Origin of the sequence: Actinomadura kijaniata NBRC 14229, from assembly GCF_001552175.1 — a bacterium.
Taxonomy (GTDB): domain Bacteria; phylum Actinomycetota; class Actinomycetes; order Streptosporangiales; family Streptosporangiaceae; genus Spirillospora; species Spirillospora kijaniata.
Genome location: NZ_BCQR01000040.1, coordinates 1 through 53,322 on the forward strand (window position 1 = coordinate 1; position 53,322 = coordinate 53,322).

57 protein-coding genes, 1 pseudogene and 1 riboswitch are annotated in these 53,322 nt (G+C 73.5%); of the genes and pseudogenes, 31 read left to right on the top strand and 27 right to left on the bottom strand.

Annotated features, from left to right (window positions below; translation table 11 throughout):
• The 6 genes from AKI01S_RS14175 to AKI01S_RS14195 all read right to left on the bottom strand — a co-directional run.
• Nucleotides 1-218, bottom strand: a 218-nt coding sequence (locus AKI01S_RS14175) for a hypothetical protein (protein ID WP_218009675.1), incomplete at its 3' end; no start/stop codon positions are given.
• A complete protein-coding gene (locus tag AKI01S_RS14180; RefSeq protein ID WP_067816402.1) occupies nucleotides 215-748 on the bottom strand; it encodes an RNA polymerase sigma factor in 534 nt (177 codons plus the stop codon). The genes AKI01S_RS14175 and AKI01S_RS14180, both read right to left, overlap by 4 nt.
• 187 nt (nucleotides 749-935) lie before the next feature.
• Complete coding sequence (locus AKI01S_RS14185) at nucleotides 936-1,538, bottom strand: superoxide dismutase (protein ID WP_067816404.1); 603 nt, start codon at nucleotides 1,536-1,538, stop codon at nucleotides 936-938.
• Nucleotides 1,539-1,659: 121 nt separating this feature from the next.
• The gene (locus AKI01S_RS51690; RefSeq protein ID WP_169813961.1) at nucleotides 1,660-1,827 is read right to left on the bottom strand and encodes a hypothetical protein; all 168 of its coding nucleotides are present in this window, start codon (nucleotides 1,825-1,827) and stop codon (nucleotides 1,660-1,662) included.
• 105 nt (nucleotides 1,828-1,932) lie between these two features.
• Entirely contained in the window at nucleotides 1,933-2,928 is a 996-nt protein-coding gene (locus AKI01S_RS14190) for a ribonucleotide-diphosphate reductase subunit beta (protein ID WP_067816407.1), read from the bottom strand.
• A complete protein-coding gene (locus AKI01S_RS14195) occupies nucleotides 2,928-5,309 on the bottom strand; it encodes a ribonucleoside-diphosphate reductase subunit alpha (RefSeq protein ID WP_245681623.1) in 2,382 nt (793 codons plus the stop codon). Before AKI01S_RS14195 ends, AKI01S_RS14190 begins: the two co-directional genes overlap by 1 nt.
• 145 nt (nucleotides 5,310-5,454) lie before the next feature.
• Nucleotides 5,455-5,670, bottom strand: a riboswitch (cobalamin riboswitch).
• A gap of 107 nt (nucleotides 5,671-5,777) precedes the next feature.
• Between AKI01S_RS14195 and AKI01S_RS14200 the strand changes: the two genes are divergently transcribed.
• The 6 genes from AKI01S_RS14200 to AKI01S_RS14225 all read left to right on the top strand — a co-directional run bounded on the left by AKI01S_RS14200 (nucleotide 5,778) and on the right by AKI01S_RS14225 (nucleotide 10,312).
• Nucleotides 5,778-6,329 carry a hypothetical protein gene (locus AKI01S_RS14200; RefSeq protein WP_067816410.1) on the top strand — a complete coding sequence of 184 codons (552 nt, stop codon included), beginning with the start codon at nucleotides 5,778-5,780 and terminating at the stop codon, nucleotides 6,327-6,329.
• A 99-nt stretch (nucleotides 6,330-6,428) separates the two neighbouring features.
• Nucleotides 6,429-7,112 (top strand): YcnI family copper-binding membrane protein, encoded by a 684-nt coding sequence (locus tag AKI01S_RS14205; protein ID WP_157419836.1) that lies wholly within the window; start codon nucleotides 6,429-6,431, stop codon nucleotides 7,110-7,112.
• Nucleotides 7,109-7,660, top strand: a complete 552-nt coding sequence (locus tag AKI01S_RS14210; protein ID WP_067816417.1) for a copper resistance CopC family protein — start codon at nucleotides 7,109-7,111, stop codon at nucleotides 7,658-7,660. Before AKI01S_RS14205 ends, AKI01S_RS14210 begins: the two co-directional genes overlap by 4 nt.
• A gap of 134 nt (nucleotides 7,661-7,794) precedes the next feature.
• Nucleotides 7,795-8,562 carry a group II truncated hemoglobin gene (locus AKI01S_RS14215; RefSeq protein WP_067816420.1) on the top strand — a complete coding sequence of 256 codons (768 nt, stop codon included), beginning with the start codon at nucleotides 7,795-7,797 and terminating at the stop codon, nucleotides 8,560-8,562.
• A gap of 131 nt (nucleotides 8,563-8,693) precedes the next feature.
• A complete protein-coding gene (locus AKI01S_RS14220; RefSeq protein ID WP_369688719.1) occupies nucleotides 8,694-9,275 on the top strand; it encodes an RNA polymerase sigma factor in 582 nt (193 codons plus the stop codon).
• Complete coding sequence (locus AKI01S_RS14225) at nucleotides 9,272-10,312, top strand: CU044_5270 family protein (protein ID WP_083999546.1); 1,041 nt, start codon at nucleotides 9,272-9,274, stop codon at nucleotides 10,310-10,312. The genes AKI01S_RS14220 and AKI01S_RS14225 overlap by 4 nt, the downstream gene beginning before the upstream one ends.
• Before the next feature lie 175 nt (nucleotides 10,313-10,487).
• Here AKI01S_RS14225 and AKI01S_RS14230 read toward each other — a convergent pair whose 3' ends face one another.
• The gene (locus AKI01S_RS14230) at nucleotides 10,488-11,567 is read right to left on the bottom strand and encodes a winged helix DNA-binding domain-containing protein (protein WP_067816423.1); all 1,080 of its coding nucleotides are present in this window, start codon (nucleotides 11,565-11,567) and stop codon (nucleotides 10,488-10,490) included.
• 134 nt (nucleotides 11,568-11,701) lie between these two features.
• Here AKI01S_RS14230 and AKI01S_RS14235 point away from each other — a divergent pair, with 134 nt between their 5' ends.
• Nucleotides 11,702-12,652 (top strand): alpha/beta hydrolase, encoded by a 951-nt coding sequence (locus AKI01S_RS14235; RefSeq protein ID WP_067816426.1) that lies wholly within the window; start codon nucleotides 11,702-11,704, stop codon nucleotides 12,650-12,652.
• Between the two features lie 2 nt (nucleotides 12,653-12,654).
• On the opposite strand, the gene AKI01S_RS14240 is transcribed toward AKI01S_RS14235, so the two are convergent.
• The 3 genes from AKI01S_RS14240 to AKI01S_RS14250 all read right to left on the bottom strand — a co-directional run bounded on the left by AKI01S_RS14240 (nucleotide 12,655) and on the right by AKI01S_RS14250 (nucleotide 14,514).
• Nucleotides 12,655-13,056 carry a hypothetical protein gene (locus AKI01S_RS14240; protein WP_067816429.1) on the bottom strand — a complete coding sequence of 134 codons (402 nt, stop codon included), beginning with the start codon at nucleotides 13,054-13,056 and terminating at the stop codon, nucleotides 12,655-12,657.
• 68 nt (nucleotides 13,057-13,124) lie between these two features.
• Nucleotides 13,125-13,718 (bottom strand): TetR/AcrR family transcriptional regulator, encoded by a 594-nt coding sequence (locus tag AKI01S_RS14245; protein ID WP_067816431.1) that lies wholly within the window; start codon nucleotides 13,716-13,718, stop codon nucleotides 13,125-13,127.
• Nucleotides 13,708-14,514 (bottom strand): SDR family NAD(P)-dependent oxidoreductase, encoded by an 807-nt coding sequence (locus AKI01S_RS14250; RefSeq protein WP_245681624.1) that lies wholly within the window; start codon nucleotides 14,512-14,514, stop codon nucleotides 13,708-13,710. The genes AKI01S_RS14245 and AKI01S_RS14250 overlap by 11 nt, the downstream gene beginning before the upstream one ends.
• 137 nt (nucleotides 14,515-14,651) lie before the next feature.
• Between AKI01S_RS14250 and AKI01S_RS14255 the strand changes: the two genes are divergently transcribed.
• From AKI01S_RS14255 to AKI01S_RS14265, 3 genes are all read left to right on the top strand, one after another.
• Nucleotides 14,652-16,334, top strand: a complete 1,683-nt coding sequence (locus tag AKI01S_RS14255) for an AMP-binding protein (RefSeq protein ID WP_067816434.1) — start codon at nucleotides 14,652-14,654, stop codon at nucleotides 16,332-16,334.
• Nucleotides 16,335-16,405: 71 nt separating this feature from the next.
• Nucleotides 16,406-18,052: an AMP-binding protein gene (locus AKI01S_RS14260; RefSeq protein WP_067816436.1), complete on the top strand. Its 1,647-nt coding sequence runs from the start codon at nucleotides 16,406-16,408 to the stop codon at nucleotides 18,050-18,052.
• A 40-nt stretch (nucleotides 18,053-18,092) separates the two neighbouring features.
• Nucleotides 18,093-18,914, top strand: coding sequence for a helix-turn-helix transcriptional regulator (locus AKI01S_RS14265; RefSeq protein ID WP_067816439.1), 822 nt, complete (start codon nucleotides 18,093-18,095; stop codon nucleotides 18,912-18,914).
• Nucleotides 18,915-18,917: 3 nt separating this feature from the next.
• On the opposite strand, the gene AKI01S_RS14270 is transcribed toward AKI01S_RS14265, so the two are convergent.
• Nucleotides 18,918-19,385: a nuclear transport factor 2 family protein gene (locus AKI01S_RS14270; RefSeq protein ID WP_067816441.1), complete on the bottom strand. Its 468-nt coding sequence runs from the start codon at nucleotides 19,383-19,385 to the stop codon at nucleotides 18,918-18,920.
• Nucleotides 19,386-19,653: 268 nt separating this feature from the next.
• Between AKI01S_RS14270 and AKI01S_RS14275 the strand changes: the two genes are divergently transcribed.
• Nucleotides 19,654-20,286 (top strand): TetR/AcrR family transcriptional regulator, encoded by a 633-nt coding sequence (locus AKI01S_RS14275; protein ID WP_218009676.1) that lies wholly within the window; start codon nucleotides 19,654-19,656, stop codon nucleotides 20,284-20,286.
• Between the two features lie 37 nt (nucleotides 20,287-20,323).
• On the opposite strand, the gene AKI01S_RS14280 is transcribed toward AKI01S_RS14275, so the two are convergent.
• Nucleotides 20,324-20,704, bottom strand: coding sequence for a winged helix-turn-helix transcriptional regulator (locus AKI01S_RS14280; RefSeq protein ID WP_067816446.1), 381 nt, complete (start codon nucleotides 20,702-20,704; stop codon nucleotides 20,324-20,326).
• A gap of 112 nt (nucleotides 20,705-20,816) precedes the next feature.
• Here AKI01S_RS14280 and AKI01S_RS14285 point away from each other — a divergent pair, with 112 nt between their 5' ends.
• The 4 genes from AKI01S_RS14285 to AKI01S_RS14300 all read left to right on the top strand — a co-directional run bounded on the left by AKI01S_RS14285 (nucleotide 20,817) and on the right by AKI01S_RS14300 (nucleotide 23,453).
• A complete protein-coding gene (locus AKI01S_RS14285) occupies nucleotides 20,817-21,218 on the top strand; it encodes a RidA family protein (RefSeq protein ID WP_067816449.1) in 402 nt (133 codons plus the stop codon).
• A 142-nt stretch (nucleotides 21,219-21,360) separates the two neighbouring features.
• Nucleotides 21,361-21,936 (top strand): dihydrofolate reductase family protein, encoded by a 576-nt coding sequence (locus tag AKI01S_RS14290; RefSeq protein WP_067816452.1) that lies wholly within the window; start codon nucleotides 21,361-21,363, stop codon nucleotides 21,934-21,936.
• Between the two features lie 102 nt (nucleotides 21,937-22,038).
• Nucleotides 22,039-22,800: an acyl-ACP--UDP-N-acetylglucosamine O-acyltransferase gene (gene lpxA, locus AKI01S_RS14295; protein ID WP_067816456.1), complete on the top strand. Its 762-nt coding sequence runs from the start codon at nucleotides 22,039-22,041 to the stop codon at nucleotides 22,798-22,800.
• Between the two features lie 170 nt (nucleotides 22,801-22,970).
• Complete coding sequence (locus AKI01S_RS14300) at nucleotides 22,971-23,453, top strand: hypothetical protein (protein ID WP_157419837.1); 483 nt, start codon at nucleotides 22,971-22,973, stop codon at nucleotides 23,451-23,453.
• Nucleotides 23,454-23,503: 50 nt separating this feature from the next.
• Here the strand turns inward: AKI01S_RS14300 and AKI01S_RS14305 are convergent, their stop codons facing one another.
• Genes AKI01S_RS14305 through AKI01S_RS14315 form a run of 3 tightly spaced genes read right to left on the bottom strand, consistent with a single transcriptional unit; the run spans nucleotide 23,504 to nucleotide 27,764 of the window.
• On the bottom strand, nucleotides 23,504-24,907 hold the full coding sequence (locus AKI01S_RS14305) for a GntP family permease (RefSeq protein ID WP_067816461.1): 1,404 nt from the start codon (nucleotides 24,905-24,907) through the stop codon (nucleotides 23,504-23,506).
• Between the two features lie 23 nt (nucleotides 24,908-24,930).
• Entirely contained in the window at nucleotides 24,931-26,520 is a 1,590-nt protein-coding gene (locus AKI01S_RS14310; RefSeq protein WP_067816464.1) for an N-acyl-D-amino-acid deacylase family protein, read from the bottom strand.
• A complete protein-coding gene (locus AKI01S_RS14315) occupies nucleotides 26,520-27,764 on the bottom strand; it encodes an alanine racemase (RefSeq protein WP_245681625.1) in 1,245 nt (414 codons plus the stop codon). The genes AKI01S_RS14310 and AKI01S_RS14315 overlap by 1 nt, the downstream gene beginning before the upstream one ends.
• Nucleotides 27,765-27,887: 123 nt before the next feature.
• Here AKI01S_RS14315 and AKI01S_RS14320 point away from each other — a divergent pair, with 123 nt between their 5' ends.
• The 3 genes from AKI01S_RS14320 to AKI01S_RS14330 are packed head-to-tail and all read left to right on the top strand — an operon-like array spanning nucleotide 27,888 to nucleotide 30,006.
• On the top strand, nucleotides 27,888-28,850 hold the full coding sequence (locus tag AKI01S_RS14320) for a sugar kinase (protein WP_083999566.1): 963 nt from the start codon (nucleotides 27,888-27,890) through the stop codon (nucleotides 28,848-28,850).
• On the top strand, nucleotides 28,847-29,605 hold the full coding sequence (locus tag AKI01S_RS14325; RefSeq protein ID WP_067816471.1) for an IclR family transcriptional regulator: 759 nt from the start codon (nucleotides 28,847-28,849) through the stop codon (nucleotides 29,603-29,605). Before AKI01S_RS14320 ends, AKI01S_RS14325 begins: the two co-directional genes overlap by 4 nt.
• Nucleotides 29,602-30,006, top strand: coding sequence for a RidA family protein (locus AKI01S_RS14330; protein ID WP_067816474.1), 405 nt, complete (start codon nucleotides 29,602-29,604; stop codon nucleotides 30,004-30,006). Before AKI01S_RS14325 ends, AKI01S_RS14330 begins: the two co-directional genes overlap by 4 nt.
• A 42-nt stretch (nucleotides 30,007-30,048) precedes the next feature.
• On the opposite strand, the gene AKI01S_RS14335 is transcribed toward AKI01S_RS14330, so the two are convergent.
• On the bottom strand, nucleotides 30,049-30,282 hold the full coding sequence (locus AKI01S_RS14335; RefSeq protein WP_067816477.1) for an EF-hand domain-containing protein: 234 nt from the start codon (nucleotides 30,280-30,282) through the stop codon (nucleotides 30,049-30,051).
• A gap of 52 nt (nucleotides 30,283-30,334) precedes the next feature.
• Entirely contained in the window at nucleotides 30,335-31,087 is a 753-nt protein-coding gene (locus tag AKI01S_RS14340; protein WP_067816481.1) for an ABC transporter permease, read from the bottom strand.
• Nucleotides 31,088-31,171: 84 nt separating this feature from the next.
• Here AKI01S_RS14340 and AKI01S_RS14345 point away from each other — a divergent pair, with 84 nt between their 5' ends.
• On the top strand, nucleotides 31,172-32,011 hold the full coding sequence (locus AKI01S_RS14345) for a polysaccharide deacetylase family protein (protein ID WP_245681626.1): 840 nt from the start codon (nucleotides 31,172-31,174) through the stop codon (nucleotides 32,009-32,011).
• On the opposite strand, the gene mca is transcribed toward AKI01S_RS14345, so the two are convergent.
• Both mca and AKI01S_RS14355 read right to left on the bottom strand, forming a co-directional pair.
• A complete protein-coding gene (mca, locus tag AKI01S_RS14350; protein WP_067816487.1) occupies nucleotides 32,008-32,859 on the bottom strand; it encodes a mycothiol conjugate amidase Mca in 852 nt (283 codons plus the stop codon). The two genes, AKI01S_RS14345 and mca, sit on opposite strands and share 4 nt — an antisense overlap.
• Nucleotides 32,856-34,217, bottom strand: a complete 1,362-nt coding sequence (locus AKI01S_RS14355) for a DHA2 family efflux MFS transporter permease subunit (RefSeq protein ID WP_218009677.1) — start codon at nucleotides 34,215-34,217, stop codon at nucleotides 32,856-32,858. Before AKI01S_RS14355 ends, mca begins: the two co-directional genes overlap by 4 nt.
• Nucleotides 34,218-34,407: 190 nt before the next feature.
• Between AKI01S_RS14355 and AKI01S_RS14360 the strand changes: the two genes are divergently transcribed.
• On the top strand, nucleotides 34,408-34,917 hold the full coding sequence (locus AKI01S_RS14360) for a DM13 domain-containing protein (protein ID WP_067816490.1): 510 nt from the start codon (nucleotides 34,408-34,410) through the stop codon (nucleotides 34,915-34,917).
• A 176-nt stretch (nucleotides 34,918-35,093) separates the two neighbouring features.
• On the opposite strand, the gene AKI01S_RS14365 is transcribed toward AKI01S_RS14360, so the two are convergent.
• Nucleotides 35,094-35,723, bottom strand: a complete 630-nt coding sequence (locus tag AKI01S_RS14365; protein ID WP_067816493.1) for a hypothetical protein — start codon at nucleotides 35,721-35,723, stop codon at nucleotides 35,094-35,096.
• Between the two features lie 67 nt (nucleotides 35,724-35,790).
• Between AKI01S_RS14365 and AKI01S_RS14370 the strand changes: the two genes are divergently transcribed.
• From AKI01S_RS14370 to AKI01S_RS14390, 5 genes are all read left to right on the top strand, one after another.
• Nucleotides 35,791-36,390, top strand: a complete 600-nt coding sequence (locus tag AKI01S_RS14370; RefSeq protein WP_067816496.1) for a TetR/AcrR family transcriptional regulator — start codon at nucleotides 35,791-35,793, stop codon at nucleotides 36,388-36,390.
• A 240-nt stretch (nucleotides 36,391-36,630) separates the two neighbouring features.
• Entirely contained in the window at nucleotides 36,631-37,035 is a 405-nt protein-coding gene (locus tag AKI01S_RS14375; RefSeq protein WP_067816498.1) for an SSI family serine proteinase inhibitor, read from the top strand.
• Nucleotides 37,036-37,261: 226 nt separating this feature from the next.
• Nucleotides 37,262-37,567 (top strand): hypothetical protein, encoded by a 306-nt coding sequence (locus AKI01S_RS14380; protein WP_067816501.1) that lies wholly within the window; start codon nucleotides 37,262-37,264, stop codon nucleotides 37,565-37,567.
• Between the two features lie 119 nt (nucleotides 37,568-37,686).
• Complete coding sequence (locus AKI01S_RS14385) at nucleotides 37,687-38,982, top strand: sensor histidine kinase (RefSeq protein ID WP_067816504.1); 1,296 nt, start codon at nucleotides 37,687-37,689, stop codon at nucleotides 38,980-38,982.
• Nucleotides 38,955-39,602: a LuxR C-terminal-related transcriptional regulator gene (locus AKI01S_RS14390; RefSeq protein ID WP_067816507.1), complete on the top strand. Its 648-nt coding sequence runs from the start codon at nucleotides 38,955-38,957 to the stop codon at nucleotides 39,600-39,602. Before AKI01S_RS14385 ends, AKI01S_RS14390 begins: the two co-directional genes overlap by 28 nt.
• Here AKI01S_RS14390 and merB read toward each other — a convergent pair.
• Nucleotides 39,589-40,254: an organomercurial lyase gene (merB, locus tag AKI01S_RS14395; RefSeq protein WP_067816510.1), complete on the bottom strand. Its 666-nt coding sequence runs from the start codon at nucleotides 40,252-40,254 to the stop codon at nucleotides 39,589-39,591. The two genes, AKI01S_RS14390 and merB, sit on opposite strands and share 14 nt — an antisense overlap.
• A gap of 86 nt (nucleotides 40,255-40,340) precedes the next feature.
• On the opposite strand from merB, the gene AKI01S_RS14400 reads away from it, so the two are divergent.
• Entirely contained in the window at nucleotides 40,341-41,069 is a 729-nt protein-coding gene (locus AKI01S_RS14400) for a hypothetical protein (RefSeq protein ID WP_067816513.1), read from the top strand.
• Here the strand turns inward: AKI01S_RS14400 and AKI01S_RS14405 are convergent.
• Complete coding sequence (locus AKI01S_RS14405) at nucleotides 41,050-41,817, bottom strand: enoyl-CoA hydratase/isomerase family protein (RefSeq protein ID WP_067816517.1); 768 nt, start codon at nucleotides 41,815-41,817, stop codon at nucleotides 41,050-41,052. The genes AKI01S_RS14400 and AKI01S_RS14405 overlap by 20 nt on opposite strands.
• A gap of 448 nt (nucleotides 41,818-42,265) precedes the next feature.
• Between AKI01S_RS14405 and rho the strand changes: the two are divergent.
• Nucleotides 42,266-43,441: pseudogene (gene rho, locus AKI01S_RS14410) on the top strand (transcription termination factor Rho); the annotation flags it as partial.
• Nucleotides 43,442-43,481: 40 nt separating this feature from the next.
• On the opposite strand, the gene AKI01S_RS14415 reads toward rho, so the two are convergent.
• Genes AKI01S_RS14415 through AKI01S_RS14425 form a run of 3 tightly spaced genes read right to left on the bottom strand, consistent with a single transcriptional unit; the run spans nucleotide 43,482 to nucleotide 46,874 of the window.
• Complete coding sequence (locus AKI01S_RS14415) at nucleotides 43,482-44,945, bottom strand: serine/threonine-protein kinase (protein ID WP_067816519.1); 1,464 nt, start codon at nucleotides 44,943-44,945, stop codon at nucleotides 43,482-43,484.
• Between the two features lie 49 nt (nucleotides 44,946-44,994).
• Nucleotides 44,995-46,035: a lysylphosphatidylglycerol synthase transmembrane domain-containing protein gene (locus AKI01S_RS14420; protein WP_067816522.1), complete on the bottom strand. Its 1,041-nt coding sequence runs from the start codon at nucleotides 46,033-46,035 to the stop codon at nucleotides 44,995-44,997.
• A complete protein-coding gene (locus AKI01S_RS14425) occupies nucleotides 46,032-46,874 on the bottom strand; it encodes a PIG-L deacetylase family protein (RefSeq protein WP_083999554.1) in 843 nt (280 codons plus the stop codon). Before AKI01S_RS14425 ends, AKI01S_RS14420 begins: the two co-directional genes overlap by 4 nt.
• Before the next feature lie 113 nt (nucleotides 46,875-46,987).
• Between AKI01S_RS14425 and AKI01S_RS14430 the strand changes: the two genes are divergently transcribed.
• Entirely contained in the window at nucleotides 46,988-48,106 is a 1,119-nt protein-coding gene (locus tag AKI01S_RS14430; RefSeq protein WP_067816524.1) for a glycosyltransferase family 4 protein, read from the top strand.
• 22 nt (nucleotides 48,107-48,128) lie between these two features.
• On the opposite strand, the gene AKI01S_RS14435 is transcribed toward AKI01S_RS14430, so the two are convergent.
• Nucleotides 48,129-49,703, bottom strand: coding sequence for an acyl-CoA synthetase (locus AKI01S_RS14435; protein WP_067816526.1), 1,575 nt, complete (start codon nucleotides 49,701-49,703; stop codon nucleotides 48,129-48,131).
• A gap of 155 nt (nucleotides 49,704-49,858) precedes the next feature.
• Nucleotides 49,859-50,638 (bottom strand): hypothetical protein, encoded by a 780-nt coding sequence (locus AKI01S_RS14440; protein WP_067816529.1) that lies wholly within the window; start codon nucleotides 50,636-50,638, stop codon nucleotides 49,859-49,861.
• A gap of 340 nt (nucleotides 50,639-50,978) precedes the next feature.
• On the opposite strand from AKI01S_RS14440, the gene sigE reads away from it, so the two are divergent.
• The 3 genes from sigE to AKI01S_RS14455 all read left to right on the top strand — a co-directional run bounded on the left by sigE (nucleotide 50,979) and on the right by AKI01S_RS14455 (nucleotide 53,202).
• Nucleotides 50,979-51,518 (top strand): RNA polymerase sigma factor SigE, encoded by a 540-nt coding sequence (sigE, locus tag AKI01S_RS14445; RefSeq protein WP_067816531.1) that lies wholly within the window; start codon nucleotides 50,979-50,981, stop codon nucleotides 51,516-51,518.
• 90 nt (nucleotides 51,519-51,608) lie between these two features.
• On the top strand, nucleotides 51,609-52,424 hold the full coding sequence (locus AKI01S_RS14450; protein WP_067816533.1) for an alpha/beta fold hydrolase: 816 nt from the start codon (nucleotides 51,609-51,611) through the stop codon (nucleotides 52,422-52,424).
• Between the two features lie 10 nt (nucleotides 52,425-52,434).
• Nucleotides 52,435-53,202 (top strand): hypothetical protein, encoded by a 768-nt coding sequence (locus AKI01S_RS14455; RefSeq protein ID WP_067816535.1) that lies wholly within the window; start codon nucleotides 52,435-52,437, stop codon nucleotides 53,200-53,202.
• The last annotated feature ends 120 nt before the right edge of the window (nucleotides 53,203-53,322 follow it).

Below are 53,322 nucleotides of genomic sequence, written 5' to 3' on the forward strand. Positions count from 1 at the left end.
GCGCCGCCGTCGGGCCGGAGGGTGACGGCCGTGACGCCCGCGGCCGCCACCGCGGCCCCGGCGGCCAGCGCGATCGGCAGCTTCGGGAGGCGCCGCCGCGACCGCTCCCGCGAGGCGGCGGTGAGCGCGGGGATGCGCGACTCGTCCGCCGGGGTGTTCTCCACGGCGTCGAGCACGGCGGGCTTGAGCGAGGCGACGGTGCGGTCGACGGTGTTCATCCGCGCTGTCCTTCCAGGGCCGGGTGCGGAAAAGAGGCGTGGTCGGAGGTCGAGAGCAGGCGGGCGAGCCGCTTGCGCGCCCGGTGCAGGCGGACGAAGTACGTCGCCGTGGAACAGCCGAGCACCCGCGCGGCCTGCCCGGCCGAGAAGCCGTACCAGGCGCTCAGGACCAGCGCCTCGGCGTCGCGTTCGGGAAGCGCCGCGAACGCGGCCAGTCCCGCCTCCCGCTCGGCGACCACCTCGCCGGTGTCGGCGCCGTGCTCGGACCTCATCCGCCGGGCCCGCTCGGCGATCGTCGCGTGCCGCCGTCCGGCGTCGCGCTGTTTCAGCCGGTGCCGCCGCGCCACGCCGAACAACCAGGGCAACGGGTCGTCGTCCGGCACCTGGTCGAGCTTGCGCCAGGCGGTCAGGAACGTCTCGTTGGCCACGTCCTCGGCGACCGCCCGCGCGTCATGGGCGAGCGCGTAGCTAAGGACCTTGGGATAGTGCTTCCGGTAGATGGCCGTGAAGCGCTCGACGTCGGCGTCCACGTCACCACCTCCTCTCGGGTGTCACCCGGTACCCCCGAGATCACCTCGCTTTCTTACAGGCGGTCCTCCTTCCGGTCGACGCGGGGAACCGGGGAAGAAAAAGTGCGGCGCCCGCCAGGCCGCAAGGAAAGGTTCTGAGCACGATCCCGGCCTGGTGGGCGCCGCACGTCCTTCGGCGCCGGCTCGCTTACGCGTTGCGCGCCTTGTCGAAGCGGGCCTTCACGTCGTCCCAGTTGACGAGGTCCCAGAGCTTCTGGACGTAGTCGGGGCGCACGTTGCGGTACTGGAGGTAGTACGCGTGCTCCCAGGCGTCGAACACCAGCAGCGGGGTGGTGTTCATGCCGACGTTGCCGTGGTGGTCGTACACCTGCTCGACCACCAGGCGCCTGCCGAGCGGCTCCCACGCCAGGACGCCCCAGCCGGAGCCCTGCACGGTGGCGGTGGCGGTCGAAAGCTGCTTCCGGAACGCCTCGAACGAGCCGAAGTGCTCGTCGATGGCGGCCTCCAGTTCCCCGTCGGGGCGGTCGCCGCCGTCCGGGGACAGGTTCTCCCAGAAGATCGAGTGGAGCACATGGCCGGAGAGGTTGAACGCGAAGGTCTTCTCCAGGCCGACCAGACCGCCGAACTGCTCCTTCTCGCGCGCTTCGGCGAGCTTCTCCAACGTGTCGTTGGCGCCCTTGACGTAGGCCGCGTGGTGCTTGGCGTGGTGCAGCTCCAGGATCTCGCCGGTGATGGCGGGTTCGAGGGCCGCGTAGTCGTAAGGGAGGTCGGGCAGCGTGTAGTTCGACATGATCTCTACTATTGCAAGTCATTCGCAGGTAAGTCCAGTTCGCAGGTGCGTGTGGGCATGAGAAGGCCCGCCCCGCTCCGGGGAGCGGGACGGGCCGGTGGGTTCGCGGGTGGCGGTTCTCTCAGTAGCGGCGTCCGTGGCCGCCGCCGCCCTTGCCGCGGAAGCGGGCCAGGAGACTGCGGGCCTTGGCCTGGTTGCGCGGGTCGCGGGCGATCTGCCCGGCCCGGTTGCGCGCGCGTTGGCCCTGCGGGCTGCGCAGGAAGCGTCTGATTCGGTCGGCGAGAGGCATTCCGTTCCTCCTCAGCGAGGTGCTCGCCCGTTCAACGAACGGCACCCCGGCGAAGGTTGCTGGACGTTGCTCCTACCCGGAGGGACGCTTCTCTCACCTGGCGGATCAGAAAGCCTCGTCGAACGCCACCGCCCCTTCGACGCCGATCTGGTAGGCCGACACGCGGCGTTCGAAGAAGTTCGACAGCTCCTGGACGTCCTGGAGCTCCATGAACGCGAACGGGTTCTCGGTGCCGTAGCGGACCGGCAGGCCGAGGCGGGCGAGGCGCTGGTCGGCGACGTACTCCAGGTAGCGGCGCATGTCGTCGGCGCTCATGCCGGGCAGGCCGTCGCCGCACAGGTCGCGGGCGAACGCCAGCTCCGCCTCGACGGCCTCGTCGATCATCTCGGTGACCTGGCGCGTCATCGCGGCGTCGAAGAGCTCGGGCTCCTCGGCGCGGACGGTGTCCACGACGGAGAACGCGAACTCCATGTGCATGCTCTCGTCGCGGAACACCCAGTTGGTGCCCGAGGCCAGGCCGTTGAGCAGGCCGCGCGAGCGCAGCCAGTACACGTAGGCGAAGGCCCCGTAGAAGAACAGGCCCTCGATGCACGCGGCGAAGCAGATCAGGTTGAGCAGGAACGCACGCCGGTCGGCGGCGGTGCGCAGCTCGTCCAGGCGGTTGATCGAGTCGATCCACTTGAAGCAGAACTCGGCCTTGGCGCGGATCGAGGGGATGTGCTCGATCGCGGCGAACGCCCGGACGCGCTCGTCGTGGTCGGGCAGGTAGGTGTCCAGCAGGGTCAGGTAGAACTGGACGTGGACGGCCTCCTCGAACAGCTGCCGGGACAGGTAGAGGCGGGCCTCGGGCGCGTTGACGTGCTTGTAGAGGTTGAGCACCAGGTTGTTGGCGACGATCGAGTCGCCGGTGGCGAAGAACGCGACCAGCCGGTTGACCAGGTGCAGCTCCTCGGGGGTGAGGCGCGCCAGGTCGGCCAGGTCGGAGGCCAGGTCGACCTCCTCGACCGTCCAGGTGTTGCGGATCGCCGCGCGGTAGCGCTCGTAGAAGTCGGGGTAGCGCATGGGCCGCAGGGTCAGGTCCATGCCCGGGTCGAGCAGCATCACTGGCAGGCCTCGCAGGTCTCGGGGTTCTCAAGGGAGCAGGCGACCGCCTCGGCATCCGGGGCGGTGCGCGCGCCGGTGGTGTGGGCGCCGGTGGCCTGGGTGATGGTGGTCTGGGCGATGCGGGTCGCCGGGCGGGAGCGCAGGTAGTAGGTGGTCTTCAGGCCGCTGCGCCAGGCGTAGGCGTACATCGAGGAGAGCTTGCCGATGGTCGGCGTCTCCATGAACAGGTTGAGCGACTGGCTCTGGTCGATGAACGGGGTCCGCGCCGCCGCCAGGTCGATCAGCGCCTTCTGCGGCAGCTCCCAGGCGGTGCGGTACAGCTCGCGCAGGTCGGCGGGCAGGTCGGCCAGGCCCTGGAGGGAGCCGTTGGCGCGCTTGATGGCGTCGCGGGTGGCGGCGTCCCACAGGCCGAGGCGCTTGAGGTCGGCGACCAGGTAGTTGTTGATCTGGAGGAACTCGCCGGACAGGGTCTCGCGCTTGAACAGGTTGGACACCTGCGGCTCGACGCACTCGTAGCAGCCCGCGATCGACGCGATGGTGGCGGTCGGCGCGATGGCGATCAGCAGGGAGTTGCGCAGGCCGTGCTCGGCGACCTTGGCGCGCAGGGCGTCCCACGCGTCGGGACGGGTGATCGCCGCGTCCGGGAAGTGGTCGACGTGGAGCTCACCGCGCGCGGTGCGGGTGGCGGCGTAGTTGGGCAGCGCGCCGAGTTCGGCGGCCAGGTCGGCGGAGGCGTCGTAGGCGGCGAGGGCGATCTCCTCGGCGATGCGCGTGGACAGCGCCCTGGCCTCGGCCGAGTCGAACGGCAGCCGCAGCTTGAAGAACACGTCGGCCAGGCCCATCACGCCGAGACCGACCGGCCGCCATTTGCGGTTGGCGCCCTCGGCCTCGGCGGTCGGGTAGAAGCCGCGGTCGATGGTGCGGTCCAGGAAGCGGACGGCGGTGCGGACGGTGGAGCGGAGGCGTTCCCAGTCCAGGTCGTCGCCGGAGACGTGCGCGCCGAGGTTGACCGAGCCGAGGTTGCACACGGCGGTCTCGCCGTCGCTGGTGACCTCCAGGATCTCGGTGCACAGGTTGGACAGGTGGACGACGTTGCCGGGCTCGGCGGTCTGGTTGCAGGCGCGGTTGGCGGCGTCCTTGAACGTCATCCACCCGTTGCCGGTCTCGGCGAGGGTGCGCATCATCCTGCCGAACAGGCGGCGGGCGGGGACCTGGCGGACGTACCGGCCCTCGGCCTCGGCGCGGCGGTAGGCGGCGTCGAACTCCTCGCCCCACAGGTCGACGAGCTCGGGCGTCTCCTTGGGGTCGAACAGCGACCACCGCGCGTCGGCCTCGACGCGGCGCATGAACTCGTCGGGGATCCAGTTGGCGAGGTTGAGGTTGTGGGTGCGGCGGGCCTCCTCGCCGGTGTTGTCGCGCAGTTCGAGGAACTCCTCGACGTCGGCGTGCCACGGCTCCAGGTAGACGCAGGCCGCGCCCTTGCGGCGTCCGCCCTGGTTGACGGCGGCGACCGAGGAGTCGAGGGTGCGCAGCCACGGGACGATGCCGTTGGAGTGGCCGTTGGTGCCCCGGATGAGGGAGCCCCGGGACCGGATCCGGCTCCAGGAGACGCCGATGCCGCCCGCGTACTTGCTGAGCCGCGCGACCTGCGCGTACCGCTCGTAGATCGACTCCAGTTCGTCCCTCGGGGAGTCGAGCAGGAAGCACGACGACAGCTGGGGGCGGCGGGCCGCCGAGTTGAACAGGGTGGGCGAGCTCGGCAGGTAGGACAGGGTGCTGAGCAGCGCGTACAGCTCGCGGACGTCCTCGACGGTGTCGGACAGGCCGACCGCGACGCGCATCAGGAAGTACTGGGGGCGCTCCACGACGCGCCGGGTCCTCGGGTGGCGCAGCAGGTAGCGGTCGTAGACGGTGCGCAGGCCGAAGTACTCGAACCGGTCGTCGGCGGCCTCGTCCACCAGGGCGTTCAGCGCGTCGGCGTGGGCGGCGACGAACGCGGCGGGCGCGTCCGACAGCAGGCCCTCGCGGTGCGCGACGGCGACCGAGCCGGCGAACGAGCGGACGCCCTCCGCCGCCGCCTCGTCGGCGATCTTCGCGCCGAGCAGCCGGGCGGCGACCCGGGAGTAGGCGGGCTCGACGCCGACCAGCGCGGCCGCCTCGCCGATGGCCAGGTCGCGCAGGCCGGCGGCGTCCACTCCCCCGTTCGCGCGCACCGCCGCCAGCACCCGGGCCGGGTCGGCGTCCGGCAGCCCGGCGCAGGCGCGTTCCACCTGCTCGGCCAGGCGCTCGACCGGCGTGGCCTGGGCGGGTGCGACGCTGACGGCCTCGGCGGTCCCGGTGAGGACACCGGCCGGTGGCGCGATCAGTTCCTGGGTCACGTGCTCTTTCCCCTCGCGAGCTCGTCCCGCGAGGGCATGCGAACGACGCGCGGACCGCCGGTCTCCGGCATGCCGCGCACCGCCCCCGGTCCTCCCGCGAGACCTGGACGTACGAGAGCCCTCCGGGCTCCCTTCGCCGTGGACCGCGTCCACGGCGGAGCTGGCAGGTCTTCGGACTCGCGGGCGCACTGCGCGCTCCTACTGGCCGTCGCTTCCCGCCCCCGTGCCCGGGGTCAGTGCATGTGACGGCGGTCGTTCCCGCTCACCGCTGCGGGGCAGTCCCGGACTCGCACCGGGTTCCCTCTTGCGACGCCCGTGCCGTCTGGGACGGCTGGGGCGAACCAGCACGGGCATGACCCTACATCTTGATGACGGGTGACGCACAACCCCAACATGTAGGGCGTGTCACAGCCCCAGGGCGGGGGTCGGGTGGTGCCTTTCGTCCGGAGGTGGGACCATGGGGCCGCCATGTCCCCGCAGCCGTTCTTCCGTGCCTCCCGGGCGGTGCTGTTCGCCACCGTCGTGGTCGCGTTGGCGACCCTCGGGCACGGGCTGGCGTCGTCGCACGCGGTGCCCGCGTGGGCGGTGCTGGCGGGGTTCGCGGGAACGCTCGGGGTCACCTGGGCGCTGGCCGGGCACGAGCGGTCCCTCCCGACGATCTTCGGGGGGCTGCTGGGCGGGCAGTTCGCGCTGCACACGCTGTACGCGGACGCCGCCCTGGGGTCCGGGCATCACGGCGGCTCCCTGATGCCCGGGCGGGACTCCGGCTGGACGATGACGTTCGCGCACGTCGCGGCCGCCGCGCTGGCGGCGTGGTGGCTGCGGCGCGGCGAACGGGCCCTGTGGTCGCTGGCGCGCCGGCTGACGTTCCGGCCGGCGCCGCCGCTCGTCGTCGAACCCCCGGCGCCTCCCGCCCGTATCCCCGTGATGCCGGTGACGGACGTGCCCGTGCCCGTGGGGCGGGCGCTGCGGCACCAGGTCGTCCGGCGGGGGCCGCCGCTCCGTTCGAGGGCGCTCTGAGGGAGCGCCGTACGTCACCGGGCGCGCCGCCGGCGCGTTCGGGTTCTTCACGTGCTTCTCGAACGGAGTTTCACCATGTCATCACGGTTCTCTTCGGGCATGTCCAGGTTCGCCGCGGTGGCGGCGCTGGCGTCGGTGTCGGTGGTCGGGCTGGCGGGCGTCGCGTCCGCGCACGTCACCGTCAACCCCGGCACCGCCGAGCAGGGCGGCTTCACCAAGGTCGCGTTCCGGGTGCCGAACGAGCGCGACGACGCCGGGACCACCAAGGTCCAGGTCGACCTGCCGGTGGACCACCCGATCGCGTTCGTGTCGGTGCGGCCGGTGCCGGGCTGGTCGGTGAAGGTGGAGAAGAGCAGGCTCAAGACGCCGATCAACGTGCACGGCGCGAACCTCACCGAGGCGGTCTCCCGGATCACCTGGTCCGGCGGGAAGATCGACAAGGGGCAGTTCCAGGAGTTCGACGTGTCGATGGGGCCGCTGCCGACCGACGTGGACCAGCTGGCGTTCAAGGCCGAGCAGACCTATGAGGGCGGCGAGGTCGTCAGGTGGGACCAGCCGGCCGAGCCGGGCAAGGAGGAGCCCGAGCACCCCGCGCCGGTGCTGAAGCTCGCGGCGAAGGGGTCCACGGAGCCCGCCCGGGGACTGGCCGCCGCCGCCAGGCCGGTGGCCGCCTCCTCCGCCGACGACGGCACCGCCCGGATGCTGGGCGGGATCGGCATCGCGATCGGCGTGCTCGGCCTGATCGTCGGGGCGTTCGGCCTGGTGCGGGGGCGTCGGGCATGAGGCACCGCAGGCTGGCGGCGCTGACCGCCGGGGCCGCGCTGGCGCTGGCCCTGCCCGCCGCGCCCGCCTCGGCTCACACCGCGCTGCGCTCCTCGAACCCGGCCGCCAGGTCCACCGTCGAGGCGCCGAAGGAGATCGTGCTGACCTACACGCAGGCGATCTCGCTGCCGAAGGTCATCCTCACCGGCGAGGCCGGGGTCCAGTACGGCGCGGGCGCGGCCGAGGCCACCGACAACAAGGTGACGCTGCCGGTGAAGCCCGGCCTGCCGAACGGCCGGTACACCGTGGGGTGGCGGGTCGTGTCGCTGGACGGGCACCCGGTGTCGGGCAGCTTCACGTTCACCGTGAAGGGGGCCGCGGCCGCGTCGCCGACGGCCTCGGGTTCGTCCGCTCCCGCCCCGTCCCCGGCGAGCACGTCGACGGCGGTCGCCGGGAAGAAGGAGTCGTCGTCCGGGTCGGGCGGCTGGCTGTGGATCGGGCTGGGCGCCGTGCTGGTGGCGGCCGTGGCGGGCGGTGTCGCCTGGGCGCGGCGGTCGCCGCGCGGCTGATCCGCGGAACGGGTCCGACGGACGCCCGGCGGGGGTTCCCGCCGGGCGTCCCGCCTTTTTCGCAGAGATGATCTCTCTTGCGTTGATTACATGATTACATGAGGCTCCCGGCCATCGACCGAGAGCGTGAGCGCATGATCGTCGAATACATCCGGTACCGGATCGCGGAGGCCGACGCCGCCGCCTTCGAGGAGGCGTACGGGCGGGCCGCCCGCGCGCTGACCGCCGCGCCGCAGTGCGTGGACTACGAGCTGACCCGCTGCGTGGACGAGCCCGGACGGTACGTCCTGCGGATCACCTGGACGTCGGCGGCCGACCATCTGGAGGGCTTCCGGAAGGGCGAGCACTTCCCGGCGTTCTTCGCCGAGATCAGGCCGTACGTGGAGAGCATCGAGGAGATGCGGCACTACGAGCCGACCGCCGTGCGCGGGACGGGCGGGTCCGTCCCGACGATGTACGCGTGGGCCGGGGGGAGCGCGGCGTTCGAGCGGCTGACCGAGACGTTCTACGGCAAGGTCCTGAAGGACGACCTGATCGGACCGCTGTTCGCGGGCATGGACCCCGGGCACCCCCGGTACGTGGCGATGTGGCTGTCGGAGGTGTTCGGCGGCCCGGAGCGGTACAGCGCCGAGCGCGGCGGCTACGCCCACATGGTCCGCCGGCACCTGGGCAAGGCGATCACCGAGCCGCAGCGCCGCCGCTGGGTGAACCTGCTGATGGACGCCGCCGACGAGGTCGGCCTGCCCGACGACCCGGAGTTCCGCGCGGCGTTCGCGAGCTACGTCGAGTGGGGCACGCGCCTGGCCCGCGGCAACTCCCGGCCCGACGCGACCCCGGCATTGGAGGCCCCGATGCCGCACTGGGGCTGGGGCGTGGCCCCGCCCTACATCCCGAACTCCTGACCTCCGGCCCCACGGGACGCGGAACCCCCGGGAATGTGGGAACCCGGGGGTCGGTGCGGGTGAGTACCGGGTGAGGGTGCGTGGGCGCCCCGGAACGGAGCTTGCACCGAAATGAACGGGAACGGCGCGTGGTGAGCGCCGCCGCAGTGGGCGGGATGAGGGTCGTCGCGGGGGACGCCGCGGTCATCCGGGAGTCGTGGGAGGTGCCGGAGCGGTTCTCCGTGCTGTTCGACCGGTACTCCAGGGAGATCCACCGGTACGCGGCGCGGCGGCTGGGAGCGGACGCGGTGGCGCTCGCCGACGATGTGACGGCCGAGACCTTCCTGGTGGCCTTCCGCAAGCGCGGACGCTACGACCTGCGGCGGGAGGACGCCCGGCCGTGGCTGTACGGGATCGCCGCCAACCTCATCGCCAAGCACCGGCGGACCGAGACGCGGCGGTTGAGGGCGTTGGCGCGGGTGACCGGACCGGACGGGGAGGCGTTCGAGGAACGCAGCGTCGCGCGGATCGACGCACGGGAACTCCAGCCGAGGCTGGCGGCGGCGCTGGCCGGGTTGAAGGCCCGGGAACGGGAACTGTTCCTGCTGGTCGCCTGGGCCGAGCTGTCGTACGAGGACGCGGCGGTCGCGCTGGGGATCCCGGTGGGCACCGTCCGGTCGCGCCTGTCCCGCACCCGAGCCAAGATCCGCCGAGCCCTGGGGGAGTCCCGATGAACGAGATCGAACTGTTCCGTGAGGCCCGGCCCGAGGCCGCCCCCTACTCGGCGGAGGCCATGGCCGAGGCGCGGCGGAGGCTGGAACGGCGGGCGACGCCGCGTTCGGTGCGGCGGCGGCGCGCCGGGTTCGCCGCCGGAGGGGCGCTGCTGGCGGCCGGTGCCGCGTCGGTGGCGCTGGTGGTCGCCGTGCCCGGCGGACCGGAGCGGGGACGGCTCGCCGCCGCGCACGAGGGCGCCGACCCGGTGGTCACGCTGGCGGGGGCCGCGCCGATGTCGGCGACGCAGGTCCTGGGGCGTGCCGCCCGTGCGGGGGACGAACTGGCGCCGCGTCCCGGGCAGTACGTCAAGGTCGTCTCGCAGACCATGTTCAGCGCCGAGAGCAACGACGGCGACACGGGGAGGCAGGGACGCTACCTGTACCGGACCGACCGGGTGATCTGGCGGCCCGTGCGGGCCGGGAGCCCGGACGTACTGAAGATCACTCATCTGCCGCCCAAGGCGTACCCGGGGTGGCCGGTGCCGCGCGCGGCGTTCGCCGACAAGGGCACCGACTGGGTCCACCTCCAGTACTGCAGGAACGCCGACCTCGGCACCGACTACACGGCGCTGTCCCGGCTGCCGGCCGATGTCAGGGGGATGCGCGCCCATCTGTACGCCGCTCCGGGCGACGGGTCCCCGGACACGCGGGCCTGGGAGCGGGCCGGTGACCTGCTGCGCGAGACGTACCTGCCGCGCGCGCAGCGGGCCGCGCTGTTCCGGGCGATCGCCACGATCCCGGGCGTCGACGCGGTGGGCGGGGCGCAGGACGCCGCGCGGCGCACCGGGCTGGGCGTGGGCCGGGTCGACCGGGGGATCCGCAAGGACCTGATCTTCGACCGGAGGACCTACGCGCTGCTGGGCGAGCGCGAGGTCGTCGTGGACGCGGCGCAGGCGAAGGCCCCGGTCGGCAGCCTCATCGGGTCGACCGCGCAACTGTCGGTGACCGTGACCGACACCGTTCCGCGGGTCGAGCGGCCCCGGGACGACCGCTGCTAGGCCGTGTTTCCAAGCCCTGGCCCACGGCGCTCGCCCGGGGGCTCGCGCCTCACCAGGCCTTGGCGAGCGCGACATCGCTTCGCGATCTGACCCGCGGGTCCTCGCCTCCGGCCTCGGACCCGCAGGTCAGGTAACGCGCTCGCGTGCGTGGCCCAGGCCCCCTTCGAAACAGGCTCTAGTCTCCGAGACGGACGTCGCGGTCGGTGGCCCCGGCGAAGTCGAGGAGGCGGTGCGCCTCGGCGGTCAGGGCCTCCTCGTCCTCGCCGGTGAACGAGGTGTGGGGCCGGAGCGTCAGGGTCTCGTCCGTGAGGTTCCACTCCCCCGCCGTCACGCCGTCGAGCAGGATCGTGCCGGGGACGAGGTTGGGGCGTCTCCTCGCCGCGGCGAGGTGCTCCCCGGTGACGAAGCGGGAGCGGTCGGCGTGTGACAGCAGCAGGTTGTCGAAGTCGTACAGCAGGCGGGCGGGGGCGGGCGTGTCCTCGTCGGGGCGGGGCGCGTCGGGGAGGTCGAACAGCTCGCGGCCGTCCTCGCTCCGGAACGTCACCAGCCGGGGGCGGAGGCGCTCCACCACCTCCTTGAGGCGGGTCAGGCCGGACCACGCCTGCACGTCCATCACCGACGCCGGGCCGAACGCCGCCAGGTAGCGCAGCACCATGCGGTCCAGGGTGGCGCCGGCGTCGAGGGGCGCGCCGAGCCAGTGCTCGGCGGTGGTGTGGGCGATCGGGCCGCTGGCCCCCCACACGCCCCGCGGCGGGACCTGGACCAGGGCCATCCGGTTGCGGGCGGCGTAGGCGAGGGAGGCGGGCGCGCGGTCGGGCCAGCGTTCGCCCAGCAGCGCGCCCAGCTCCTTGGCGGTGCGGGGCCTCTCCTCCAGGATCGGGCGGGCGGCGGTGACCAGCTCGTCCATGTCGAGGCCCTGGACCGGCTTGCCGTGCAGGCTGTTGTGGAACAGGTCGCGGTCCAGGACCGGCTGGACCAGCGGGCGCAGCCACCGGCAGTCGTCGGCGCTGACCAGGTGGATCGTGGAGCGCATCAGCGCGATGCGCACCAGGCGGCGGTCCACCAGCAGCGCCGCGACCTCCTCGGGCCGGATCCCGTCGAGCCGGGCGGCGAGCCCGTGGTACCAGGTGTGCGGGGTCTGCGCCTGGAGGCCGACCAGGTGCTCGACGGTCTCGACGACCGGCTTCCGCACGCGTTCCAGGAGGAGCTGGCGGGCGAGCGTCGCACGGTTGAGGGCACGGCGGGACAGGATCACGGGCGTTCCTTCTCCAGGGCGGTGCGGAAGGCCAGCGTAGGGCTCGGCCCCGGGCGTGCGGGCCCGGCGGGCGGCGTCCACCCGGCGCACAGCACAATGACCCGGGATCCTCCGCCTCTCCGGAAAGGGCCGCCGTGGACACGCGCCATCTCCTCGACCCGCAGATCGCCTCGCTGATCGACCTCGTCCCGACGATCGAGCTGAGCGCCGGGAACCTCCCGGCGGTCCGGGAGGCCCGGCGGCGGTTCCAGGAGGAGCAGCCCGTGCCCCCGCCGCCGGACGGGCTGGTCGTCGGGGAGCGCCGGGTCCCCGGCCGGGCGGGCGATCCGGACGTCCGGGTCCTGGTCACCCGGCCCGCCGGGGCCGGGGAGCCGCTGCCCGCGCTGCTGTGGATCCACGGCGGCGGGTACGTGCTGGGCAGCGCGGACTGGGACCAGGCCGCCGTCGTGCCCCTCGCCGCCGAGATCGGCTGCGTCGTGGTGTCGGTGGACTACCGGCTCGCCCCGGAGACCCCGCACCCCGGCCCGGTGAACGACTGCCACGCGGCACTGTCCTGGCTGCACGGCAACGCCGCCGACCTGGGCGTCGACCCGGCGCGGATCGCCGTGGCGGGGGTGAGCGCGGGCGGCGGGCTGGCCGCGACGCTGGCGCAGAAGGTCCGGGACGAGGGGCGGATCCCGCTGGTGTTGCAGGCGCTGTTCGTGCCGATGCTCGACGACCGCACCGTCACCGAGAGCGACCCGCACCCCCACACCGGGGAGTTCCGGTGGACGCGGGCGTCCAACGCGTTCGGCTGGTCCAGCCTGCTGGGCCACGAGCCCGGCCGCGACGGCGTGGCCCCGTACGCGGTCGCCGCCCGGTGCGAGGACCTGGGCGGGCTGCCCCCGGCGTTCGTGAGCGTCGGCGCGCTGGACCTGTTCCTGGAGGAGGACATCGAGTACGCGCGGCGGCTGACGCGGGCCGGGGTCCCGGTCGAGCTCCACGTCCACCCGGGCGTCCCGCACGGCATCTTCGAGGGCGCGGAGGTCAGCGCCCGGATGCGGCGGGAGATGCTGGCGGCGGTCCGGCGGGCGTTCGCCGTGTGACGTCACACGGGGGCGGAGGCCGTCCGGTCCTCCAGGAACCGGACGGCCTCGCGCCAGGCCTCGTCCCCGGCGAACCGGTCGGCGTGCCAGGTCGTCGCCCGTACCCGCCCGCGGTCCCGGAACCGCCGCACGATCGCCACGTGCGGCGCCCAGGAGACGAAGCGGCGCAGCGCCGCCTCGTCCTCCCACACCGACACCGAGCCGCTGGCCCGCCCGAGCGGGCGGGCCCACAGCCACGTCCCGACCGCGCCGTCCAGCCGCGGCCAGGCGCGGCTCAGCTCCAGGCCCGCGCGGTAGATCGCCGGGACGTCCCGGAACGCGTCGCCGGTGAACTCGGTGACGCTGACCAGCACGGGTCCCTCGGTGTCCGCGGCGGGGCCGGGGATCCATCGCGTTCGCATCATGCCGCCACCCTAGGGACGGACAGCGGCCCACCCGAAGAGCCGATCAAGGCCGATCCAACTGGGCCGCTTCACCGCCGCAGGGCGTTCCAGACGCGGTCGGGCAGGAGTTCGGCGGCCGTCTCCAGGTCCACGGCCGGGTCCCCGGCCAGCCAGCGGCGGGACGTCTCGGCGACCGGGCCGACGACCAGCATCTCCGTGAGGGGGTCAGGGAGCGCCACCAGCTCGCCGGACTCCACGAACGGGCGCAGCCACGCGGCGATCCGCTCCATGCGGGGCCGCTTCTCCGCCGCGATCCGCTCGGCGTGGGCGGGCAGGTAGCCCGCGTGGGAGGAGGCGTGGATGAAGTACGCCTCGGAACGGCGGTCGCGGGTGAACGCCAGGTAGGCGCGCACGAACGCGCCGACCCCCTCCCGCGCCGTCGCCTCGGGCTCCAGCGCCTCGACGAGGGAGTCCAGCAGGTTCGCCATGCAGCGGGCGTAGAGCGCGGCGGCCAGGCCGTCGACGCTGCCGAAGTGGTGGTAGAGGCTGCCGCTGCTCACGCCCGTCCGGCTGATCAGGGCGGTCATCGTGAGGGCTCCGGGTCCCTCGGCCGCCGCGAGGTCCAGTGCCGCGTTCAGGACCTTCTGGACGGTCGCCGCGCCCCGCTGCTGCTTAGGTGGCACTCCCGTACTTTAGGGCCTGGTCCCACAGGCGCCGGGCGAGCGCGGCGTCGGTGGCGGGCGGGTCGAGGGACGTCTGCTCGTCCAGGTGGAAGTAGCGGCCGGTGCCCCTGTCCTCGACCGCCAGGCGGACGATCGGCCGCGCCCCGGTGGCCGGGGGTCTCCACAGGAGCTTGACCGCCCGAAGGAGCGCGCCGGGCACGCCGGCGCGGTCGCCGAGGCCGGTGCGGACGACGCCGGGGTGGACGGCGTCGATCGTCACGCCGGTGCCGCGCCAGCGGTCGGCCCACAGCGGCAGCATCATGACGTTGCACAGCTTGGTGTCGGCGTAGGTCCGCATCGGGTGGAAGTCCTCGCCGGTCGGCGTGCGGTCCGGGTCGGCGCGGCCCTTCACGTACAGGCCGGCGCTGACCTGGACGACGCGGGTCCCCGAGGCGCGCAGCAGCGGTTCCAGTTCGAGGTTGAGGACGAACGGCGCGAGGTGGTTGGTCGCGAACGCCTGCTCCAGGCCGTCGCCGTTCAGGACGCGGCGGCCCGGCCAGACGCCCGCGTTGTGGACCAGCACGTCGAGGCGGGGGCACGCCTCGCGCAGCGCCCCGGCCGTCGCGCGGACGGCGCGCAGGTCGGACAGGTCGCCGACGACCAGGCGGCCGCCGCCCAGCTCCGCCACGGCCCGCTCCCCCGCGGCGCGGTCGCGCGCGACCAGCACCACGTCGTGGCCGGTCGCGAGCAGCCCGGCGGCGACGGCTCGGCCGATCCCCCGGTTGGCCCCGGTGACGACGGCGGTCATGTCTCCCATGGGGCCGAAGCGTAACCCGGAACAGAGAAAGTCTCTAGAGAATCTCTCTAGAAAAGGAAGTACCCCCGTTCGGGGGTGGCGTGGGTCACACGGGGGGATGAGCATCCTCTTGAACGGTGCGTGACGAGGAGGTTCCCATGTCCGCGGTCGGGTTTCGGGCGGCGCGCGATTTTCTGCTGGAGCACCGCGAGGACTACGCGGGGGCGCGGGAGAAGTTCCGGTGGCCGGAGCTGGACGCGTTCAACTGGGCGATCGACTGGTTCGACCGGATCGCCGAGGGCAACGACCGGCCCGCCCTGTGGATCGTCGAGGAGGACGGGTCCGAGGCGCGGTACTCGTTCGCCGACCTGGCGCGGCGGTCGAACCAGGTCGCCGGCTGGCTGCGCGGCGCGGGCGTGCGCCGCGGCGACCGGCTCGTCCTCATGCTCGGCAACCAGGTCGAGCTGTGGGAGACGATCCTCGCCGCGATGAAGCTCGGCGCGGTGCTGATCCCGTGCACGCCGCTGCTGGGCACCTCCGACCTGCGGGACCGGATCGAGCGGGGGAACGCCGCGCACGTCGTCACCGGGTCCGGGGACACCGGCAAGTTCGACGGGATCGACGGCGCGTTCACGCGGATCGCGGTCGGTGAGCCCGTGGACGGATGGCTGCGGTACGACGAGGCGTACGCGGGCGACGCGGCGTTCGAGCCCGACGGCGTCACGCGGGCGTCGGACACGCTGCTGCTGTACTTCACCTCGGGCACCACGGCGCGGCCCAAGCTGGTGGAGCACACCCACGCGTCCTACCCGGCCGGGCACCTGTCCACGATGTACTGGATCGGGCTGCGCCCCGGCGACGTCCACCTCAACATCTCCTCGCCCGGCTGGGCCAAGCACGCCTGGAGCAACGTCTTCGCGCCCTGGAACGCCGAGGCGTGCGTCTTCATCTTCAACTACACCCGCTTCGACGCCGCGCGGCTGCTGCGGGAGATGGACCGGTGCGGCGTGACCAGCTTCTGCGCGCCGCCGACCGTGTGGCGGATGCTGATCCAGGCCGACCTCGGGGCGCTCACGTCGCCGCCGCGCGAGGTCGTCGCCGCCGGGGAGCCCCTCAACCCCGAGGTCATCGAGCGCGTGCGGGATGCCTGGGACGTCGTGATCCGCGACGGGTTCGGCCAGACCGAGACGACCGTGCAGATCGCCAACACCCCGGGCCAGCCGGTCCGGCCGGGCTCGATGGGCCGCCCGGTGCCCGGCTACGAGGTCGTGCTCGTCGACCCGGTGACCGGCGAGCCCGGCGACGAGGGCGAGATCTGCCTCGACCTGCGCGACCGCCCCCTCGGCCTGATGGTCGGCTACCACGGCGACGAAGGGCGCACCGCGGAGGCGACGGCCGGGGGCCGCTACCACACCGGCGACATCGGCTCCCGCGACGCCGACGGGTACATCACCTACGTGGGCCGCGCCGACGACGTGTTCAAGGCGTCCGACTACAAGATCTCGCCGTTCGAGCTGGAGAGCGTGCTGATCGAGCACGAGGCGGTCGCGGAGGCGGCGGTCGTGCCGTCGCCGGACCCGGTGCGGCTGGCGGTGCCGAAGGCGTACGTGACGCTCGCGCCGGGCTGGAAGCCCGACGCCGAGACCGCCCGCTCGATCTTCGCGCACAGCCGGGCGCAGCTCTCGCCGTACAAGCGGGTACGGCTGCTGGAGTTCGCCGAACTGCCCAAGACGATCTCCGGGAAGATCCGCCGCGTCGAGCTGCGCGCCAGCGAGCTGGACAAGCACCCGAACGCCGACGCCCGTCCGATGGGCGAGTTCCGGGAGGAAGACCTGCGATGACTGAGCGAAGCGAAGGAAGAGCGGAGCACTTGCCGGGGGGTGTGGGGGGTCGTCCCTCCACGAGCAACGCGATGACCGAGCTCTCCTACGCCTCGGGGACGTCCGCCAAGCCGCTGCTCGGCGACACCATCGGGGCGAACTTCGACCGCACCGCGGCGGCGTTCGCCGACCGGGAGGCCCTCGTCGAACGCGCGACCGGCCGCCGCTGGACCTACGACCAGCTCGGCGCCGAGGTGGACACGGTCGCGCTCGGCCTGCTGGACCTCGGCGTCGGCAAGGGCGACCGGGTCGGGATCTGGGCCCCCAACTGCGCGGAGTGGGTGTTCGTCCAGTACGCCACCGCGAAGATCGGCGCGATCCTCGTCAACATCAACCCCGCCTACCGGGTCCACGAGCTGGAGTTCGTGCTGAACCAGGCGGGGATCCGCACCCTCGTCGCCGCGCCCGCGTTCAAGACCTCCGACTACGCCGCGATGATCGAGCAGGTGCGGCCCCGGTGCGCGGCGCTGGAGGACGTCGTGCTGCTCGGCCGCGAGTCCTGGGACGCGCTGCTGGCGGCGGGCCGCGCCGGGGACCCCGGCCGCCTGGCCGGGATCGGCGCGACGCTCACCGCCGACGACCCGATCAACATCCAGTACACCAGCGGCACGACCGGGTTCCCCAAGGGCGCGACGCTGTCGCACCACAACATCCTCAACAACGGCTTCTTCGTCGGCGAGGGCTGCGGCTACGACCAGGAGGACCGGATCTGCGTCCCGGTGCCCTTCTACCACTGCTTCGGCATGGTCATGGGGAACCTGGCCGCCACCAGCCACGGCGCGTGCGTGGTGATCCCGGCCCCGGCGTTCGACCCGCGCGCCACCCTGGAGGCCGTCGCCGCCGAACGCTGCACGTCGCTGTACGGCGTCCCGACGATGTTCATCGCCGAGCTGAACGACCCGTCGTTCGCCGAGCACGACCTGTCGTCGCTGCGCACCGGGATCATGGCCGGATCGCCGTGCCCGGTGGAGGTGATGAAGCAGGTCATCGAGCGGATGGGGATGGCCGAGGTGACGATCTGCTACGGCATGACCGAGACCTCGCCGGTGTCCACCCAGACCCGCGCCGACGACTCGCTGGACCGCCGCGTGTCCACCGTCGGGACCGTCCACCCGCACCTCGAAGTCAAGATCGTCGATCCGGAGACCGGGGTGACGGTGCCGCGCGGGACGCCCGGCGAGTTCTGCACGCGCGGCTACTCGGTGATGCTCGGCTACTGGGAGCAGCCCGACAAGACCGCCGAGGTCATCGACGCGGCGCGGTGGATGCACACCGGCGACCTGGCCGTCATGGACGCCGACGGCTACGTCAACATCACCGGCCGGATCAAGGACATGGTCATCCGGGGTGGCGAGAACATCTACCCGCGCGAGATCGAGGAGTTCCTCTACACCCATCCCGACATCGTGGACGCGCAGGTCATCGGCGTTCCGGACGCCAAGTACGGCGAGGAGCTGATGGCGTGGGTGCGGCTGCGCGAGGGCGCCGAGCCCCTCACGGCCGAGGGGCTGCGGGAGTTCTGCGCCGGGAGGCTCGCGCACTACAAGATCCCGCGTTACGTCCATGTGGTGGACGAGTTCCCGATGACGGTCACCGGAAAGATCCGCAAGGTGCAGATGCGCGCCGAGGCGGTGGACATCCTCGGGCTGCACGATGCGGCGAAGCAACGGCACGCGTGACGTCTTCCCCGGTGGAGGGCGTTCGGGGCATCCTGGCGACATGAGCGACGACGCCGGAGCGGTACGGGCGGCGGTGCTGGCGCTGCACCGCCGTACCGGCCTGCCCGTGGTGTTCGGCGGGGTCGTGTGCGGGGCGGACCGGATCCGGATCTCCGAGCTGGTCGGCAACACCACCGACTCCCTGCACGGCCTGGCGGTGCGGCAGGGCAGCGGCCTCGGCGGCAAGGCGATGGCGCTGGGCCGCCCGGTGTGGGTCAGCGACTACCCGAGGGCGTCCACGATCAGCCACGACTACGACGGCCCGGTCGGCCGCGAGGGCCTGCTGTCGGTCGTCGCGGTCCCGGTCGTGGTCCGGCGGAACGTGCGCGGCGTGCTGTACGGGGCGCTGCGCGAGCCGTTGTCGCTGGCCGACCGGGTGGTGGCCGCCGCCGTGGACGCCGCCCGCGACCTGGAGCAGGACCTCGCCGTCCGCGACGAGGCCGACCGCGCCCTCACCCGGCCCCCGTCGGTCGCCCCCGGCGCGGCCGACTGGGAGGAGGTCCGCGCCGTGCACGCCGAGCTGCGCGGCCTGGCCGAGAAGACCAGCGACCCCGAGGTCCGGGAGCGCCTGCTGGCGGCCTCCAGCCGCCTGGCCGCCGCCGGTCTCGGCGAGCGCCGCCCGGCCGGCCCCCTCCTGTCGCCGCGCGAGCTGGACGTCCTCGCGCAGGTGGCGGTGGGCTGCACCAACGCGGAGGCCGCGCGGCGCCTGGGCCTGCTGCCGGAGACGGTGAAGAGCTACCTGCGCTCGGCGATGCGGAAGCTCGACAGCCACACGCGCCTGGAGGCGGTCACGGCGGCACGCCGCGCGGGCCTGCTGCCCTGAGGGTCAGCGCGCCGGAGACGACGGCTCGGCGGGCCGGGCGGCGGATCGGCCCGGATCCCCACCGAAGATCATGCGATGCCCGCGGGCCGTGTCCATGTACTCGCGGACCCGGTGCACCAGGCCGTCGCGGACCTCGAAGACGAAGCAGTAGTCGTTGACGTAGCGGTTGCCGTTGGCCAGCGTCGCCGTCATGGTCTCCTCCACGGTCACGCGGTCGCCGTCGGCGTGGAACCCGTGGAAGACGACCTCGACGTCACGCACGAAGAAGCGGGGGAAGTCCTCGGCGAGGAAGCGCACGATCGCCTCCCGGCCGACCAGGTGGCTGGGGCACCCCAGCGCGACGGCGGTCGCGTTCCCCTCGGGCGCCCGCCACTCGGCGTCCTCGGTGAGGACCGCGGCGATCCGGCCGGAGTCGTGGCTGGCGAACGCCTTCCAGGCGTTCCGGACGATGGTGCGGGAGTCGTTCGGCATGTGGTGATCGTAGGAAGCGGGCGCAGCGGCGTCCGGCGGGTTCGCGACATCATCGCCCGGCCCCGCCCGGCCCCGCGGGGCCGACCGGCTCCGGTGGGGTCGGTCCCGCTCGTTCCCGCCGCACGGCCCCCGCCGTCGCGCCGCCGACCGAACGGACCCGCCGGGCACCACCGGAGACCGGCCAGGACCGCCACCACGAACAACCATGTTCGTGGTGTACAGAAGTGTTTATTTTAGCCTCTCGGGAGCGGTTGGTACGTTGCCTTCTGTGGATTCCCTCGGCTATGACGTGCTGCCACGGGGGCGGCACCATCTGACGCGCGAGCAGGTGGTCGCGTCGCAGCGGGAGCGGCTGTTGCAGGGCGTGATCGACGCGGTGGCCGAGAAGGGGTACGCGCGGGTCTCCGTCGCCGACGTGATCAAGCGGGCCCGGGTGTCGCGGGAGACGTTCTACGAGCACTTCACCGACAAGCAGGCGTGCTTCCTGGCCGCCTACGACATGGCGGCCGGGCTGATGATGGCGGTCGTCGCGGAGGCCGCGGGGACCGACGGCGCGGCGATGGAGCGGTTCGACCGGGCCGTCGCCGGTTACCTGCGGGCGCTGGCGGCGGATCCGGCGCGGGCGCGGACGTTCCTGCTGGAGATCTACGCGGCGGGGCCGGACGCGGCGGTGCGGCGGTTCGAGGTGCAGCGGGCGTTCGTGGAGCTGGTGGACGGGCTGCTGCGGGACGACGGGCGGTGGGCGGCGCTGCCGGACCCCGCGTTCGCCACGCGCATGCTGGTGGGCGGGGTCGCGAGCCTGGTCAGCGCGAAGATCGCGGCAGGCGAGCACACCTCGCTGCCGGCCCTCCGCGCCCCGATCATGGCCCACGCCGACCTGCTGCTGAACGCCGCCCGCTGAGACGTCCCGGGCGGCCCGGCCCGCCCGGACGGCACGGTCAGCCGTCGAAGCGACGGCGGGCGGCCTCGATGTGCCCGAGGTACCGGTGCGTCCAGCCGCACATCCCGTCGACCGTGGCCCGCAGGGCCTGGCCCGGCTCGGTGAGGGTGTACTCCACGCGCGGCGGCACGGTGGGGTGCACCTCCCGTTCGACCAGGCCGTAGCGCTCCAGCATGCGCAGGTTCTGGGTGAGCATCTTGTGGCTGACGCCCTCGACCTCGTTCCGCAGCTCGCTGAAGCGCAGGGTGCGCTCGCCGAGCGCCTCGATGATCAGGAACGCCCACTTGTTGGCGACGTCCGAGAAGATCTCCCGCGCCAGGGAGTCCGCGCGCCTCAGGTCCGCGTTCTCGGGCAGGCCCTTGAGCTGCTTGGTCACCATCAGGTTCCTCGGTTCCGGAAAAGTTCGTTCTTCCAGGTCACCGGACACTCTCCTACAGTTCCCGAGTAACCACAAGAGAGCACACGGCTCTCGCGACCAGAAGGCAGGAACCGTGACCACCATCGACGTCTTCGACCACGGCATCCCGGCCGAGGGGCACTTCGGCTACTCACAGGCGATCAGGTCCGGCGACCTGATCCACGTCTCCGGGCAGCTCTCCTTCGACGAGACGGGCGAGTTCGTCCACGCCGGCGACTTCGCCGCCCAGCTCGGGCGGACCCACGCCAACATCGACAAGGTCCTGGCCCACTACGGCGCCACCCGCGAGCAGGTCGTCTCGCAGACCCTGTACGCGGTGGGCCTCCAGCGGAACGCCGACACGGTGGTGGAGGCCAACCGGGCGTACTTCGGCGACCACCGCCCGGTCGCCACGGCCCTCGGCGTCACCGAACTGACCTTCCCCGGCCAGCTCGTCGAGATCAGCCTCGTCGTCGACACCAGGCTCCCCGCCTGAGCCACCGGCGGGGCGCGGCCCGGCCCCCCGAGCCGAGTACGGGAGGGCCGGGCGGGAGGCGGTAAGGAATCGGTAACCGGCCGCGGGCAAGGTGGAACCACGCAGGCAGCCGGTGGGGCGGCCGATTCCGAGGGGAAGAACGATGGCGCGGGAACTGGTCTACACGGGGTTCATGTCGCTCGACGGTGTGGTGGACTCGCCGGGAGGCAAGTCCGAGGGCCACCGCAGCGGCGGATGGGTGGCGCAGACCCCCTTCGTGCCGGAGGCGTTCTCGCTCAAGGCCGAGGAGCTGACCGAGACGACGGCCCTGATGTTCGGTCGCCGCAGCTACGACGCCTTCGCGGCGTTCTGGCCGGGATCCGAGGACCACGCGGCCTACAAGGACCTCCCGAAGTACGTGGTGTCCTCGACGCTCACCGACGACGAGCTGGTCGACGGCTGGGGGCCGATCACGGTCCTGCGTTCGGTCGAGGACGTCGCGGCGCTCAAGCGGGAGGAGGGCGGGGCGATCTTCATCCACGGGAGCGCGGAGCTGGCCCGGCGCCTGGCCGAGGCGGACCTGATCGACCGGTACAACCTGCTCGTCTTCCCCGTGCTGCTGGGAGCCGGAAAGAGCCTCTTCAGCCGCGAGGACATGGACAAGCGGAACCTGAAGCTCCGGGACTCCGCCACCTACTCCAACGGCGTCGCGAAGCTCGTCTACGACGTGGAGCGGTGACGGCGGCCCGATCGCTTATCGCGCTCTTACGTCCGCCGTGCCTGACTGGGAGCCTGGCGTGGCGAACGCCCGGCAGCGGGCCGGAACGACCCTGGAGCGCACGTGTCGGACATCCACCCCAGCGCGGTGGTCTCCGCCGACGCCGAACTCGATCCGTCGGTCTCGGTCGGCCCGTTCGCGGTCATCGAGGGGCCCGCCGTTCTGGGACCGCGGGTCCACGTCCACGCCCACGCCGTGGTGCGGGGACCGGTCCTGCTGGAGACCGGCGTGCGCATCTGGCCCATGGCCGTGGTGGGCGGGGATCCGCAGGACCTGGCGTACGGCGGTGAGCCGACCGGCCTGGAGATCGGGGCGCGCACGGTCGTCCGGGAGGGGGCGACCGTCCACCGCGCGACGGGCGACCGGCCGACGCGGATCGGCTCCGACTGCCTGATCATGGGAAACGCCCATGTGGCCCACGACTGCCGGCTCGGCGACCGGATCGTGGTCTCCCAGGGCGCCGGGCTGGCCGGACACGTCGAGATCGCCGACGGCGCGGTGATCGGCGGCATGGCCGGCGTCCACCAGCACGTGCGGATCGGGGCGTACGCGTTCGTCGGCGGCGCCGCGGCGGTGGCCCGGGACGTGCTGCCGTTCAGCATGGTCGACGGCCATCCCGCCCGGCACCGGCGCGTCAACACCCCGGGGCTGCGGCGCGCCGGGATCCCCGAGCACCGGGACCGCGCCGTACGGGCCGCCCTGCGGGCCGCGCGCGACGGCACGTTGACCGGCGACGAGAGCGAGGCCGCGAAGATCATGTTCGACTTCCTCCAGGGCCCGTCCAGACGCGGCCTCACGGACTTCGCCCACCCGCGCCGCGGGTAGACACCCTGCGCGCTTCGGCGACCATCGCCCGGTCACCGCTCCCTCGGCGCCACCCGGCAGAGAACGCTGACGGCAGCCGGGCGCGGCGGTCGACGATAGTGCCCAGGGACCTGGCGCCGGTCCACCCCAGGGTGCATGATCACCACGCCCGCGAATTGATCTTCAACACCGTGACGGCGGGCCCACCCGGGATCGAGGACATGATCATGCGCAAGCTCACCGTCGTGACCGTCGCGGCGGCCGTCGCCGCCGGGGCGATCACGCCCGCGGCCAACGCCGCCACGCCTCCCGCGCACACCGCGGAGATCGGGGTCGCCGCGGCCAAGCACAAGTGGAACCTGAACTCGATCGCGCCCAGGCAGGCGCAGGTCAACGGCTACTGGAAGGTGGCCGGCACGCGCACCGTCGAGCTCTACGCGATCGGGAAGGCGCCGGCCCTGACCAGGGTATCGGTGAGGTACTTCTTCGGCTCCCCGAAGGGCAAGGCCGGCACGCGCACCGTCCGGGTCGCGCCGTACTCGCGCACCGACAAGCCCAAGCCGATCACGGTCAAGGGCGCTCAGGCCACCGGGGACATCTGGGTGCAGAAGATCGTCCGCAAGCAGAGAATGACCACCTACAGCGTCAAGGCCCGCATCAAGCGCGGCTACTGAGGGCCGGAGCCCACGCCGGGGTAAGGAGGCGGCGTGGGCTCCGGAGGGCGTCAGATGAAGATGCTGAGCGTTCCCGCGGCGGCGAAGCCGACGATCGACAAGATCGTCTCCAGGACGGTCCAGGTCTTCAGGGTGTCGCGGACGCTCATGTTGAAGTAGCGGGACACGATCCAGAATCCGCCGTCGTTGACGTGCGAGGCGATGATCGAGCCCGCGGAGATGGCGACGGCGATCAGGGCGATGTGGGCCTGGGAGTGGTCCTGGCCCTGGAGCAGGGGCGCGACGATGCCGCCGGTGGTGACGATCGCGACGGTCGCCGAGCCCTGGGCGAGGCGGAGGCCGCAGCTGATCAGGTAGGCGAGGACGATGACCGGCAGGCCCGCGTCGGAGAGGGTCCCGGCCAGGGCCTTGCCGACGCCGGTGGCGGAGATGACCGCGCCGAAGAACGCGCCCGCGCCGACCACCAGCAGGATCATGCCGACCGGCCGCAGCGACTTGGTGGCGAGGTCGGACAGCTCGGCGGCGGGCACGCCGCGGCGGATGCCGAGCAGGTAGAACGCCATCAGCACCGCGATCGTCAGCGCGACGGCCGGGTTGCCGAGGAAGGTGAGGACGGGCAGCGCGGCGCTGTCCTTCCACCAGACGGTGCCGAAGGTGGCCAGCAGGATCAGGACGAGCGGGACGGCGATGATGAGCAGGACGAGGGTGAGCGACGGGTCGGGACGCTCGGGGGTCTGCTCGCCGTTCTCGGCGCGCTCGCGTTCGGCGACGATGTAGTCCTCGGGGACTCCGACGTTGACGCGCTTGCCGATCCACGCGCCCCAGGCGACGCCCGCGACCAGGAACGCCGGGATGCCGCAGACCAGCCCCATGATGATCAGCCAGCCGAGGGAGACCTGGAGCAGCCCGGCGGCGGCGACCGGGCCGGGGTGCGGCGGCAGGAACGCGTGCGTCATCGACAGGCCCGCCAGCAGCGGCATCGCGTACAGCACGAGCGAGCGTCCACCGCGCCGGGCGGTGATGTAGACCAGCGGCGCCAGCACGAAGATGCCGATGTCGAAGAAGACGGGGATGCCGAAGATGAGGCCCGCCAGGCCCATCGCGAACGGCGCGCCGCGCTCCCCGAAGATCCCCAGCAGGCGGCGGGTGAGGACGTCGGCCCCGCCGGACGCCTCCAGGATCGCGCCGAGGATCGTGCCGAGCCCGATGATCGGGGCGATGTGGCCGAGGATGCCGCCGAACCCGGTCTCCAGGATCGAGTTCTTGGCGCTGAGGGCGGTGCCGACGATCTGGTTGACGCTGAGCCCGGCGGCCAGCGCCAGCAGCAGGCCGGAGACCAGCAGGGAGATGAACGGTTCCAGCTTGACCTTGATGATGAGGAACAGCAGCACCGCGATGGCGGCGGCGCAGAGCACCAGCAGCCCGCCCGTCTCGTGCTGCAACCAGTTGATCATGGGCGTCCTTCGGGGGTGGGGTTTCAGCGGGTGGTGCCGTCCGGGGCGCGGCGCAGCGCGCGGCCGGGGAGCGCTCCGGTGTGTCGTCCGTCCGCGATGACGGCGGTGCCGCCCACGAACACATGCGGGATGCCGTCGGGGGTGCGGCGCGGGTCGTCGAACGTCGCGGTGTCGCGGACGCCCGCCGGGTCGAACAGGACCAGGTCGGCGTGGTACCCGGGCCGGACCAGGCCGCGGTCGCGCAGCCTCAGGCGGCGCGCGGGGCGGCCGGTGAGGTGCGCGACGCACTCCTCCAGTGACAGGACGCCCAGGTCGCGGGTGTAGTGGCCGAGGTAGCGCGGGAACGTCCCGAACGCGCGCGGGTGCGGCTTGGCGGGGGCGAGCAGGCCGTCGCTGCCGCCGGTGTGCGCCGGATGCCGCATGATCGCCTGGACGTTCTCCTCGTGCCCGACGTGCTGGAGGATCGTGGTGGCGAGGGCGTCGGCGACGAGGCGGTCGCAGTAGACGTCGAACGGCGGGCGGCCCGACGCGGCGGCCAGCTCGGCGATCGTGCGGCCGACGACGGCGGGGTCCGGGGAGCCCGCGATCTCGATGGTCTCCCACTCGGCGGGGACGCCGTGGCAGCCGTCGGAGCCCTCGACCTCCATGACGTGGCGGATGCGTTCGCGGGCCACGGGGTCGGTGAGGCGGCGCAGGGTCGCGGCGGGGCCGCCCTCGGACGCCCAGCTCGGCAGCAGCGCGGCGAGCGTCGTCGCGCCCGGCAGGTAGGGGTAGGTGTCGAGGGTGATGTCGCAGCCCTCGTCGAGGGCCCGGTCGAGGAGGGCGAGGAGCTCGGGGGCGCGGCCCTTGTTGACGCCGAAGTTCATGGTGGCGTGGGCCAGGTGGAGGGGGCAGCCGGAGCGCCGGGACACCTCGACCATCTCGGCGTAGGCCTCCAGCGCCCCGGCCCCGTAGGAGCGGTGGTGGGGGGCGTGGAAGCCGCCGAGGGAGGCGACGACGCGGCACAGCTCGACCAGTTCGGCGTCGTCCGCGTACATGCCGGGGACGTAGGTGAGGCCGCTGGACATGCCGACCGCGCCCTCGCGCATGCCGGTGGCGACTAGGTCGCGCTGGCGGTCCAGCTCGGCCTCGGTGGGCGGGCGGTCCTCCCAGCCCATGACGAGCATGCGGACGGTGCCCTGCGGGACGAGGTAGCAGGCGTTGACGGCGATGCCCTCGTCGAGGCGGTCGAGGTACTCGCCGACGCCGCGCCAGTTCCAGTCGAAGCCGGGCGGGTCGCCGTTCCAGCCCGCGATGGTCTGGCGGACGGCGGCGAGGGTGTCGTCGTCCACGGGCGCGTAGGACAGGCCGTCCTGCCCGATGACCTCGCAGGTGACGCCCTGGGCGACCTTGGCGAGGTGGTCGGGCTCGGCCAGCAGCGCCAGGTCGGAGTGGGCGTGCATGTCGACGAATCCGGGGGCGAGGGCGAGTCCGGCGGCGTCGAGGACGCGGCGGCCGGACAGGCCGGAACCGACCTCCGCGATCCGGCCGCCGGTGACGGCGACGTCGGCGACGTGCCCGGGGGCGCCGGTGCCGTCGAGGACGAGGGCGTTCCGGATCACCAGGTCGGTCATCAGAACCACGTCCTGACCAGGTCGACGACGACCGGTTCCGGGGAGTCGGCGTCGTCGAGGACCGGCAGCAGCGACCACTTGTCGAGCGCGGTGCAGGGGTGGGACAGGCCGAGGCGCAGCACGTCGCCGACCTCGACGCCCTCGCCTTCGAGGAAGGTGTGCTGGTCGTTCATCGCGGTCACGCGCAGGCCGTCCGGCAGGTCCCGGCCGCGCACCGCCTGCGGGACGGGCATGTCCTCGTCGAACGGCAGGTCGCGCTTGCCCGCGTCCAGCAGCGCCAGGCGCGGTTCGGGGCGGGAGACCACGCGGGCCCAGCCGTGCATGGCCGAGGCGAGCGCGACGCCCGCGCCCCGCCCGAGCGGGGAGATCTGCTTGTAGAAGCCGTCGTCGTGGATGACGTACGCGCCCGACCGCAGCACCACCCGGCCGCCGGTGTCCTTCAGGACGTGCGCGACCTGGTCGAAGAAGGACGAGCCGCCCGCGGTGACGATCGGCTCGTCGGTGTCGTAGTCGAGCCGGGCGAACAGCGCGGCCAGCCGGTGCAGGTAGGCGTCCACGGTCTTCAGGGAGCCGGCGGTGGCGTCGTGGGCGAACGCGCCCTCGTAGCCCGCGACACCGACCAGGTTGAGGGTCGGGGCCCTGCGGACGGCCTCGGCGACGGCCAGCGCCTCGTCCTCGGTGCGGGCCCCGGTGCGGCCGTGCTCGCCGCCGAGCTCGACGCAGACGTCCAGGACGCGCTGGGCGCGGGCGGTGCGCAGGGCCCGGTCCATGAGCTCGACGGTGCGGACCGAGTCCGCCCAGGACACGAACGAGAAGTCGGGGTCGTGGTCCAGCTCCCCGGCGATCCAGGCGAGCCCGGCCTCGTCGACGGCGGCGTTGGCGAGCATCAGCCGCCGGACGCCGAACGCGCGGGCGACGCGCAGCTGCGGCAGGTTCGCCAGGGTGATGCCCCAGGCCCCGGCGTCGAGCTGCCGCTTCCACAGGGCTGGGGCCATCGTGGTCTTGCCGTGCGGGGCGAGCAGGACGCCGGCCCGGTCCGCCCAGTCGGCCATGACGGCCAGGTTGTGGTGGAGCGCGCCCGCGTCGAGCGTCAGCAGCGGGGTGCCGAGGTCGGCGAGCGCGGGCCGCCGCTCCAGGTACTCGGCGACCGTCGCGCCGTGCCCGTTCGGCGGGATCGCCTTGAACCGCCAGTCGAGCGTCTCGCCGCGGAGCGCCTCGACCGCGTCGGCGTTGATACCCGTCACCACTCCACCTCCTCCGTTGCACACACTGCAACGCTCATTGCGCTATGCGCTTAGGTGGTTGTAACATCTCGCTTACCCGCCGGTCAATGGGCGGAAGCGTTCCCGGCGGGAGGGGTCGTGAACATGGAAGGCACGCCACGGGCGGTCTGCGTGGGCGAGACGATGGCCGCGCTGCTGCCCGACCGGCCCGGCCCGCTGGAGGACGTGCCGGGGTTCCGGTCGTCGGTCGGCGGCGCGGAGGCGAACGTGGCGCGCGGCCTGGCGGCGCTCGGCGTCCCGGCGGCGTGGCTGGGACGCGTCGGCGACGACGGCTTCGGGCGGCGGATCGTCCGGGAGCTGGCCGCCGGCGGCGTCGACACCTCGCACGTGGTCGTGGACCCGGAGCGGCCGACGGGGCTGTACGTGAAGGAGACCGGGCCGGACGGCAGCGTCCTGCACTACTACCGCGACGGCTCGGCCGGGTCGGCGCTCGACCCCGGGATGCTGGAGGCCGCGGCGCTGCGGGACGCGGCCCTGGTCCACCTGTCGGGGATCACCCCGGCGCTGTCGGACGACGCGATGGCGTTCGTGACCGAGCTGGTGCGGCGGCCCCGGACCGGGCTGCTGAGCTTCGACCTCAACTGGCGCCCGGCGCTGTGGCGGGGCCGCGACCCCGGCGTGCTGGGCGACCTGCTGAACGCCGCCGACCTCGTGCTGCTGGGCGCGGACGAGGCCGCCGAGGTGTTCGGCACCGGCGCCCCGCGCAAGTTGCGGAAGCTGCTGCCCGGACCGCGCGCGCTGGTGGTCAAGGACGCCGGGCACCAGGTCACCGTGGTGACCCCGGAGGGGGCGCACACCGAGCCCGCGTTGCGCGTGGAGATCGTCGACCACGTGGGGGCGGGGGACGCGTTCGCCGCCGGGTACCTGGCCGGTACGCTGCGCGGATACGACCAGCGGCGACGGCTGCGCCTGGGCCACCTGATGGCGGCCTCGACCCTGGCGGTCCCCGGCGACCACGGGGCGCCGCCGCCTCCCGGCCGCGTCGCCGCGCTGCTGGACGCCCCGCCCGCGGAGTGGGCGGCGACGGTGATCGGGGGGACGCCATGAGCCAGAGCCTGGCGCGCGGGCTCGGCATCCTGGCCGAGCTCGGCGAGGGGCCGCGGTCGCTGGACGAGCTGGCCGCCGCGCTCGGCGTGCACAAGACGACCGTGCTGCGGCTGCTGCGCACGCTGGAGTCCGAGCGCTTCGTGCGCCGCGACGACGCCCACCGCTTCCACCTCGGGTCGCGGCTGTTCGCGCTGTCGGGCGCGGCGCTGGACCAGCACGGGATCCGCGGCATCGCCGCCCCGCACCTGGCCCGGCTCAACGAGACGACCGGCCAGACCGTGCACCTCGGCGTGCTCGACGGTGGCGACGTCGTCTACCTGGACAAGTACGACTCGCGGCACTCGATCCGCATGTACTCGCGGATCGGCCTGGCGATGCCGCTGCACGCCACCGCCATCGCCAAGGTGCTGCTGGCGGACCTGCCGCCCGAACGCCGCCGCGCCGTCGCCGCCGGGATCGACTACGTCCGCTTCACCGAGCACACGCTGGCCACCCCGCAGGCCCTGCTGGCCGAGCTCGACCGCGTCGCCGAGCAGGGGTACGCGATGGACGACGCCGAGCACGAGACGTTCATCCGCTGCGTCGCCGCGCCGGTCCGCGACGCCTCCGGCCGCGTGGTGGCGGCGGCGTCGATCTCGGTTCCGGACGTGGTGCTCAACCGCGAGCAGGTCCTCGGCCTGCTCCCCGAACTGCGGGCCACGACCCGCGCCATCTCCGCCGACTGCGGCCACATCCCCCGGGAGGACTCCGAATGAGCGACAAGACCCAGATCCGCACCGACGGCGCGCCCACCCCCGCCTGGGCGTTCTCGCAGGGCGTCCGCAAGGGCCCCCTGTTGCAGGTGTCCGGGCAGGGCCCTCAGGACCCGGCGACCGGCGAGTTCCTGTACCCCGGCGACGTGAAGGCGCAGACCACCCGCACCCTCGCCAACGTCAAGGCGGTGGTGCTGGCGGGCGGCGCGTCCTTCGAGGACGTGCTGATGCTGCGGGTGTACCTCACCAAGCGGGAGGACTTCCCGGCGATGAACGAGGCGTACGAGGAGTTCGTGAAGGAGAACTGCCCGAGCGGCGTGTTCCCGAGCCGCACCACGGTCTTCGTGGAGCTGCCGCACGAGTCGATGCTCGTCGAGATCGACGCGCTGGCCGCCGTCGGCTGACGCCCACCGGGTCCGGGGCGCGCGTCCCGGACCCGGGGCCGGTCAGGCCTCCAGGGACTCGTGGGCCTTGACGAAGTCCTCGAAGGAGATCCGGCCGTCGCCGTCGGTGTCGGCCCGCGCGATGCGCTCGTCCAGCTGGGCCAGGGTCAGCTCCCTGCCCTGGATGAGAAGGTGGCGACGCAGCTCGTCGCGGCTGATGTAGCCGTCGCGGTTGAGGTCGCGCTCGTCGAACGCCTCGCGAAGTTCCGCTTCGGTGAGGGCGCTGTCCTGGCTCATGGGCAGGGGGTTCCTTCGCTTCGCCTGTTGACGGACCGGTGACGATCGCAGCCTAAGGGGTCCGGCGGTCGGCCAGCCTGCCGGTGGCGACGAGCCACAGCGTGAGCAGCGCGGCGATCGGCTCGGCCACCAGCAGGCCGATCAGGACGAGCAGCTGGGTCGCGCCCGCCTGGAGGGGGTCCGCGCCGCCCAGCAGCACCCCCACGAACGCGCCCGGCAGCGTCACCAGGCCGACCGTCCGCGTCTGGTCCAGGGCCGGGACCAGCGCCAGCCGCGCCGAGTCGCGGCACACCTCCAGCGCCGCGTCGCGCGGCGGCAGCCCGAGCGCCAGGCCGCCCTCGTACTCCCCCCTGCGCTTGCGCAGCTCGTCCAGGCCGTGGCGGCCGGTCAGCGCCGTCGCGGTCATCGCGCCGCCGATCAGGATGCCCGCCAGCGGCAGGATCGCGACCGGCCGCGGCGGCACCAGCGTCGAGACCAGCAGCAGCGCCAGGACCGGGGCCGCGCCGACGGCGATCGGGACCGCCGTCCACGGGGCCGCGCGGGACGTCCCGGTGACGCGCCGGGCCGAGGTCGCGGCGGCGACCGTCACCATCCCGACGACGAACAGCGCCGTCCAGCCCGCGTGCCGCAGCACCGCCGCGATCAGCAGCGAGACCACCGCGAGCTGCGCCGTGGCGCGCGCCGAGGCGACGGCGATCTCGCGGGACAGCCGCAGCCCGCCGAGCCGCACCAGGACGGCTCCCGCCGCCGTCAGCAGGACCAACACCACCGCCAGCGGGGGCCCGATGGCCGGTGCCGCGTTCATGAGACTCCCTTTGATACCAAGATCGCCCGATTTGGACCTCTATAAAAGCCGTAGATCGCCTGAAAGCCCGCTAACGTGTCCCCTGTGGCGGAAGCGGAACTGGAGGCGCGCGGGCCGTCCCGCCGCACAGCATTGTGGTTGATGGGTGCCGCCGGGCTGGTCGCGCTGGGCGCGGACGGCGCACGGCACTCGTCGTCGGCGGCGGTGCGGACACCGCCGAACCCCGGCACCCCCGGCGCGGCGCCGGTCCCCACCCCGACGCCGACACCGAAACCCGTGCCCAAGCCCCGGCCGTCGCCCTGGACGACCGAGAAGCTGACGGCGACGAAGACCCCGATCCGCAACCTGACGGAACTGGTCCCCCCGCCGCCGCCCAGGACGATCGCGCTGACCATCGACGACGGGCCGCACCCGCTGTGGACGCCGCGGGTGCTGGACATCCTGGACGAGCACGACGTCAAGGCCACGTTCTTCATCATCGGCCAGCAGGTCGACGAGTTCCCCAGGATCGCGCGGCGTATCGCCGACCACGGCCACCAGGTGTGCAACCACACCATGACCCACCCGATCCTGTCGGGCGTGTCGGCCAGGGTGGTGAAGAAGGAGATCGTCCAGGCGCACCACAAGATCGCCGACGTGACGGGGGTCGTGCCGACGTTCTTCCGCGCGCCCGGCGGCGGCTGGTCCAAGCGCGTCTACGAGACGATCGCCGAGCACGGGATGCTGCCGATCGACTGGGCGGTCGACCCGCGCGACTGGGAGCGGCCGGGCGTCGGGGCGATCCGCCGCACGCTCGTCGGCAGCCAGGCGGGCAACATCCTGCTGTGCCACGACGGGGGCGGCGAACGCTCCCAGACGCTCGCCGCGCTGGACCAGGCCATCCCCCGCCTGAAGCGCAAGGGCCTGGTGTTCACCGCGCTCTAGGGGCGCACGCCCGCGAACAGGTCGTCCTCCGGGAGGGACGTGGGGACCGCGGTGCGGGCCAGGTGGTAGTCCTCGGTCGGCCAGACCTCGCGTTCCACGTCGCGGGGGTGCGCCATGAACCCGGCGTCCGGATCGACCTGGGTGGCGTGCGCGAGCAGTGCCCGGTCGCGGACCTCGAAGTACTCAGCGCACGGGACGCGGGTCGTGACCTCCGGGGCGGGCGCCGTGTCGGGCCACCCGGCGAGGACGGGCCCCATCCGCGAGTCGATGCCGCGTTCGGTCATCGCGTCGTGCATCGCCTGGAACCACGCGCGGGACAGCGCCGCCTGGTAGTAGAGCTTGAGCGGCCGCCATGGCTCGCCCGTTCCGGGGTAGCGGGCGGGGTCGGGGGCCGCGCCGAACGCCTCCACCGTCACCTCGTGCGTCCGGACGTGGTCGGGGTGCGGGTAGCCGCCGGTCTCGTCGTAGGTGACGACGACGTGCGGGCGGAACCCGCGGATCAGCGCGACCAGCGGGCGGGCGGCCTCGCCGAGGGGCCGGACCGCGAAGCAGCCGTCCGGGAGCGGCTCGCCGGGGCCCGGCAGGCCGGAGTCGGCGAAGCCGAGGAAGCGCTGCCGGACGCCGAGGACCGCGCGGGCCGCCTCCATCTCCGCGCGGCGGACGGCGGCCAGGTCCGCGCGGACTTCCGGCCGGTCCATGGCGGGGTTGAGGATGTCGCCGCGCTCGCCGCCGGTGCAGGTCGCGACCATGACGTCCACGCCCTCGGCGGCGTACCGGGCGAGCGTCGCCGCGCCCTTGCTGGACTCGTCGTCGGGGTGGGCGTGCACGCTGAGCAGGCGCAACGTCATGAGTTTCCCTTCGGGTAGAGGAACGCGGGGAGCAGGGTGAGCGCGGACAGCCCGACGGCCCACCAGAAGGCGCCGGCGAACGCGGCCGGGGCGGGCCGGGCGTTCAGGCGCTCCTGGAGGACGACCGCCAGCACGGCCGTGCCGAGGGAGCCGCCGACGCGGTTGAGGGCGTTGACCGCGCCCGCCGCGCGCGGGACCAGGGCGCGGTCGACGGACGCGTAGACCGCGGCCATGCCGGGCACGGTCGCGACGCCGAGCCCGACGCCCCGCACGACCAGCGCGGCGACCAGCAGCCAGGACGGCGCGTCCCGGGTGAACACGACCGTTCCGGCGAGGGTGAGCACGACGCCGGTGAGGACCAGCGCGCGCGGCCCGGTCCGGTCGGCGAGCCGTCCCGCGGCGAGCGTGGCGACGGCCGTGCCGAGCGCCTGCGGAGCGAGCAGCAGCCCGGCGTCGAACGCGTCCGCGTGGTGAACGTGCTGGTAGTAGAGCGGAAGCAGCAGCATGGAGCTGTAGAGCGTCGCGCCCTGGAGGAACGAGTTGGCGGTCGCGACCGCGAACTCGCGCCGCGCGAACAGCCGCAGATCGATCAGCGGCGTCGCGGTGCGCGACGCGTGCGCCGCGTACCCGGCGAGCAGCGCGGCCCCGGCCGCCAGCGCGACGGTCACGCGTCCGCCGGACCCCGCCGTCCCGGCCTCGGAGAGGCCGTAGACGAGCGCGGCCAGTCCCGGCGACAGCAGGGCCAGCCCCCGCGCGTCGAGGCGGGCGCCGTTCCCGGTGCGGTCGTCGCGGGGCAGGTGGCGGACGGCCAGCAGCAGCGTGGCCGCGCCGATCGGGACGTTCACCAGGAACATCCAGCGCCAGTCGAGGTGCTCCACCAGCACGCCGCCGGCGACGGGCCCCAGCACGGGCGCGAACGTGATCGGCAGCAGCGTGACGGCGATGGTCCGGCCGAGGCGTTCCGGCCCGGCGGCCCGGACCAGGATCGACTGCCCGAGCGGCTGGATCAGCCCGCCGCCGAGCCCCTGGAGCACCCGGAACGCGACCAGGCTCTCCACCGACCAGGCCAGCCCGCACAGCGCCGACCCGGTGACGAACAGCGCGACCGAGGCGATCCAGGCGCGGCGCGCGCCGAAGCGTTCAGCGGCCCAGCCGGACAGGGGCATCACGACGGCGATGGCGAGAAGGTATCCGGCGGACACCCACCGGACCCCGGCGAGCGGGGCGTTCAGGTCGCGGGCGATCGCGCCGGTCCCCACCCCGACGATCGTGGTGTCGAGCAGCGCCAGCACCGGCCCCAGGACCAGCACGAACGCCGTCCGCAGCAGGGGCGCGTCCAGTTTCGCGGTGACGGTCACCCGACCTCCCTTCTTAGGTCGGGCCCAAATTTATGATCGTTCAATGTAATATGTCAAACATAAATTTATGCTCGACACATCGTGGCGGGCGTGTGACCGCCCGCGCCGCCCGCCGTCACGGCTCCGTAAGGACTTTTCGCAGTTGGGGCTGGTGGACTGGCGGTAGTCGGCCGGAGCTGAGGAGGACGTGATGGGCAGGTTGCTGCGCAGGACCTGGGTGCGGGTCGGACTGGTGGCGTTCGTGCTGGCCGGAGCCGTGGGGCTGTACCTCACGCAGCCGTGGCGGCTGTTCTTCGACCGGACCGTGCACGAGGGCGCGCCCGCCGCCGTCGCGACCGCGAGCGGCGCGCCCCAGGTGGTGGCGAGCGGGACGTTCGTCTCCCACGAGCACGCCACCAGGGGCCGGGCCAGCGTCGTGCGGCTGCCGGACGGCGGGCGCGTGCTGCGGATCGAGGGGCTGGACACCTCCGACGGGCCCGACCTGCGCGTGTGGCTGTCGGACCAGCCGGTCAGGGAGGGGCGCGCCGGATGGTTCGCGTTCGCCGAGGGCAGGCACGTCGAGCTCGGCAGGCTCAAGGGCAACAAGGGCGACCAGAACTACGCCGTCCCCGCCGGCGCCGACCTGGCGAGGCTGACCAGCGTGAGCATCTGGTGCAAGCGGTTCGGCGTGTCGTTCGGCGCGGCGGCGCTGCGCGCCTAGGGCCTGTTTCAAAGTGAGCCTCAGCCACGCACGCGAGCGCGTTACCTGACCTGCGGGCCCGACGCCGAAGGCAAGGGCCCGCAGGTCAGATCGCGAAGCGATGCCGCGCTCGCCAAGGCCTGGTAAGGCGCGAGCCCCCGGGGCGAGCGCCGTGGGCCAGGGCTTTGAAACACGGCCTAGACGCGGCGGGGGCGCAGGGCGAGGACCAGCAGGAGCGTTCCGGCGGCCAGGGCCCCGGCGCCGACCGGGAGCAGGAAGCCGAAGCGCAGGCCGATCGACGTGCGGACGTCCACGCCGGGGCCGCCGTCCAGGCGCATCACCACGACGGACCAGGCCCCCGAGGTCTTGTCCCACTCCAGCACCCGCGTGCCGGGCCCGGCCGAGGTCGCGACCCAGAAGCCACGGCCGGCCGGCGCGGGGAGGCGGGGCGCGCCGGCCGCCTTCCGGAACGTCGTCCGGAACGGCCGCAGCCTCGCCGACACGAACTCCTCGTGCGCTCCGCCGCGCAGGTACTCCTCGACCTCCGCCCTGGGCCCGACGCCGACGAACACCGGCACGTCGGCGGCGGGCCGCACCGTGATCCGCACGCGCGCGACCTCTCCCACGTCGGGCCTGGGGTCGGCCGCGTGCGCCTCGTCCGCGCCGACCTGGATCTCGTCGGTCTTCAACGCGGCGGTGGGCGTGGCGAAGCGGTACTCGGGGGTGGCGAACCAGCCGTCCGATCCGGCCTGCGCGGCCGCCGCCACGGCGGAGCCGGAGCCGGCGAGCAGCAGCGGGACCGCCGCCGCGAACCGTAGGACGCGCATCCCGTCCTCCTTATTTAGTACGACTGTGCTACAAAAGGAACGTAACACGACCGTGCTATAAAAAGCCATGCCCAAGGTCGTGGATCCCGAGGAACGCCGCCGCGAGCTGGCAGAGGCCGTCTGGCGCGTGGTGCGGCGCGACGGCCTCGACCAGGCGTCGGTCCGCAACGTCGCCCGCGAGGCCGGCCTGTCGATGGGCTCGCTGCGGCACTACTTCACCAGCCAGGCCGAGCTGCTGGCGTTCACCCTGCGCACCGTCACCGAACGGATCGAGGCGCGCATCGCCGCCCTCCCCGACGAGCCCGACCCGCGCCGCCGCGCCGAGGCGGTGCTGGCCGAGCTGCTGCCCCTGGACGCCGAGCGCGCCGCCGAGAACGAGGTGTGGATCGCGTTCACCGCCCGCTCCCTGGTGGACCCGGAGCTGCGCGCGCTGCGCGACGAGGGCTACCGCGCGCTGCGCGACGGCTGCCGCGCGCTGGTCGCCGCGCTCGCCCCGGACCGCGACGTCGAACGCGAGACCGAACGCCTGCACGCGCTCGTCGACGGCCTGGCGATCCACGCCGCCACGCGCCCGGACGAGACCACCCCGCAACGGATGCGCGAGGTCGTCCGCGCCCATGTGGCCGAGCTGACACTGGACCGACCCGGTGCGTCAACTTCTCGTTAGCAGGGCTTTTCACAAAGGGTCAAGTCTCCTTGAACTCTCAACCTAATTCCTTGTGAAAAGTGTTCACTTTGGGGTTGTGAGGCGACTTAGGGTCTCCTAAAGTCAAGACCGCGGAAGTCCCCGCGCCGAAACCCGGGCGGGAATGGAACCGCGTTCTCCATCGCGGGGCCGGCCGTCGCACATCGGCGGCACCCCCGCGCCGAAAGCCGCTGCACCGCGGCAGGCGAAACAGGAGGTCATATGTCTGTGTCACGCGCCGTTCGGTGGGCCGTCACGGCCGCCGCACTCGTTCCCCTCACGGCCGTCCCGGCCGCCGCCGACCCGCGCCCGGCCGGGCCGGAGGGGGCCTACCTGCTCATGGTCACCCCGGTCGGCGAGGCGGCCCCCGAACGCTCCGCCACCTTGTGGTGCGGGCCGGACGGCGGCGCGCACCCCGTCGCCGAGAACGCCTGTGACCAGCTAAGAAAGGTCTCCGGCCGGATCGGCGACCTCGCCGAGCAGCCCGGTCCCTGCACGCTGGAGTACCGGCCGGTCCGGGTCACCGCCGACGGCCACTGGCGCGGCGCGCCCCGCCACTTCGACCGGGTCTACCCCAACCGGTGCGCCGCCGTGCGCGGCACCGGGGGCGCGCTGTTCGCGTTCTGACGACCGCGTCCGGCCGTTTCCCCGCCCGGCCGCGCGTCGCCGCTGCACAACGCGCGACGGCGGCCGATGAAATCGCTTTCCAATTTCCCAAGCGGCCGACGCATGCCCAAAAACACCCCGCAAAAGGAAGACGAATTTCGGCATGCATCTCAGCAGCACGATAGTCGCGAGTTTCGTCGCGGCCGTCTCCACGACCGGAGCGACCGTTCCGGGAACCATCCCGACAATGGTCGTCTACGAGAGGACCGGCGGTTTCGCCGGGGTGAGCGACCGGGTCACCGTGGACCACACGGGCACGGTCGTCACGCGCGGCGGGACGTTCGAGCTCGCCCCGGTCGAGGTCGGCGAGCTGCGGCGGGCGCTCGACCGCATCACCACGACCGCCTCGTCCGCCGAGGGATGCGACATCCCCGACCATTTCACCTACACGCTCTCCTATGACGGATGGCGTGCGACGCGCTGCCACCGGGTGCCGCGGGACTGGATGCCCGCGGTGATGCGGCTCGCCGCGCTGGCCGAGCGGCCGGGCTGACCGACCGCGCGCCGGGGGTGTACCCAGGTGCACCCCCGGCCGCGTTCCAGGCCCCGTGCGCGCGTCCGGTCCGCCCGCGAGACTGGACCTCGTCGGTCGGGCGAGGTACGGAGAAGACGGTGAACGGTGAGGTCGCGGACAAGGGCACCTGGTGGCGGGAGCGCGTCAGGGCGCCATGGCGGGGATTCCAGATCGGGCTGCTGGCGACGCCCACGATCCTGCTGCTGTGCGCCCTGTCGCTCTCCCTGTCGCTCGTCGGCGTCGGGCTCGGCATCCTGCTGGTCCCGGTGGTGGTCGGGGTGGCGCGCGGACTGCTCGACACCTACCGCGACCTGGCCTTCCGGTGGTCCGGTCAGCGCGTCGAACGCCCCTACCTGCCCGCGCCCGACGGCGCGGAGGGGCGGTGGAACCGGTTCGCGCGGCTGATGGCCGACCCCGCCACCTGGCGCGACCTCGTGTGGATGCTCGCCGAGCCCGTCGTGGTGCTGTTCACCGCCCAGCTCCCGGCGCTGCTCATCCTGTACGGGCTGTGGGGCTGGATCCTCGCGAACGGGCTCGCCCAGGAGCTCGTGCAGCACGGCTTCAACGACTGGTACACGTTCGTCCACATCGAGTCCGGCTACGGCAGCCCCTTCCAGGTGGCCCAGACGCTCGCGGTGGCGACGGCGTTCCTCGTTGCCGGGTTCCTGTCGGGGCCGTCCCTGCTGCGCGTCCACGGGCGGTGGGTCGCCACGCTGCTCGGCCCCACCGAGAGGTCGCGGCTGGCGCTGCGCGTCGCGCACCTGACCGAGACCCGCGCCGAGGCGGTGGACACCTCGGCCGCCGAGCTGCGCCGCATCGAACGCGACCTGCACGACGGCGCGCAGGCCCGGCTGGTCGCGGTGGGCATGAGCCTCGGCGCGATCGAGCACCTGCTGGAGAAGGACCCGGCCCGCGCCCGCGCCCTGCTCGCCCAGACCCGCGAGTCGTCGGCGCGGGCGCTGAGCGAGCTGCGCGACCTGGTGCGCGGCATCCACCCGCCGGTGCTGGCCGACCGGGGCCTCGGCGACGCGGTCCGGGCGCTCGCGCTGGACCACCCGCTGGACGTCGAGGTGTCGGCCGACCTGCCCGGACGGCTGCCCGCCCCGGTCGAGTCGGCCGCCTACTTCGCCGTCGCGGAGCTGCTCACCAACGCCGCCAAGCACTCCGGCGCCCGCCGCGTCTGGATCGACCTGCGGCACGCCGACGGGACGCTGCGGGCCACCGTGACCGACGACGGGCACGGCGGCGCGACGCCCGAAGGCGGCACCGGGCTGCGCGGCGTCGAACGCCGGATCGCTACATTCGACGGCGTGCTCGCCCTCACCTCCCCCATCGGCGGGCCGACCGTCGTCACCCTGGAGCTGCCGTGCGCGTCGTCCTCGCCGAAGATCTAGCGCTGCTGCGCGAGGGCCTGGTCAGCCTGCTGGAGTCGCACGACTTCACGATCGCCGCCGCCGTCGACAACGGCCCGTCCCTGCTGCGGGCGCTGGTCGAGCACCGCCCGGACGTGGCGGTGGTCGACGTGCGGCTGCCGCCGTCGTTCACCGACGAGGGGTTGCAGGCCGCGCTGGAGGCGCGCCGCCGCGTCCCGGGCCTGCCGGTGCTGGTGCTGTCGCAGTACGTCGAGCAGCTCTACGCCCGCGAGCTGCTGGCCGACGGCACCGGCGGCGTCGGCTACCTGCTGAAGGACCGGGTCTTCGACGCCGCGCAGTTCGTGGACGCGGTCCGGCGGGTCGCGGCGGGCGGCACCGCCATGGACCCCGAGGTGATCTCGCGGCTGGTGGCGCGGGGCGCCCGCGACGAGCCGCTCGGCCGCCTCACCCCGCGCGAGACCGAGGTGCTGGAGCTGATGGCGCAGGGCCGGTCCAACGCCGCCATCGCCCAGCAGCTCGTCATCACCGAACGCGCCGTCACCAAGCACACCGCGAACATCTTCGCCAAGCTGGACCTGGCGGTCTCCGACGACGACAACCGCCGCGTCCTGGCGGTCCTGGCCCACCTCAACGCCCGCTGAGCCCCCAGAACGGCCCCGCCAGCCCGACCTCGCGGAAGTAGGCGGCGGCCGCGGCCGGTTCGCGGCGGGTGTAGCCGCGGTCGAGACGCCCGTCGTACCAGCGCCGGGCCAGCCGCCACAGGGTCGGCAGGTCCATCACATACCCCCGGTCGTCGCCGGTGCGGTCCAGCCAGGCCGTCACGCACGCCTCGCCGCAGAAGAGGCGCTGGTTGCCGCAGGTGCGGACGACGTCGTCCCACATGCGCGCGACCGGGACGAGGAAGTGCGCGACCTGGTCGCCGGGCGGCGGCGCGTCGCGGGTGACGTTCCAGGCGTGCGGGGCGCCGCAGGCGGGGCAGCGGGTGGAGACCAGCACCTCGGGTTCGTCGGGCAGCAGGTGCGGGAGCGCGAACGAGTCCCACGCGCAGCCGCCCCACCACAGCGTGCGGGCGCCCATCACGGCGAAGCCGAGCGGAATCGTGGCGAACGGGTGCGCCATGAGGACGTCGTCGTCGGCGTCGAGCACCAGGTGGCGGGCGTCGTGCAGCGCGCGCAGGGCCGCGCGGGCGCCGGGGCCGAAGCGGGCCGTCAGCTCCTCCGGCGACGGCGCTCGGCCGGTGCTGGCCAGCGAACGGTAGACGAACAGGCGGAGGGATTCGTGATCGCTGGTCACGCTCTTCTCACTTCTTCGGAGTTTCGGGCTATCGGGGCCGCCAGATGTTGAATTATCGTCACGGCGAGAGCCCGTTGGAGGGCGCTATGACGGTGATCCTCGTGGTGTTGTGCCTGGTGGTCGTCGGCCTGGAACTGTATCTGGGGTTCGGCGGACGGCGGCGGACGGCGGACGCCCCGGACGAGGCGGCGCGGCTGGACGAGCGCGTCGACTCCCTGGTCGCGCAGATCAACGAGCGGATGGTCCCCGAGGTCAACCGGCGGCTGGCCGGGCACCGGGAGGCGATCGCGCGGCTGGAGGCCGAGCTCGCCGAGGTGCGGGCGCACCTGGCCGGGCGGCTCGCGCAGGCCGCCGCCGAGTCGCTCGGGGCCGACCCCGTGGACGTGGTGACGGGCACGGTGACCGGGGGAGCCGAGGTCGAGCGCGCCTACCGGCGGTTCGCCGGGAACCTCGGGCTGCGCGTGGAGCTGGCCGTTCCCGAGGACGGGCGGACGCGGTTCTTCCTGTCGGGACGCAGCCCGCGCGCGCTGGAACGCGACTTCTTCGAGCTGGTGCGCGCCCTGCGGAACGGGCCGGACGCCGGACCCGACGCCGGGTGCGAGGACGCGCGGGCGCTGCTGGCGGCGCTGCGGACGGCGGAGGCGGGCGGCGCGCGGCTCGGCCCGCTGGTCCTCGTCCGCACGCCCGGCTCGCTGGCGTGCGGGGTGCTCACGCTCGCCGAGCTGCGCCAGCACGGCGACGACGAGCCCGGCCCGGAGCGGCTGCGCGGGCTCCCCGACGGCCGCTACTGCGAGGTCAGGGAGACGTCCAGGTGAACGTCGGCCGGCGGCGTTCCAGGAACGCCGCCACGCCCTCCGGCAGGTCCGGGCCCGCCGCCATCTCCGCCACCCAGCGGGCCGCCTTCTCCTCCGCCGGGACGCCCGCCGCCAGCGCGTCCACCAGCTCCTTCGTCGCCCGCTGGGTCAGCAGCGAACGCGTCGTGAGCGTCGCGGCGAACTCCGCGACCCGCGCGTGCAGGCGGCCGGCGGGCAGCAGCTCGTCGAGCAGGCCGATGCGCAGCGCGTGCGCGGCGTCGACCAGGTCGGCCGAGTACAGCAGGTACTTGGCGGCGGACGGGCCGACGAGCCGGACGATCCGGGCCGTCGCCGACAGCGGGTAGACGATCCCGAGCCGCGCCGGGGTGATCCCGAACCGGGCGTCGTCGGCGGCGAACCGCAGGTCGCAGGCGGCCGCGAGCTGGCAGCCGCCACCCACGCAGAACCCCTCGATCGCCGCGATCGTCGGCTTGGGGAACGCGGCCAGGGCCTCCTCGGCGGCCGTGGACAGGTGCCCGTCGCCCGGCCGGTTGATGTCGGCGAGCTCGCCGATGTCGGCCCCGGCGCAGAAGTTGCCGCCCGCGCCGGTCAGCACCACGACCCGCACGGCCGGGTCGGCGGCGAACCCCGCCAGGATCTCCGGCAGCGCCCGCCACATGGCCGCGGTCATCGCGTTGCGCTTGGCGGGCCGGTCGATGGTGATCGTTCCGACCCCGTCGGCGACGGTCCGGCGCAGCTCGACGGTCATCTCTCCCCCTTCGACGGCCCCTCCGGCGGCCTGCCGGCGGCCCCTCCCACCGGGCGTCGCAATCGTACGGAGCGGCATTCCCCGGACGAATCGCCAGGGTGCGGGGAATGCTTTTCGGCGGTCGTGTGCTGTACTGTCGTGGTAGCGCCTTCGTTCTCCGTCGGGAGAGACGGCGAAGACGTGCATCTTTCCCCGCACGGGCCATCTGAGCGCCCGGTGATCCGCGTGTTCCCCATTCGTCCGCGCCCGAAGCGACCGACCGTCGTTCCGGGCCTCGCACCAAGGGAGCCGACGACAGCCCGGTGAACCGAGCTGCTTTCTTCTCATTCCCCTCGCGCACACGCCGTGAAGCCGTTCCGGCGTACGCCAGAAAGGACTCCCCTTGACCGCACCCACCGTCGAACGACCGGTCGCCTCCACCGGGCAGACCCTTCCCGCGCAGGTGCCCAGGCAGAACCGCACCGAGCGCCGCACGCGCAAGGCCGCCCCGGCCCAGCCGCCGGTCGACGAGGTCGTGCTCCCGTTCTCGGGGGTGCTGACCATCCAGGACAAGCACGCGTTCGTGCGGACCCAGGGCTACCTGCCCGGCCCCGACGACGTGTACGTGTCCCTGTCGCAGGTGAAGAGCCACCACCTGCGCCCCGGCGACGTCGTCGTCGGGACCTACCGCGCGCCCCACTCCGGACGGGAGAAGTTCGGCGCGCTGCAGTCCGTCGAGACCGTCAACGGCCTCCCGCCCGCGCAGGCCGCCGGCCGTCCCGAGTTCGGCAAGCTCACCCCGCTGTTCCCGGACGAGCGGCTGCGGCTGGACACCGGGCCGCTGGCCACCCGCGTGATCGACCTGGTCGCCCCGATCGGCAAGGGCCAGCGCGGGCTGATCGTGTCGCCGCCCAAGGTCGGCAAGACCATGGTGCTCCAGGCCCTGGCCAACGCGATCTCCCTGAACAACCCCGAGGTCCACCTCATGGTCGTGCTCATCGACGAGCGGCCCGAGGAGGTCACCGACATGCAGCGGACCATCCGCGGCGAGGTGATCCACTCGACGTTCGACCGGCCCGCCGAGGAGCACACCCAGCTCGCCGAGCTGGCCGTCGAGCGTGCCAAGCGCCTGGTCGAGCAGGGCCACGACGTGGTCATCCTGCTGGACTCCATCACCCGGCTGGGCCGCGCCTACAACCTGGCCGCGCCGTCCAACAGCCGCATCCTGGCCGGCGGTGTCGCCACCACCGCGATCTACCCGCCCAAGAAGTTCTTCGGCGCCGCCCGCAACATCGAGAACGGCGGCTCCCTCACGATCCTCGCCACCGCGCTGGTGGACACCGGCTCCCGCATGGACGACGTCTTCTTCGAGGAGTTCAAGGGCACCGGCAACATGGAGCTCAAGCTCGACCGGGGCCTGGCCGACCGGCGTGTGTTCCCCGCCGTCGACATCGAGCAGTCCGGCACCCGCCGCGAGGAGCTCATGATGGCCCCCGAGGAGCTCGCCCTGAACTGGCGGCTGCGCCGCGCCCTGTCGGGCATGGAGAGGCAGCAGGCCGTGGAGCAGCTCCTGGAGCGGATGAAGGGGACCTCCTCCAACGCCGAGTTCCTGCTCAAGGTGCAGCAGACCGCCGCGAACGACTAGGACCGCCGCCCCGCGGGGCGCGGACCAGGACAGGCGCGGACTAGGAGTCGTGCTCCGGCCGGAGCGTGCTGAGTACCCGGTCGTAGAGCCGCTGACCCGGCGTCCACCGCTCGTCCGGCGCGTGGAAGGTGATCTCGTAGCCCGCGGTGCGGCTGCGCAGCCCGTGCGCGCCGTCGCGCTCGCCGCGCGGGCCGGTCCAGACGTACTCCCACTCCGCGGCGCCCGGGGCGAGATGCGGCGCGGCCTCCAGCCGCAGCCGGCGGTAGCCCGGATAGGTCCGGTCGCGCCCGGCCTCGCGCTCGGCGGCCTCCAGCCCGGCCAGCGCGTCCCCCGTGACGCGGGCGATGCGCAGCTCCCGGATGGAGTCCGGGTCGTCCCAGACGACGACGCCGCCGTGGTGCGAACGCCGCCAGTCCGCCGGGACGTCGACGCGGTAGCCCGGCCCGTGGTAGGTCACCGTCCGGTCCGTCGCGTCCGGCGCGGGCGTCAGCAGCAGCGCGTCGCTCTGCCCGACCGAGTTCCAGCGCGCCGACCACATGCCCAGCACGACCACCAGCCCGGCGAGCGCGGTCACCCCCGTCACCGCGCCGGCCCGCGTCGCCCGCGGGCGACGTCTCCGCAGCAGGCCCCGCCGCGCGTACGGGACCATCGCCCGCGACACGAAGCGCGACGCTCCGGTCCCCGCGATCCGCTCCAGGGTCGCGGTGAGGACGGCGGGATGCGGCCGTTCGGCGGGATCCTCGCGCAGCAGCGCCGTGATGACGGGGCCGAGCGCCCCGGCGCGGCGCGGCGGCCGGTAGTCCCCCAGCAGCACCGCCAGCATCGACGCGAGCGCGTGGCAGCGCAGGAAGGGTGGGACGCCCTCCACGGCCGCGTACAGCGTGGCGCCCAGCGACCACAGGTCGGAGGCGGGCACGCCGGGATCGCCGCGGACGCGTTCGGGCGGCAGGTACGCCGGGGACCCCTCGACGCCCGCGACGATCGTGTCGACGACCTCCCGTCCCCGGTGCAGGGGGACGGCCAGGCCGAAGTCGGTGAGCAGGACCCGGCCGTCGTCGCACAGCAGCACGTTGCTGGGCTTGACGTCGCGGTGCAGGATCCCGGCGGCGTGCGCGGCGCGCAGCACCGACAGCACGGCCGCGCCGATCTCGGCGGCGCGGGCGGACGGGACGGGGCCGTCCTCGCTCAGCAGCCGGTGCAGCGAACGCGCCTTCAGGTACTCCATGACGACCCACGGGCGGCCGTCCTCCACCACCACGTCGTGGACGGCGACGACGCCGGGATGGCGCAGCGCGGCGGTCGCGCGGGCCTCGTCGATCAGGCGGCGGCACAGCATCCGGCGTTCGCGCGGGGTGAGGCTCGCGGGCAGCCGCACCTCCTTGATCGCCACCTCCCGGTCCAGCGTCTCGTCGTAGGCGTGCCACACCGTGCCCGTGCCGCCCCTGCCGACCGGCACGAGAAGGCGGTACCGCCGCGCGAGCGGCGCCCGCCGTTCGACCCTCATGGGGTGGTTATGCGGGGAAGCGGGTCAACTCATGTCCCGGCCGCCCCCATCATTTCTTGACCAGGAGGCAGCGCGGCCGCCCGGAGGAGGCGTGGCGGCGCCGGCGCAGCGTCCAGCCGATCCAGCCGACGCCGCCGGCCGGGATCTCGACCGCGTAGGTGTAGAACGAGTACAGGATCGTCGCGGCGGCGGCCTGGCCCGCCGGAACGCCGAAGTGCACCAGCAGCGCGGCGGTGCCGGTCTCGCTGATGCCCGCGCCGCTCGGGGTGACGACGGCGGTGGTGAGCATCCGGTTGATCGCGAACACGGCGACCACCTCGGCCAGCTCGACGTCCGCGCCGACCGCGACCAGGCAGGCGTGCAGCAGCACCGCCTGGAGCAGCAGGTAGGCGACCATCCCGGCGGTCAGGCCGCGCCAGCCGGTCCGCAGCACCCCGATCGTCTTGCCGCGCACGTCCAGCAGCACCCCGTCGGCGCGCAGCAGCAGGGCGCGGGGGCGGCGCGGCAGCCGCAGCGCGACCCGGCGGACGCCCCGGTCCACGGCGTGGGCGGCCTTCTCCGAGCGCAGCGCGAGCGCCAGCAGCCCCACGATGCCGAGCAGCGCGGCGGCGGCCAGCAGCGCCATCACGGCGGTGCGGCGGTCGGGGACCTCCCCGGCCACCAGCAGCGCGATGATGCCGACGGCCGGCAGCAGCAGCCGCGACAGGACGTTCCACACCCCGGTGACCAGGGTGGACACGGCGATGGCGGCGTTGCGGTGGCCCCAGCCGCGCGCCATCGCGAACGTGACCGCCACGCCGACCGCGCCGCCGAACGGCAGCAGGTTGCTGACCGCGCTGCCGACGGCGTTGAGCATGAACGCGTGCGGGTGCGTCAGGCCCGGCAGCGACGCGGTCAGCACGTAGGTGTAGGCCCACAGGCCCGCCAGCCACAGCGCGGTCAGGCCGACCAGCCATCCCACGTCCAGCTCGCCCAGCTCCCGGAAGATCTGCTCCCAGTCCACGCCCACGACGTAGGGCATCGCGGCCAGCAGGGCCACCGCGCCGGCCAGGGACAGGGCCGACAGGGCGACGCGGGCGCTCCGGTTCAAGAACCCGCCGTATCGACGAGCGTCCCGCGGGCGCCGGGGTGCCCGGTGTCGGCGGGCCAGCGGTCGAGCGGGTGCGTCAGGGTCGTTCCGGGCGGCAGGTCGCGCCGCACGTAGTACTCGGTCCCGAGGACCCTGCGGAACAGCGGGCGCGGCAGGCGCAGCAGCGCCGCGAGGGTCCGGACCGAGTCGCCGCCGGTCGCCTGGGTGGCGTGCGCGGCCATGCTGGCGCGCTTGGCGTCGGCGAACCTTCCGACGCGCACCCGGTGGGTGATCTCGTCGCGGCCCGCGTAGGCGGTCGCGAACCGCCCCAGGTCCAGGGTCCTCGGCGCGAGCCGCAGCCGCACGATCGGGCGCAGCGCGCGCAGCAGCAGGTCGCGGTCCACGGTGGCCTCCAGCACGACGGGCGTCCCGGCCAGCCGCGCGGCCTCGGTGCCGACGCGGTGGACCTGGACGTGGTCGGGGTGGCCGTAGCCGCCGGCCGGGTCGTAGACGACGAGCAGGTCGGCGTCCTCCCGGCGCAGGAGCCCGGCCAGCCCGGCGGCGGCCTCGGCGACGTCGGCGGACGCGAACCCGCCGGGCGCGGCGCCGTCCAGCCCGGAGTCGGCGTGGCCGAGCACGACGACGCGGGCGACGCCGAGCACCGCGGCGGAGGCGTGCAGCTCGGCGGTGCGGACCTCGCCCAGCGGGCGCTCCCCCTCGGCGGCGAGCCCGCGCTCCCCGGCGGTCGCCACCACGAGCACCACCCGGTGGCCCTCCGCCGCCAGCAGGGCCATGGTGCCCGCCGTCAGCAGCGCCTCGTCGTCGGGGTGGGCGTGGAAGAAGACACAGGTCCGTCGCACGGGAACTAGATTCCCGTACCGACGTGAAGTTCAGGTCTGGCCCGCGTCAAAACCGGGCCATTCCATGGTGGCAGGACGGGCCCGGGGCGCGCGGCTCCACAGACTGCCAAGCGATGAGAATTCTCCACGTCAGCGACTCCTACCTGCCGCGGCTGGGCGGGATCGAGGTGCAGGTCGACGGGATCGCGCGGGCGCAGCGCGCCGCCGGTCACGACGTCGCCGTCGCCACCGCCACCCCGGGGCACGCGGGCGGGCCGCCGCCGTCCTCGCCGTACCCGGTGGACCGGCTGGTGCTGCCGATGCCCTGGGAGCTGCCGGTCGGGCGTTCGGTGGGGGCGCTGCTGACGCACCGCAAGCCCGACGTGCTGCACGTCCACGCGGGCGCGGCGTCGCCGTTCGCGTGGCGGGCGGTGGGGCGGGGGCTGGACGTGGGGCTGCCGGTCGTGCTCACCGTCCACAGCCTGTGGGGGCCGCTCAGCCGGACGGCGTACCGGGCGCTGTTCACGTCGTGGTCGCGGCGGCACGGGCTGGTGGTGACGGCGGTGAGCGAGGCGGCGGCGCACCCGGTCCGGCGGGTGGTGGACGACCGGGTGCCGGTGCGGGTGGTCTCCAACGGCGTGGACCTGGAGCGCTGGCACGCGTCCGGGGGGCCGGTCCCGCCCGGCGGCGGGCCGATGCACGTGGTGGCGGTGGGCCGGCTGGCCCCGCGCAAGGAGCCGATCACCCTGCTGCGGGTGCTGCGCGACGTGGCGGCGGCCGTGCCGATCCGCGCGACGATCGTCGGCGAGGGCCCGGCCCGCGCCCGGATGGAACGCTTCCTGCGCCGCCACGGCATGGAGTCCTGGGTCCGCCTGACCGGGCGGCTGGACCAGCCGGGGGTGCGGGAGGTGCTGGCGGGGGCGGACGTGTTCCTGGCCCCGGCGGCGCGGGAGTCGTTCGGGCTGGCGGCGCTGGAGGCGCGGCTGGCGGGCGTCCCGGTGGTGGCGCAGGCGGGCAGCGGGGTGGCGGACTTCGTCCGCTCGGGCCGGGAGGGGCTGCTGGGCCGCACCTACGCCGACCTGTCGGCGGCGCTGGTGACGCTGGCCCGCGACCCGTCGCTGCGCCACCGGATGGCGGCCCACAACCGCGCGACCGAGCCGCTGCGGGTGACCTGGCCGAGGGTGCTGGAGGAGTTCGCCGACTGCTACGAGCAGGCGGCCGGCGTCCCCCTGACCCCGGCCCGCTGGACGTGAGCGCGGGCCGGGCGGGCGGGGCTCAGGCGAACTGGGACCTCGCCCACTTGTAGTCGGACTTCCCGACCGCCGTGCGCTGCACCTCGTCCACCAGCTTCAGGGTGCGGGGGAGCTTGTAGCCCGCCAGGCGGTCGCGGCAGTGGCCGGTCAGCTCCTCCAGGGTCGGGGTCCGGCCGGGGACCGGGGCGACCACGGCGGCCACGCGCTGGCCGTAGCGTTCGTCGGGGAGGCCGATCACCACCGCGTCGTAGACGTCGGGGTGGTCCTTGAGGGCGACCTCGACCTCCTCGGGGTAGACCTTCTCGCCACCGGTGTTGATCACCAGGGAGCCGCGGCCGAGCAGGACGATCGTGCCGTCCTCCTCCAGGGACGCGAAGTCGCCGGGGATCGACCAGCGGACGCCGTCGGCGTCGGTGAAGAACGTCGAGGCGGTCTTGCCCGGGTCGTTGTAGTAGCCGAGGGGGATGTGGCCGCTGCGGGCGAGCCGGCCGATCTCGCCGGGACGGACGGGCCTCAGGCCGTCGTCCAGGACGGTGATGCCGGGCTTCATCTGGAAGCGGGCGGTGCCCTCCTTGCCGCCGACCGACGGGCCGCACGCGCCGGTCTCGGACGCGCCGTAGTTGTCGAGGAACATCACGTTCGGCAGGTGGGCGCGCAGCTCCTCCTTGGCGGCCTCGGTGAGGGGCGCGCCGCCGGAGGCGATGGCGAACAGGGAGGACGTGTCGTGGTCGCCCTCCGCCAGGGCCCTGGCGACCGGGCGGGCCATGACGTCGCCGACGAGCATGAGGACGTTGGCCTGCTCCTCGGCGAGCAGGCGCAGGGCCTTGTCCGCGTCGAACGCGTGGTCGGTGTACAGGACGACCTTCGCGCCGCTGAACAGGCCCATGAACGCCACCCACTGGCCCGCGCCGTGCATCACCGGGGCGCAGTCGAGCACGGCCATCGGGGGCTGGTCGGCGTTGGCGGCGATCGCCTCGGGGCTGGTGATGGGGTCGCCGAGGACGTTCCCGCCGCCGAGCGCGCCGAAGAAGATGTCCTCGCACCGCCACTCGACGCCCTTGGGATATCCCGTGGTGCCGCCGGTGTACATGATGTAGCGGTCGTCGCTGGACCGCTCGGGGAAGTCGGCGTCGGGGGACGCCGCGGCCAGGGCCTTCTCGTACTCGACGGCGCCGGGGACGTCGGCGTCGTCGCCGTCCTCGATGACGATGACGTGCCGGAGCCCCGGCAGGTCGCCGCGGATCTCCTGGACCCGGCGGAGCAGGGAGCGCTCGGCGACGAGGGCGACCGCGTCGGAGTCGGACAGCACGTGGTGGAGTTCGGCGGCGACGTAGCGGAAGTTCACCGGGATCGGCACGGCGCGGATCTTGAAGATGCCGAACATGGCCTCGATCCACTCGACCCGGTTGTGGGCGAGGATCGCGACGTGCTGGTGCGGCCCCACCCCGGCGGCGGCCAGGTGGTGGCCGACGCGGCCGGCGCGTTCGTCCAGCTCCCGGTAGGTGCGGCGGTCGTCGCCCGCGACGAGGGCGGGGCGGTCCGGGCCCGCCGCGGCCAGGATCTCCAGAAGGTCGGCCAGGTTGTAGCTGCGCGCCATCGCCGTGTCCTCGCTGTCGGGGTGGGAGGGACCCTCCCGATCATCCCCGGCGGACGGCGCGCGTTCAATTCCTCTGTTGACGTTCAGTCCAATGACTTGGGTCACACGGCGCGGGGGCGGGGGCCCGCACCGTGCCTCCTCGCGTCCGCGTCAGGTCAGCCCCGGGTCCCGGTCGCCCAGAGCGCGCGGTTCGCGCGGTCGTAGATGACGACGTTGCCGTCGTTCTGGACCGACAGCGCCGCGCCCGCGTGACCGTGGGTGCGGCTGTTCCACAGCGGGGTGCGGCCCTTGTAGACGACCAGGTTGCCGTCCCGCTGCATGAGCGTGAACGCGCCCTTGTGGCCGGTGGTGCGGCTGCTCCACAGCGCGGTGCGGCCCTTGTACAGGACCAGGTTGCCGTCCCGCTGCTGGACGAACATGAACTTGCGGTTCGGCGAGACCACGTACTGGTCGGACTTGAGCACGTGGCCCGGCCTGAGGCGGCCGATGTGCATGTGCCGCGACCACAGCGCGGTGCGGCCCTTGTAGATCACGAGGTTGCCGTCGTTCTGCACGGCCAGGAACGCGCCCCGGCCCTGGGTGCCGCTGTCCCACAGCGCCTTGCGGCCCTTGTAGACGACGAGGTTGCCGTCGGTCTGCATGGCGGCGAACGCGCCCTTGTGCCCGGCGGTGATGGTGTTCCACAGCGGGGTGCGGCCCTTGTAGAGCACCAGGTTGCCGTCCTTCTGCATGAGCAGCAGGTAGCGGCCGTTACGGGACTTGCGGTACTGGCCCGGCTTGAGGAGCTGGCCGGGCTTGAGCAGGTCGCGGGCGGCAGCGGCGGCGGCCTGCGGGGCGGCCGCCTGGGGCGCCTGCGGGGCGGCCTGGGCGGGAACGCTCACCGCGACCGACGCCATGGCCGCGCCGAGAGCCACGAACCCGAGCTTCTTCAACATGCGGTTCCTCTCCGGTGTCTCATCCGTCACCGACGCCCCGGGGGGCGTCGCCTGTCATCAGATGACGCCCCCTGTGCGGCGGTTCCACCGGATGCGCAAAGGTTTCGGCGGCACGCCCCGGCGCGCGGAGGAGGGGATCATCGGTCACGGCGGATCGTTGAGGGGAGGGAGCACTCCCGGGCGGGGCCCGGGGTTACCCCGCCCTGTGACGCAGATCACCGGCATTGGCCCGCCGCATCCGGCCAAAACGAACCGTTCTTACACGCCTCTTATCTGGGTAACGGCATGCTTGGCCGTAACGATTTAGCAACAGACGGGGGTAGTGGTGAGCGCAGGCGCAATGGCGTGGACACCTCCGACGTGGGAGGAGATCGTCACCGAGCACTCCACGCGAGTGTTCCGGCTGGCATACCGGCTGACGGGCAACCGGCACGACGCCGAGGACCTGACCCAGGACGTGTTCATCCGGGTCTTCCGCTCGCTGTCCTCCTACAGTCCGGGGACGTTCGAGGGCTGGCTGCACCGCATCACGACGAACCTGTTCCTGGACCGCGCCCGCCGCAAGCAGCGCATCCGCTTCGACGCGCTGGCCGACGACGCCGCCGAGCGCCTCCAGGGGCGCGAGCCGAGCCCGGCGCAGGTCTACGACGAGCGGCACCTGGACGCCGACATCCAGCGGGCGCTGGACTCGCTGGCCCCCGAGTACCGGGCCGCCGTGGTGCTGTGCGACATCGAGGGGCTGACCTACGAGGAGATCGCGGCGACGCTGGGCGTCAAGCTCGGCACCGTGCGGTCCCGCATCCACCGGGGCCGCGCCCAGCTGCGCGCCGCCCTGGAGCACCGCCGCCCGGTCGAGTCCCCGGTGACGACCCTGACCTGACACCCCGAACACGACGCCCGGAACGTGACGCCCCGAACGTGACGATCGTCACGCGTGACCGGTAAGTGAACGCTGTCTACCCTCCCTCTCGTGGACATCGTCTTCGAGCGACGCGGATCGGGCGCGCCGCTGGTGCTGCTGCACGGCATCGGTCACCGGTGGCAGGCGTGGGAACCGGTCCTGGACCTCCTCGCCGCCGAGCGCGACGTCATCGCCGTCGACCTGCCCGGCTTCGGCGCCTCCCCGCCGCTGCCCGCGGGCACGCCCTACACGCTCGACACGGCCATGGCGAACCTGGCCGCGACGTTCGAGCTGCTCGGCCTCGACCGGCCGCACATCGCGGGCAACTCGCTGGGCGGGCTGTTCTCGCTGGAGGCCGCCGACCGGGGCCTGGTCAGCTCCGCGACGGTGCTGTCCCCGGCGGGCTTCTTCAACGCGGCGGAGCACCGCTACGCGAAGGCGGTGCTGCGCGCCTCCCGGCTCGGGGCCAACGTGCCGGGCCCGGTGCTGGACCGGCTGGCGCGCTCCCCGCGCCGCCGCGCGGCCCTGTTCGGGATGATCTACGGCCGCCCGGACCGGCTGACCGTGGACGCGCTGCTGGCCGACGCCCGCGCGCTCCGCGACGCCCCGGGCTTCGAGGCGACCCTGCGGGCGAGCCGGAAGGTGCGCTTCGCGGGCGCGTGCGCGGACGTCCCGGTGACGATCGCCTGGGGCACCAAGGACCGGCTGCTGCGCGCGGGCCAGGCGGTCCGCGCCCAGCGCCGCCTGCCGCACGCGCGCTTCGTCTGGCTGGAGGGCTGCGGCCACGTCCCGATGGGCGACGACCCGGAGCTGGTGGCGAAGGTGCTCCTGGAGGGCAGCGACCACCCGCTGCTGAGCGCCACCGGGGAGCAGGCGACCGCCTAGGCTCGGCGGGGTGAGCGAGACGGACGCCGAGCTGGCCCGACGCTGGCTGGCGGGGAACGGGGTCGTCCGGACCCGTCCCGGGGAGTGGAACGACAACGGCGTCCTCCGGGACGCCGGTGCCATGGCGCACGCCTGGGCCGAGGAGACGGCGACCGTGACCGCGCCGGGTGGCGGCTGGGATCCGGCGTTCGCGCTGCGGTTGACGTTCGGGCTGCTGGACCTGCTCGACCACTACTGGGTGACGCACGAGCTGAGCCATCTCGTGCTGACCGAGCCGTCGGTGGCCGGGGCCTTCTGGGCGGGGTGCCGGCGGCGGCTGGAGGCGCCGGAGGAGCCGGAGGCGCTCACGTACTCGCTGTGGGTGGACTGGTTCGAGGACGTGCGGACGGTCGGGACCGCGTTCGGGGAGACCCTGGGCCGGGACGTGGAGGCGTTGCGCGCCCCGGCGCCCGGCCTCCTGCACCGGGCGCGGCACGTGCTGGACAACTCCGGCCCGGTGCCGTGGGAGCTGAAACGCCCCGTCTACGGGACGGCGGTGGACGTGCCGGAGCTGCGCCAGGCGCTGTTCCGCGGCCTGCTGCACGGCTACCACGACGTCTACGGAAAGCTGGAGCCGTCCGAGGCGCTGGCCCTGCTGCGCCGCCTGCGCCTGCCGGAGGGCACCGAGCACCTGGCGGCGCTGGAGAGCGTTCTGGCCGCGGGCCACCGGAACCACCACACCTCCCCCGGGGCATGGCCCCGGGCTGGGCGGAATCTCCCAAGGGAACCTCACGGCTAGTAGTCGATCTTCGACTGTGGGTTAGATGTGGCGGCGTTCCCACAGCGTGGGCGCGTTCACGACAGCGTCGGCCGGCGGCGTCCGGGGCAGGCCTCCCATGGCGGCGCGCCCCCGTGGCGC

What these genes read in the sequence shown, in the direction of transcription:
- AKI01S_RS14340 (WP_067816481.1), bottom strand. Translation starts at nt 31,087, where the DNA reads ATGAACGCGGCACCGGCCATCGGGCCCCCGCTGGCGGTGGTGTTGGTC.
- AKI01S_RS14310 (WP_067816464.1), bottom strand. Translation starts at nt 26,520, where the DNA reads ATGACCGACCTGGTGATCCGGAACGCCCTCGTCCTCGACGGCACCGGC.
- AKI01S_RS14440 (WP_067816529.1), bottom strand. Translation starts at nt 50,638, where the DNA reads ATGTTGAAGAAGCTCGGGTTCGTGGCTCTCGGCGCGGCCATGGCGTCG.
- AKI01S_RS14280 (WP_067816446.1), bottom strand. Translation starts at nt 20,704, where the DNA reads ATGGTGACCAAGCAGCTCAAGGGCCTGCCCGAGAACGCGGACCTGAGG.
- AKI01S_RS14335 (WP_067816477.1), bottom strand. Translation starts at nt 30,282, where the DNA reads ATGAGCCAGGACAGCGCCCTCACCGAAGCGGAACTTCGCGAGGCGTTC.
- AKI01S_RS14370 (WP_067816496.1), top strand. Translation starts at nt 35,791, where the DNA reads ATGCCCAAGGTCGTGGATCCCGAGGAACGCCGCCGCGAGCTGGCAGAG.
- AKI01S_RS14270 (WP_067816441.1), bottom strand. Translation starts at nt 19,385, where the DNA reads ATGCCGAACGACTCCCGCACCATCGTCCGGAACGCCTGGAAGGCGTTC.
- AKI01S_RS14360 (WP_067816490.1), top strand. Translation starts at nt 34,408, where the DNA reads ATGGGCAGGTTGCTGCGCAGGACCTGGGTGCGGGTCGGACTGGTGGCG.
- AKI01S_RS14250 (WP_245681624.1), bottom strand. Translation starts at nt 14,514, where the DNA reads ATGGGAGACATGACCGCCGTCGTCACCGGGGCCAACCGGGGGATCGGC.
- sigE (WP_067816531.1), top strand. Translation starts at nt 50,979, where the DNA reads ATGGCGTGGACACCTCCGACGTGGGAGGAGATCGTCACCGAGCACTCC.
- AKI01S_RS14260 (WP_067816436.1), top strand. Translation starts at nt 16,406, where the DNA reads ATGACCGAGCTCTCCTACGCCTCGGGGACGTCCGCCAAGCCGCTGCTC.
- AKI01S_RS14215 (WP_067816420.1), top strand. Translation starts at nt 7,795, where the DNA reads ATGATCGTCGAATACATCCGGTACCGGATCGCGGAGGCCGACGCCGCC.
- AKI01S_RS14365 (WP_067816493.1), bottom strand. Translation starts at nt 35,723, where the DNA reads ATGCGCGTCCTACGGTTCGCGGCGGCGGTCCCGCTGCTGCTCGCCGGC.
- AKI01S_RS14375 (WP_067816498.1), top strand. Translation starts at nt 36,631, where the DNA reads ATGTCTGTGTCACGCGCCGTTCGGTGGGCCGTCACGGCCGCCGCACTC.
- mca (WP_067816487.1), bottom strand. Translation starts at nt 32,859, where the DNA reads ATGACGTTGCGCCTGCTCAGCGTGCACGCCCACCCCGACGACGAGTCC.
- AKI01S_RS14415 (WP_067816519.1), bottom strand. Translation starts at nt 44,945, where the DNA reads ATGAGGGTCGAACGGCGGGCGCCGCTCGCGCGGCGGTACCGCCTTCTC.
- AKI01S_RS14305 (WP_067816461.1), bottom strand. Translation starts at nt 24,907, where the DNA reads ATGATCAACTGGTTGCAGCACGAGACGGGCGGGCTGCTGGTGCTCTGC.
- AKI01S_RS14405 (WP_067816517.1), bottom strand. Translation starts at nt 41,817, where the DNA reads ATGACCGTCGAGCTGCGCCGGACCGTCGCCGACGGGGTCGGAACGATC.
- AKI01S_RS14435 (WP_067816526.1), bottom strand. Translation starts at nt 49,703, where the DNA reads ATGGCGCGCAGCTACAACCTGGCCGACCTTCTGGAGATCCTGGCCGCG.
- AKI01S_RS51690 (WP_169813961.1), bottom strand. Translation starts at nt 1,827, where the DNA reads ATGCCTCTCGCCGACCGAATCAGACGCTTCCTGCGCAGCCCGCAGGGC.
- AKI01S_RS14240 (WP_067816429.1), bottom strand. Translation starts at nt 13,056, where the DNA reads ATGATGCGAACGCGATGGATCCCCGGCCCCGCCGCGGACACCGAGGGA.
- AKI01S_RS14430 (WP_067816524.1), top strand. Translation starts at nt 46,988, where the DNA reads ATGAGAATTCTCCACGTCAGCGACTCCTACCTGCCGCGGCTGGGCGGG.
- AKI01S_RS14290 (WP_067816452.1), top strand. Translation starts at nt 21,361, where the DNA reads ATGGCGCGGGAACTGGTCTACACGGGGTTCATGTCGCTCGACGGTGTG.
- AKI01S_RS14225 (WP_083999546.1), top strand. Translation starts at nt 9,272, where the DNA reads ATGAACGAGATCGAACTGTTCCGTGAGGCCCGGCCCGAGGCCGCCCCC.
- AKI01S_RS14380 (WP_067816501.1), top strand. Translation starts at nt 37,262, where the DNA reads ATGGTCGTCTACGAGAGGACCGGCGGTTTCGCCGGGGTGAGCGACCGG.
- AKI01S_RS14330 (WP_067816474.1), top strand. Translation starts at nt 29,602, where the DNA reads ATGAGCGACAAGACCCAGATCCGCACCGACGGCGCGCCCACCCCCGCC.
- AKI01S_RS14205 (WP_157419836.1), top strand. Translation starts at nt 6,429, where the DNA reads ATGTCCAGGTTCGCCGCGGTGGCGGCGCTGGCGTCGGTGTCGGTGGTC.
- AKI01S_RS14265 (WP_067816439.1), top strand. Translation starts at nt 18,093, where the DNA reads ATGAGCGACGACGCCGGAGCGGTACGGGCGGCGGTGCTGGCGCTGCAC.
- AKI01S_RS14255 (WP_067816434.1), top strand. Translation starts at nt 14,652, where the DNA reads ATGTCCGCGGTCGGGTTTCGGGCGGCGCGCGATTTTCTGCTGGAGCAC.
- AKI01S_RS14190 (WP_067816407.1), bottom strand. Translation starts at nt 2,928, where the DNA reads ATGCTGCTCGACCCGGGCATGGACCTGACCCTGCGGCCCATGCGCTAC.
- AKI01S_RS14400 (WP_067816513.1), top strand. Translation starts at nt 40,341, where the DNA reads ATGACGGTGATCCTCGTGGTGTTGTGCCTGGTGGTCGTCGGCCTGGAA.
- AKI01S_RS14185 (WP_067816404.1), bottom strand. Translation starts at nt 1,538, where the DNA reads ATGTCGAACTACACGCTGCCCGACCTCCCTTACGACTACGCGGCCCTC.
- AKI01S_RS14325 (WP_067816471.1), top strand. Translation starts at nt 28,847, where the DNA reads ATGAGCCAGAGCCTGGCGCGCGGGCTCGGCATCCTGGCCGAGCTCGGC.
- AKI01S_RS14200 (WP_067816410.1), top strand. Translation starts at nt 5,778, where the DNA reads ATGTCCCCGCAGCCGTTCTTCCGTGCCTCCCGGGCGGTGCTGTTCGCC.
- AKI01S_RS14320 (WP_083999566.1), top strand. Translation starts at nt 27,888, where the DNA reads ATGGAAGGCACGCCACGGGCGGTCTGCGTGGGCGAGACGATGGCCGCG.
- AKI01S_RS14210 (WP_067816417.1), top strand. Translation starts at nt 7,109, where the DNA reads ATGAGGCACCGCAGGCTGGCGGCGCTGACCGCCGGGGCCGCGCTGGCG.